Below are 57,671 nucleotides of genomic sequence, written 5' to 3' on the forward strand. Positions count from 1 at the left end.
ACAATCTTTTTGGCATTCATTGCGTCAACGGCATGTTCAAGATGCCATTCCCACGGAGAAGCAATTAAAACCGCGTCTATATCATCTCTTTTAAGCAGGTTTCTATAGTCATAATTACCGTTGGTGTATTCAGCAGGAGCTTTCTTTCCGTATTTGGCAACAAGCTTTTGAGCGCTTGCCATCATTATCTTGTCAGGATCGGCCATCGCCACAATTTCAACATCGCTTCTTTTCAGCATTTCTTCCAGGTGACTTTGCCCTCTAAGGCCAACAGCAATCATACCTAATCTAACAGTATCCTTAGGGGTAGCAGCAAATGTGTTAAGGGATTTGCCCACCGCGGTGAGCGCCACACCGCCAATAGCAGTGTTACGGATAAATTTTCTTCTGGAATAATCGTTATGCATAATGAATGTTTAGGAAGTAAACATAGTTAAATAAATTGCATAGATCTCCGCAAACGTTTGACTAATCCTGAATAGTAAGCTATTCGGAGCGCACAAGGTTAAAAAATGGCATCTGAACATTAAAATTACCTTTCTTGAAAAAAATGATGGGATATAAATGAATTGTTAAGTTATTTTTGTTACATGGCACGTATTCAAATAGACAAAGACAGTACTCGTAAAGATGTCATTCTAAAAGCGGCTGCACAACTGTTTACGGAAAAAGGTTATAAGGCCGCCAGCATGCGGGATCTCGCAGAGAAAGTAGGAGTTGAAGCCGCCAGCCTTTATAATCATATTAAATCTAAAACAGAACTGCTGCACGACATATGTTTTAATGTTGCTACACGCTACATGGAGCAGATGAATGCTGTTGAAGCTGCAACACAGCCTGCTCTTGAAAAAGTAGAAGTTTTGCTAAGGTTTCATATTCATGAAATGCTGGAAAACCATGAAGAAGTAACAGTCAGCGACCGCGAGTGGAAACATTTGAACGAGCCGTACCTTTCTAATTACCACAATCTCAGAAGAACCTACCGCAAAAGATTCGCTGCTATTATACAGGAAGGAGTTGATAAAAATGAGTTGCAACAGATAGACGCACCAACTGCAGTAATTATAATTTTGCACGCAGTGAGTGGAATTGACTCATGGCACCGGGCTAAACAAAAGATTTCTGCTGAAGACCTGGAAAATAATATGGTTACTATATTGCTGCAGGGGCTGAATTTGAAAAAATAAATTTTAATATTTTTTTAATATTGTTAAAAGCCGTCTACATCTGGCAATTAAATGCCTTTGTAAATAGCTTATTTTTAGCTGGTAAGAAGAATAAACGGTTGCATAATTTTTTAACGTCGTTAAAAGATCCTCTTAACGTTCTTAAACGGCGGGAGTATTTATCTTTGCACACGCAATAAAAACCTATTTTTAGCATTATAGTGCTTTCAGAAACACTTTAAAATCACTAAAAATTCCTGAGAAAAATCTATGCAGACAAAAAGAAAATTACTGATGTGTGTTGCTTGCATTTGTGCCGCCCTTTCTCTTTCTGCCAAGAAGCCTTCCGGTAATTACACTGACGACAAGAAAAAATTCACTTCCTTCTTTTCAAGTGATAATGAAGCACCAAAGGCAAATCAGTTGGTGGACTCCCTGTATAAAAAAATTGGACTTGATACGTTAGGTCTGCAGCGCAATGTGTTCTTCTTTGCTTACAAAGGCTACCAGTATTTGTTGGACCAGGGTGCGCTTTCCAACACGAAGATTTTAACGATTTGCGATTACAGCCAGAGCAGTGCCCACAAACGACTTTACGTAATAGATGTTGCAGAAGGAAAACTTTTGTACAATACTTATGTATCCCACGGTAAAAATTCAGGGGAAGAGTTTGCGACAAGTTTCTCCAACTCCAATAATTCTCACAAGAGTTCGCTGGGCTTTATGGTAACAGGCGAAACTTATCGCGGCAGAGCCGGCTTTAGCCTTCGTTTTGATGGTAAGGAGCCAGGTATTAATGACAATGTACGAAACAGGGGAGTTGTGCTGCACGGCAGCCGTTATGTGAACGAACAAAGAATTGAAGACAAAGGTTATGTAGGCAGAAGTTTCGGATGCCCTGCTGTGCCGTCTGAAGTATACAAAGACATTATCGCTGATATAAAAGATGGCAGCTGCTTCTTTAATTACAGTGCCGACATGCATTATGCAATGAGTTCTAAAATTATGAATGCCCAGTTTGAATGGCCCGCATTAAAACCGATGCTTGCAGTGAATACGCTTGTTGCTCCTGCATCTGTAAACGATAGCAAAGGCGTTACAGCTACAAGATTGAGCAAATAAGAGTTGCTGAAAATATTTAAGAGAAAAGGTCCTGTTTAGATGAGCAGGACTTTTTTTGTGGTTATATGAGCTAAAAGTTATACGGGGCAAAAAGTGGGCGCGTTAAATTTAAACGCGGGGTATCGGAAGGAGAAATGCCGATTGTATTTGTTGCGATGATGACTATTGAACGTGTCAGGTCAACAAGTTATTTAGATTAGCCACAATCAAAAATAATAGGCAGCCTTCTTGAACAATTGCGCGGATCGCCGTTGTTGGTATGAGGCGTGGCCATGTGTTAAGCCTACCAACAACAAATTAGCGAGTTAAATTGGAATTTCTGCCTGTTCTGTGTCTCACATACAAAATGCTAACATTGCTAATAAATTTTTCGAGACATGTTGACCGAAAAAAGGAGGTGATGAGCCTTATGTTTAGCGATGTAAATACATCTAAAAGCACACAGATAGGCGCAGGTTGCCGTTGAAACCCATGCGGACAATACGCATCAGAGTCGACAATCTAATATCAGAAGCGTCATTTTCAATTCTTGAAATATAAGTTTTGGTTGTACCACATTTTTCTGCAAGTTGTTCCTGGGTCATATTCATTTGCTTCCTAAGCTCCTGCAACATTACACCTAACTTAAATGCCTCATACCCCTCTTCAAAATCTTCCCGCTCCTTCGCGCCACGTTTTCCATATTGGTTATCAATAAAGTGTTCCAGATCTACGAGTTTATCTTTTTTTGTCTTCATAATACTTTCTTTTTAATTTTTTAGCCCGCTCTATCTCAGTCACGGGTGTCCTCTGGGTTTTCTTTTGAAAGCCATTGAGTACGATGATAAGGCTCCCATCGTCAAAGAAGCAGAAGATCCTGAATATGTCATTGCCAGAAATTACGCGGATTTCATAAAGTCCATCTGTTCCCTCCAGATGTTTTAAGTACCTGGCAGGAACAACTGGAACATCCCTAATTAATCTTAACGTCCAGAGAATGCGTTCCTGAACTTTTTTTGTCTGCTTCTCGTAAAATATCCAAAAGCTATTTCCGTAAATCTGAATGTTTCTTATTGGGTTGTTGGGTTCATTCACAAATCAAAGTTACCTAATTAGGTAATATTTATGAGTGAAAATGTTTTCAGTATAGGTAGAATTTTTTGATTGAAGACACTTGTTGCTCGTGCATCTGTAAACGATAACTAAGGCGTTACAGCTACGAGATTGAGCAAATAAGAGTTGCTGAAAATATTTAAAAGAAAAGGTCCTGTTTAAATGAGCAGGACGTTTACTTTTAAAGTCATACGAGCTTAAAAAGTTGACACGTAAAATTCAAAGGCGCGTTACGGCGCGTTGGCCGTAAGTTATTTCCGGGGATTTTTTGGGTTTATAAAAATAAAATGCGAGGATGGCGATAACCATAATTATTAAATAACTGATCCATGCATTCCGTTCTACAACGTTCTCAAAACCTTTTTCTGCGATGCCTTGTAACAGGCCCGTTTCTTTTTTGAACCCAAAACACCACTGACCGAAGTTCCATGCGAAATGGAGTCCAAATGGCAGCGCTATCCCGTTAGTTTTAAGCGCTGCAAACCCGAAAAGCAGTGCTCCTGTGCCGGGCCCTAAAAACGCCTGACCCCATGTCATTCCGCCTGCAACATGTTCCAGCGAAAATATGACCAGGATAGTTAATTGAGCGGGCCATAAGCCAAATCTGTAATTTAAGCTAAACAGCGGATAACTGCGAAACGCAAGCTCTTCACGAATTGCTACCAGAAGATAGAGTGTGAGGTAAAAAACTGCCGTTTGAAAAGGGATGTGAGGATTAAAGTCAATTTTATAGTGCCCAAATAGTAGCACGAATGCAGGTTGAAGCGCTGTCATTAATAAGCCTATTCCAAAACCGGTGGCTAACTTTTTAAAAGAGCTTTTGTTGGGCACGATGCCAACATCCTGCCTGCCCAGTTTTTCCCACATTGTGAATGCAATGACAAGGCAATAGGTAACAATGATTGCTATAAGAAGCAATAAATGTTCTTTCCATTCGGTGGAAAGGCCTTTGGTTGTACCAGAAAAAATTGCAAGAGTGGCGGCGCAGAGCAGGCAGAATAGAATGGCTCTGATTAGGGTTATTTTCTGATTTTTCATTAATAAGGTTCTTTTAATCTAAATATATTTAAATAAGATTGGATTTTGCAGCCGTTGATGACAGATGGTTTTATTTGAGGGATGATTAATCTGAATTCATTGCCGTCGTGCTTCAGCCGACGGATAATGATCGATTCTTTAATCTGGGCTTTAGCCCCAAAGAAAAACAGGCGAGTTGGCTGAAGACATTTACAACGATTTTGTATTTACCATCATTCATCAAGTTTGTGTTCTTTCGCCTTGTTTCGTGTCTCACGAAACAAAATTCTAAAACATTGTAAGATCGATTTTTTGATATGTGCTTACTGAAATAGCAGCTGGTGTTTTGTGAGATACGAAACACGGCATTTTAAAATTTTTATAGAATTCATTTGTCTTCATCGGTTAGCTTCATTTTATGTTAAGCTCATCATGCCAATCATATAGACCCGCAGGATCAAAAACATTTCCTTTAAGAAATCTCTCAAGGAATTCCGCCAGCGATGAAGTCATTGTGATCGAGGGATAGCTTCCATTGAATATTTCATATTTGTCAGCCCCCTGAAAGTCTTAAGCCCCACATGTCGGAATAGATCATATACTCTGCAAAGTAAAACCAGTTTGTTCCATAGTCTTGAGGGTGACGCATTGTGTCTGCAAGGGACACAATATTAAAAATATCCTCATTGCAACCAAATCCGTTGCAGATTGAATAAAATTCTCTAAACTCCCGCGGTAATGCAAAACCGATTTTCTGTTCAAAGAGTTTTATATCCGTAAGAGTTGCCGGAGGGTATATTTCTATGCCACTACTGTAGTGCTTTTTGCTTATCGATTCTATGAGATTTATAATTGGCATATTCTTTCAAGTCATGTTAGTCCCTTGCTTTCAGCTTGATTGTATCGGAGAAATTGAAAACTTTATATCCGTTCACAACGCTTGTTAAATATAATGTTTGATCTTTTTCTGAAAAAACGACGGTCAGTTCTCTTTGCAAAGGAAAACTCCATTCATCATAAGTTTTGGTTTTAACGAGGTATGCCATAACAGGGAAGAGTGTTACTCTTTTATAAATTTCAACTTTTTTGAGCCGGACCGATGGGTCCGGTCCTTGTCCAATATTCCATTCGTTATAAATCAGATCATCTCCTAACCATTTTCTCTGGTTTGTAGTTAATTCAAGCGAAATGATAAAAACAAATGGAAATCCAATAATTGCAATTATGTAGCCGCCAATAATGATTATGGACATTAATACGGCTCCTATTTTTTCAATGAAAGTTTTTGCGTTGTATTGTGTCGTCCACAGCAAAACCGAAACTGTCAAATAGATTGAAGTCAGCAAAAACCAATTGAGGTTTTGTGATATTGTAATTACGTGCGTGGCCAAGCCCAAGATTATTAAAACGCTGTATACACAAAGCGTCCGGACAATTTTGTTTTGGATTTTTGGAAAACGGTTGGATCTTTTAACAGTAAGCCATCCAATAAGCGGATATAAAAGCAACGATGCAGTTATGTAGATAAAGGGTGTCATTATATTAGCGCTAGTTGTTTAGTTTATTGCAAATGAAGAAATCTAATAAAATTCATCAATCATTTTGAATTGACACTGCATTTGGGCTGTATCATTTTCTGCCATGTTATTTTACCCGATTGTTGTAGTCGTCTTTCTGCATTTAATCAAAAAGAACGGAAAGTTTTCCCTGACCTCTATAATTTCATATAAGCCGGCTTTGTTAAACTCCGCATGAATAGATTCCCTGTCATAAAAAAACATTTTTACTCCATCGAATATTTCATAACGGTCTTTGCTGATGAATTTGCCTTTGCCGTAAGTATGCGCTTCTTTAGAGATTGCAATAAATACCATGTAGCCATCCTCCGATAGTTGATGATAGCAGTCACTAATTAGTTTTTCTCTTTCACTTCCATCCAATAAATGAATTAAAGAATAGCAAAAAATTCCATCATAGATGTTATTATCAAACGGCATGTCGGTTACAGATCCATGATAGATGGTCATATCCGTGCCGTAATGCTTCCTCGCCATTTCAATAGCTGTTTGGGATATTTCTATTCCTGTTACAGTCATTCCCGCTTCTCTGAAAATTTGTGCATTGCGACCGTAGCCAAAGCCTGGGATTAAAACATTTTTTATTGCTTTTTCAACAAAGAAATCTCTTGTTAATACGGCAGAAGGCGCAGGCTCAAAACCCCACATTTCCTTTTTTTCGATGAAATTGGATTCCCAGAATTCTGGTTTTTCTGTATCGTTGGTCATATTATTGCGGCTGATGAGTTAAATAGTGTATTCACATTTCAAATATCACGTTTAGTTTGCAGTCTTTAACGCCAGGGTCAGGATGGTTTTAAATCCTCAGATGTTCGTATAGACTACTTGAGCCGTCTCTAATCAAATCCAATTCGATGCCATACAAAAGCATATTTACTCCAAGTGGAGTCTGTACTTCAAAAAACAGAATTTTTTTGTCTCGCGTAAAGCCTTCCTGAACTTTTATTAATCTTGATTTAGAACTATCAGCCAGGGCAACTTGAGTAGCTAGAGAATAAGAACGTATAATCTTGTTGAAAACACTGTCCCCGATTCCTTTATATAAAAACATTCGTTGAACTAGTTCCATATTTTTGGGGTCCATGTAATCCAGGTTGTCCATTTCTATTCGCAAACTGTCGATGTACGCTGATGTTTTAGTAATAGATGAATAAAGATCGCCAGCATTTGTTGAGAAAACGCTGTCTTTTGATTGTTGAACAGCCTGTTTGTATAACTTAGAAAATTCCGTTTTGGCATTTGACATGTCTGAGTCCATTGCAACCTTTACGGTCTTTATATCATTGTCAGCTTTGACTTTTAATTGTTTACTAAAGTCGCACGCAAATAAGGTTGTTGAAATTGCAAGAACGATAAGAATACGTCGGTTCATTTTAAAATTACTATTCATGGTGGGTTTTAGTGTCATCATTTGAGAAAATGCATTTCGCGTGCATTCCTTTATATCAGCCCAATAGTTTTACACCAAAGTTGTGCATTGTCGCAGTCTGGATCAATGCCGCTGGTGTTGTTCTTACAAAAAGGAAGCCATTGCCAATCTTCTCCACCAACGCAACCCAGTTTGGTCCAATTTCTTAATAGGTCATAGAAGGAATTTGCCATTATGAACCCATGACCTTCGCCATCGTCATGGCTTAAATAAACAATCTTTCCGTAATTGCCAGGTGCTAAATCTATCGAGATGTAGTCTCCATTGCCCACTTCCTGAAATACAAATTTGTTATGCCAAACCTTGTCATATTTGTCGTCGGCGTTTGGAAAGACTTCTGTGATCCATTCGTCTTTGCTCTCGTTAAATTGCTGGATAAATTCTAACCCCCAATGTAACTCACCACGAAAAATTTCCCGCAATGGGTCTGGCAGAGCAAAATCATTTGGCAGAAACCAAATGAACTCACAATGAGAAGAGACCGTTAGCAAGACATTCCTGAAGTCAATGGGAATTTTGTATGTTAATTTGTTCTCGATGTCTGAAATGTCCAACTCGGTTGCAGGTTTTTCAAAGATCAATTGTCTGCTGTTTCCTCCTAGTTTATCAATTCTTGCAAGATATTTTTCCAAAAGTTCTTTCATGTAGAGATGCTTTGTTTAAATAAGGCCTGATAGCTGACTTCGTCAATTTCAGTAGAACCGAAATTATTCTTTCCTTACAACTACAGATTTTGCTATAAAGTCATGTACTGCCCGTCTTTTTGAATTTGTTAGCATGGTGATCAACTCTAACAAAGTCCATACAAATACGAAGTTACTTGCAAAGTCATTGGTCTCGATATACCGATACTGAAATTCTCCTGACCGGAGAAGGGATACAACATAATAGAGGAACCCGGTAAGTTCAACCAGCAAATAAACACTCTCTCGTAAAAAAGATTGTTGGAGGCTAATATTTCTGGTCTCTGTGACATCCAATACTTTAACACCAGTGACCCATTTTCCAACTGTTTGTCCGTACTTGTAATGTGCAATGATTGAGTAAAATACCGGAATGAAAATCGAGAATGTTTGCCAGGTAAGAAGAACGAATTTGTTAGTTGCGGAAGTTATCAGATAACGGTCGACGAGCAGGATTGGCATAAAAACAATTCCATCAACAACGGCCGCCCAAAAACGTTTACTTCCGGTTCTGTATCTTTCTGTGTCCATTTTCATAAGTAGTCTGCGGAAACTTGCTTCTAAGGTTCAGGGCTTGCCGAAGTGCAGTTATAAGCATGCTCATTATTGCGAACCCGTATCAAAATTTACAAATTGAGAGTTTAGTGTTATTAATGCCGGCAAATTTATGTTTTCAAACTGAACAAACCAAAATGACCAGGAAGCAATAGATGTTTTCCTAGCGCGAGTGTTCCGCAGGATCACTCGTGTCTACTAGTCCCAAGCCGATTGTATCGGCGCATGGTTAAAAATATCAATAATAAATTTTACCTCTTATAATTCGAATACCTCTTGTAGCGAGATCGAATGCAATATATTTATCTGGCCATATTTAAATTCTATTACAGTTTATTTTCAATATCCCTTTTAACTGTCGACGCCAGGATGTACAATAGTATTAAACAATAATTCATCTTATGAGCCCCGATGCAATCGGGGGAGGATTAGTAGACACGAGTGATCCTGCGGAACACTCACGCCAGACGCGGGCAGATTATATCATTTCATCACTTATTTCCCCTGCGCTAATTTAATTGCAAAGTTTAACTGAACATCCTTATGGGAAATAACATCATCAATTGTCGGGGTAATTATATAATCCGGATTAACTCCCCTGTCTTTGTAAGGAGATTTTTTAACATCGTTGACGTACTTGAATTTCGGGATGATGATTTCTATTTGGCTATTTGTCAGTTCTATCCTTGTTGTTGTGCCGGAGGTATTTCCATAATATCCGCCGCCCGTTTCTTCGCCAATAAACTTTCCCCTGTTATTGCTTTTAGCTATTGCGCAAAAGTCCGCTGTTGTTGAAAAACTTAAGCCGCTAATTAAGAAATAAACTTCTCCGGGAAAAGAATTTTCTTGTGGTTGCTGGAAGCCAAGAAGTGGATTTTCTTTTAAGGTGATTTTAGCGGTAGTGGATTCAATCGAAGAAAAATATTTAAAAGGTTTGTTGGTTAAGTACGAGTAAAGTAAAGCTCCATATGCATCGGTACCTCCCGCGTTCCTCCGCAGGTCGATAGTTAACTTATCCGCTTTTCTGGAATTAATCTCTTTAAATGATGTATTAAGAAAATCTCTGAAGTCTTGCTTGCCCGAAAGCCGGTTGTCATCAAATGTTTTGACGGTAAGCAGAGCAGTATTCTCCTGGAGAAAATCCAACTGTAAGTCTTTTGTTGTGTTTGAATCGTTTCCGTTATCACACTCAAAATCTTTTAGAAACTCAGCATGTATGTTAGTTGATTTAATCTTTCCTTCTTTCGTTTTGTATTTTACAGCAAAAGAATCCTTATTGCCGAAAATCCAGTTGTAAAGAAAAGGAAACGCACCGTTATTTAGCGTCTGCTGCTTTTTAGTTTCAATTTTTCCATCGGAAGGCAGGTATTGAAGCAGTATGTGCCTGATTTCGGAGACCATTTTATTTTCAATCGACAAAATTTCTGTTCCCGCAGAAAGTTCTTTAATTCTGCTGCAAAGCACATAAGCCTTTTTATTAATGAAGAATACATAGGCAGGAAACATCTTTTCATTTTCGCCGTATTGATTCATTAAAAGTCGTGGGATGTTTGTTCCTGTGTGTCCATCTTCAATTGCACTTACCATGAACATAATTGATTTCGCAAATGCTAATTGCGACATCGGACGGTCCAATGCAGCCTGGCAGCTGTCAAACAGGTTGTCTAATACAGCTTTGCTTTCATAGCGGTATAATCCTGCATGTTCTTGCTGGAGTGCATTACGAAAAAGTGTGAAATCCTGTTTTAGCAGTGCGGGCTCCATTGTATTTAGTGAAACTTTACTAGTTTCAGTTTTCAGCGCCGGCGTTGTTGTGGAGATTCTTGTATAACAGCTGTCTTTGCCATTGAGTAAAATAATGAAGTCATAACTACTGCCCGGGTTAATATCAAATGAAATGGAGTCCAGGTCTGTATAAAAAATGATCTTTTTTGCAAGCACCGGGTGCAGCGCATAATATACATCAGGTTTTATTTCAGGTGATAAATTCCAAATGGCTTTTTGATATAAATCCCCATCTTTTATGTCGACTATTTTTGATGTTGCTTTTATTAATGGTAACTTTTGTTGAGCACAAAGTGGTTGGATAAATACTGTAAGCAATACAATACAGGCAATACAGATCCTCCGCCATCCCGTGGGTTTTGTCTTTAGTTTCATGGTCAAAATATTTTAGTGCCTGATTTTTATTTTTCTGATTGCTTAAGGAAAAAATAGTAGCCTAAAAAGCTGGCGGCAATACAAAAAGACATAATTGCCAAAGAATGGATCCCTAAAGGCAGCGTGTAATAAATGATGGTAAGTGCAACGCCTATCCCGGCAAGCAGCGCGAACCACTTGATGTTAATGTTTCTGTTTTCTTTGGGACTTGTTTGCAAAATTGACGAGGCTATATTTTCAGGAATGCCTTTTTCCACAATTTTGTTTTTTATCCGGTAGTCCATAACCCGTTTGGTGATGCCCAAAATAAATATCATAAAGAGACCAACTACAAAAATAGTAGCGCATATATTGAACACGTCTTCATTTACGCTAAATGTGTCACCACCTTGAGCATTTGCAACAACCGGAGCGGAAACTATCAATGCAATATTTATAATCTTTTTCATTCTGTAATGTTTGTAATTAATTAGACAGGCAATCACAATTATTGTTGCAGTTATTCAATAAAATTTGCTGCATGCATTTGCCTTTGATATTTTCTAAACAGATCTGCTAACAGAAATATGCCGATACAGGCAACTGTAGTAATTATTAAACCTGTTGATGCCGGACTTGTTTTCCATGCAAGATTCAAACGTGTGTCTTTAAAAAAATAAAGTGCAGTTGCCACGAAAGAAATGACAACAAATGCGATGATGTATAAAAACAAACTATCGAAACGCGCCCGAAGTTGTGGTTGTGGTAATTGCTCAACAACTAAATCAGCCAAAGCAAAATCAAAAGCCGGCTTTTCCAGCTGTTCAATTCCTTCAACAAGCACGTTGTATTCCGCTGCTTTTATTGCGCATTGCGGACAGTGCTTAATATGCTCAACAACATGAATAGCACATTTTTCTTCTTCGAAAATGAAAAGTTGGATTTCCATATCGGTGACGTGTTCATTTATCATGATGCCTGCGTTTTATAAGTTAACTGCAACCGCTCTCTAAGAACTTTTCTTGCCCTGAATAAATAATTTTTTACTGTGCCTTCCGGTAATTCTGTTATCTGGGCGATCTCTGAATAGCTCAGATCTTCGTTATGGTAAAGTGTGATTAAAGTCTTGTATAACGGAGAAAGATTATCTATTTCTTTTTTTAAAATTTGCGATAGCTCTTTTGTGAAAACAAGTTTTTCAGTTTCGTTACTAAACAGGTGCGTGTTGTTTTTTGATGTTTCAAACTGTTTATTTGCGCCGGAATCATGCTCGTCTATCAACACCAATTTTTTCTTTTCGAGGTAGTTAAGGCAGGTGTTATAAGTAATTTGCCCCACCCAGGTGGAAAGTTTGGATTTGAATTTGAAGCCGGATAATTTTTGATACACTTTTAAATACACATCCTGGGCCAGGTCTCTTCTGTCTTCATTATTGGCTACCATTTTGAAAATAATCTGGGTTACCAGGCCTTCGGTATGTTTTACAATGGCTTTAAAAGCATTGGTATGGCCACGTAATACCTTATTTACGAGTGCCTGATCTGTAAAAGTATTTTCAGTTGTGTTGTTCACTTATCAGATTAGACAAGCCAGGTTCTGAATTGTTGCAAAAGAGGGAAAATAAATTATTGGAGTATTGGTGAAGATGTTGAATAATGGGAAGTCTGAAGCATTATGTGGTTATGAATTGCAGTAGCGCGACGTTTCCGCAAGAGCATCCTATACCAGGCGGTGTCAATATTGCGGACACTATTGGAAATTTTGCAGAATCGTAAAGTCTATTGGTCTGCTGATTGAGCATTGAATGTTGCTTAATTAAAGTCTGCGCTGTGTTGCTGTAACGAATTGTTCATAGTGCTTAATAGCAATTATTGTTACACAGAGAAATACAGGAGGAGACACAGAGTTACACAGAGCTTTTGCGATGAAGATTCGTCATTCAGCTTTGGATTGTGTAGGGGCGATAATGCGAGGGGAGATTTCAACACGATCGCCGGCTTGCTATTGGTGCAGCAATGGTTACTTTTTCAGATAAGCTGGGATCGTCATGTCGACGATTAATTTGGTTAACCACAATCAAAAAGAATGACAGTACAGGTTTCATCAGTAGCCGTAAGACTTTTGGGTAACCACAATCAAAAATAGAATGACAGTACTCTTGCACAATCACGCCGATCGCCGTTGTTGGTATGAGGCGTTGCAATGTGCTCTGGCCTACCAACAACAAATTAGCGAGTTAAATCAACTTGCACAAATCTGTCCTTGGCACGATTAATTTGGTTAACCACAATCAAAAAGAGATGACAGTACAGGTTTCATCAGTAGTCCGTAGGACTTTAAGCTTAATAGAAACCAACACATATAAGGCCTTTCTTGTCCGTAGGACATTAACCTCATTTGTTTGGTTAAAGTCCTAACGGACTATGCGGTTCTAGATTCGATCATTTCTACTGAGCTTAATTCCCTACGGGAAAAATTGCAACTGCGATAAAATCTGTCATTGGTACGATTAATTTGGTTAACCACAATCAAAAAGAGATGATAGAACAGGTTTCATCAGTAGTCCGTAGGACTTTAAGCTTAATAGAAACCAACACATACAAGGTCTTTCTTGTCCGTAGGACATTAACCTATTGTGTTTGGTTAAAGTCCTAACGGACTATGCGGTTCTAGATTCGATCATTTCTACTGAGCTTAATTCCCTACGGGAAAAATTGCATCTGCGATAAAATCTGTCATTTAGCGCGATTAATTTGGTTAACCACAATCAAAAAGAGATGACAGAACAGGTTTCATCAGTAGTCCGTAGGACTTTAAGCTTAATAGAAATCAACACATACAAGGCCTTTCTTGTCCGTAGGACATTAACCAATTCTGTCTGTTATTCTCTTCTCGCGCGAGTATACGGCAGGATCAATCGCGCCAGGCAGCACTTTACGGTACAAACACTTCTTTTTCCAGCGTATTGTTCCATCCTTCGGTATAAGATAACGCTCTTTCCTTTGTCAGAATGTATGGATAGAAATAATTTATTGCAACATTCTCATTTGCGCTTTCGTACAACACCGCCACTGCATCTTTCTTTTCATTAGTAATGGGTTCTATTACCCGCACATCGTAAAATATTGCTCCTGCCACATAGTCGCCTTTTTTATATCCTTCTGTGAGCGCTTGCTTCAGGCTTTTAATGACGTCATCTGACAATGGTATTTCGTTTCCATCATAGGTGGCGACACTAGCCAACGTTCCATCATTTTTGACTGCCATAGCAATGGGAAAAAATTCACCATAATTTTTCAGCAGTGTGTCAATAAAAGGAAATGTCTTATCAATCAATGTATCCTTATAACTCATGGTATCATTTGTAATTTTCAATTTTGGCTCATTGATACAGGACAAAACCGTTAGCACTATAAAAGATATTGTCAGAAGAATCGCTCTCATAGGATTGCCACTAGCTAATAAATAGATTAAAGTCTTCTTTTCTGGCGCGAGTGTTCCGCAGGATCGCGCGAGCCGGAAAGGCCATTATGCGTACTCTTTTCCTAAGTCTTCAAAGCTGAATTTTTCTGCGTATTTTCTCATGTGTGAAAGAATAGTCCCTGTGGATTTATCGAGGCCGGTTAATTCAATTTTTATATCTCGTTCATTTTCTTTTTTTCTTACAACCCAAATAAAGGCCTGTTACATTCCGCTGTGTTTTTTCCAATAAATAAAAGTAAGATATGTCCTCCCATGGAATTAAACGCAAAGGAGAGAATGGCAAGACATTTTTTCTAGTTCTGATGCCTTCGTCGTTAATTATAATTTGAGGCTTTTTGTCAAGTAACTTTATCCACCAAAAGAGGCAAACAAACAAAAATAGGAGGAATATAATTGCATTAATTCCATTCGGGTTAAAGCGTGTCCAGTCGAACAATTTATTGCCTTCACTGTACGCAAAAATGCTAACAAGAGCGGTTGTCACCACAACTACAAATAGAGAAAATGATCTACTTGTTCGTACTTCTAATTGTGAATTTGTCATACGCAAATTGTCCGGCAATTTCTTTCTAGCACGAGTGTTCCGCAGGATCACTCGTGCCAGGAAATACATCAATTCCAAATTTCATTCATCTCAGTCAGTACAATTGGTTTGCCATCTGTAACCACAATTGTATGTTCATGCTGAGCCATAAATCCGCCTTTATTTCCAACCATGGTCCAACCGTCGGCAAGTGTGTCAGCATAGGTTGAGGCTGTTGATATAAAGGTTTCAATGGCAACAACGGAGTTCTTTTTAAATCTTGCCTGGTTATAACGGTCTTTGTAGTTCGCTATGTTACTTGGTTCTTCGTGAAGGCTTCTGCCTATTCCGTGGCCTGTCAGGTTCTTGATTACTTTGTAACCACGTTTCCTGGCCTCCGTTTCAATAAGATGTCCTATGTCTGAAATGCGGACGCCACCTTTTATGTTATGGATTGCTTTATGCAAGATCTGTTTTGACGCTTCTACAAGTTTTTGATGTTGGTTAATGTCCTTGCCAAGCACAAATGAACAACCATTGTCAGACCAAAAGCCATCAAGTTCGGCTGATACATCTATATTAATTAAATCGCCCTCTTTCAGAATTTTGTTGTTTGATGGAATACCGTGGCAAAATTCATTATTCACACTTATGCAAGTCCAACCGGGAAAACCATAGGTTAAGTAAGGCGCAGATTTTGCTCCGAAATCCGAAAGGATTTTTGCGCCGTAGTTGTCTAATTGTTTTGTTGTCATTCCGGGCTGAGCATAGTTTCGCATTTCCTTTAAAGTGCAGGCAACAGCTTCACTTGCTTTTTTCATTCCGATTAGTTCAGACTCTTTTGTTATTGACATAGTTGCGTTTGTTTTGTTGTCGGTTATTGGGTTGTTGCCATATGCCGATTGTTAACCTTCGAGCACTGGCGGTGGGCATTGTTGTTAAAGGTAGATACAAATTCTTATGCTGACTCCAAGTTAGTCTGGTATGATGTTTTTACTTCAACATAATATGGAAAAAGCATCGCCATCCCGATGCCATAAAATGCTATCCAATGACCGGAAAATCCTCTTGCTTCATTTGCTTTATAGTGATGATATTGTTGTTCTGTCAAAGTTTTTATGACTTGTCCGTGATTTTGCAAGACATAATGTCCGTTTTGAATCCCGGGAACTCCCGGCTGTCCAGTAGCAAACAGCGCAGAATTTGCAGTTGCATAAAAGAAGCCAGCAAGGGCAATTATTGTTAGCCAGGTTGGTGTGTTTTTAAAAACAAGTTTGAAGAAAGCTACGGGGTTGCCTCTCATTAAAATGCCTGATTTTTGAAACTCGTTGAACTCCTCATTTTTTCTCAGTTTCAGGATTGCCGGTATCCAAACAACAAAGACGCCTATATGCAAAAGCCAAATAAAGGGAACTTTTTCAGTCACGTCAATGTTTGCAATTGAAAGTACATTTACGATTAGTGCAGAGGTCCAACCAAAGGTTGCGAACCAAAATAAAAAATTTCTCATTTTCCAGGGTATCAATTTAAAATTTATGCTAGCTGTTTGTATATTGAAGCATTAGCGCACGGCGGCATTCCCCCATTCTAGTATTGTTTGTAATTGTCTATTTTTCCTTGTAATATTTTCCTTTCAACTGCTTGGTCTTAATAATGTCGCAGCCTAAGACAAAAGTTCTATAAGCCGGCCTGTCAGGACCATAGTAGGGAATTTCATCCTGAAAGAAGTCAACTGCTGTATTTTTAAGAATATTCGCAAGCTCTTCTTTTTCGTATCTGCTCGCAGTGAACCCGATACAATGTGTCCTTGCCCATTTGTCCGCCTTAATTTGACAAAAGGCATATTCGATGATTTCAGATTCAGACTGAAAGTACTTTAGGTTATTCTTTTCGCCACGTTCTGTATAGTACCAAATGAAAAGTCCGCCAAATTTGTCAATGCCGAAGCCTTCAAAAATTGGGTTTCCATTTATCGAATAGTTGTCAAAGTTGTAGCAGTTCTCTTTCATCCAACTTTCAAGTTCAATTTCTGTTTTCGGCAGGTTGTTGTCACTCATTTTGAAGTCGTTTATAAGAATGTGGTCTCAACTCAATCTCACTTTTCAATCGTTCAAATTCCTCGTCGAAGTATAATTTAAAAAAATGTTCAGCATCCTGCCAGCTGGGAAGTTTAATTTTTAGCTGTTCTTCCTGGGCTTGACCGTAAACGAAAAACAAGTCCAGGTCCTTATCAACTTCAAGAATATATTCGTTTTCTAAATGTCCGACCCAAAATGCTCCGTGTTCCTCGTCCATTTGGATTGTTTCCTTAATAGCAGTCTTTACGTCTTCAAATGTTGCGTTCTCTATTGAGTCGCCCCAACCTTTTTCTATCCAAAAGTCTGTTGTCATAATTATCTATTGGTTAGTTAAGAGATCTTTTTTTTCAGCTTTTAGCCCGGCAAATATTGTATCTTTTTCTGGCGCGAGTGTTCCGCAGGATCACTCGTGTCTACTAGTTTCAAGCCGATTGTATCGGCGCATGGTTAAAAATGCCAATAATGAATTTTACGTCTTACAGTTTGAATACTTCTCATAGCGAGATCGAATACTAAATATCTATCTGGCCCTATATAAACTCTTTTGCAGTTTATTTTCAATGCTAGTTTTAACTTCCGGTGACGGGATGTACAATAGTATTAAACAATAATTCCTCTTATGAACCCCGATGCAATCGGGGTGAATTTAGTAGACACGAGTGATCCTGCGGAACACTCGCGCCAGACTGCTTGCTCTCATATTGTTGGTTTAAAATAATGAAACAACAAGTTGCTTAGAAAAAACAGGCCTACACAAAGGAAAATGATAGCCCAAATTTTCATTTTAATAAAAATAAACGAATTCACTGTGTCCAATTTTCTCCTATTGCCATCCTTGTCTTTATAAAAGTCGTCCTTCGTCAGGTATGTCCAGACAGAGGTGAATAGAAAAGCAATTCCTACAGTTGTGTAAAAGTCTATTTGAGACGAAAGCCTACCTATGTTCCTATCAAGCGTGGCGATAAGCGCAATCGTAACAAAAAAGCTAATTATAAAATAAAGTACGACAAGAATTCCTTTTCCTTTGTTTAGCCAAAATAGAAGACGCATAGTTTGAAAAATTGTTTTATTGTACTAAATCTCTAGTGTAATGGTGTCATTTATTTGAATGGTGCAGATTTCGCCCGATATTGTCAACCTGTAATTAACAGCACCTTTTTTGGAAGTGTGTTTTACCAGGTAAACTCCATCCTTCAATCGCTCGCAGTGATTCTTGCTGGCGAAGAAAGTCAGAAAAGTAAATAGTAGTAGAGTAATCTTCATTCTTATATTTTAACAAGTGGGTCACTTGCGTTAGATTAAGTCATTCGCGGTTGATGGAGCATGTAAGCAAATCTCCCAATCTTCATAAGCTGGTTTTACTTCAAAGCTCGGGTCACAATAGGCCCTTAAATAATCAGTTGCTCTCTTTTCTGCGTATTTGGCATTTAGAACCCGTCCATTTTCATCTAGCTGAATCACATTAGCATAAATAGCAAAGACTTGTTCAATTGCACTCGGTTCGTTGCCATACAAAGAAAGATAGTCTATCCCCTCAAGATTGTAATGTGTTCCACTTGCCATAAAATAGGCAAACGTTCGAAGCGCTCCGCTGAAGGAATTGCTTAAACAGTTTTTCATGTCAGATTGTAATTGTCTCGAAAGTATAAGAAAGCTCCGCCACCTCAGCCACAGGCGTTAGGGCAAGGATTAAGGTATAAAAAACGCTAAAAAAACACAATCACCCAATTAAAATGACTCCAATCACCGGCAGTTTTTTTCATTTAAAAACCTTAGACGGCATTCCCTTCTTTTCAATATCTTTCCTCTACATAAAAAGAGGCTATTAGTTTTATCATTAATCACTAAAATAAAACTGCTGATTTTATTGGTTGTCCTTAACTCCTGATTCGCATTAATAATGAAATTCCGTTTCGTTCCCCCATCCTTCGAAAGGGGTTGGGCTTTTTTATCAAACTAACTTTTAAACTTATGATCAGTCAAAGAACATTACCCTTTTTATTAATAGCGATTCTGACAGGTTTGTCAGTAAAATCATTTTCACAGGATAAAAACCTGTGCCGGGGCGAATACTGGACGGAAGACCAGGCGAGCGTGATCATGAAAAAATGGGCTACCGAGTGGAAAACAAAAGCCGATTGGGAGAAACGCGCCGGAGTCATCAGGCAGGGATTGATCAAAGGCATGAAACTGGACCAGATGCCCAAAGTGGATAATCATTTCAACCCGATCATCCATAGTACGCACAATATGGACGGGTATATCGTGGAAAACATCGCCATCGAAAGTTTTCCGGGGTTCTATATTACCGGCAACCTTTACCGGCCTGCAAAAGTGGATAAAAGATGTCCGGCAATTCTAAGTCCACACGGCCATTGGACCGACCGTCGTGTAAGCGCTGACGTACAAACACGGTGCGCCTCCCTGGCCAGGATGGGTGCTGTTGTGTTTGCCTATGATATGGTTGGCTATACCGATTCAAAACAAGTTGATCATAAAATTCAGATTGCCTTATTATTGCAGACATTTAACAGCAAACGTGTGCTCGATTACCTTGTTACCAGGCCCGATGTTGATCCTGAAAAAATCGGTATCACCGGGGAATCTGGGGGTGGAACACAAACGATTTTAATTACGGCTCTTGATAACCGGATTAAGGTTTCAGTGCCTGCAGTTATGGTTTCTGCGTACTTTTTTGGAGGGTGCATCTGCGAAAGCGGGATGCCGGTACATAAAAGTGACCATCACCAAACCAATAATGTTGAAATTGCTGCTTTGTGCGCTCCACGGCCTATGTTGCTCATCTCTGACGGGGGAGACTGGACTAAAAATGTGCCTAAAATTGAGCTCCCATATATTAATAAGGTTTATGCCCTTTACAATGCTGAAAGCAAGTTAGAGAATGCTCATTTCCCCGGCGAGCGCCACGGATATGAAGCCAGCAAAAGATTCCCGATGTACAATTTTTTCGATACCTATCTTGGTTTGGATGCCGGGCGTATTTACAAAAACGGGTTTGATGAAAGCTTTGTAACAATTTTACCTAAGGAAGCCTTGCTGGTTTTTGATGATCAGCATCCTATGCCCGCCAATGCTTTGCAAGGGGACGAAGCCGTTTTGAAATATCTGAACCTTAAATAATGGCAGTTTTAAAATGACCAAACCATTGCGTTTATAAAAATGTGAACGACTAACAAATCTGGCGCGAGTGTTCCGCCGGATCACTCGTGTCTACTAATTTCGAGCCGATTGTATCGGCGTATGTTTGAAAATATCAATAGTTTTTAGCTCTTGCAATTGGAATACTTACATCAGTGAGCTCGCACCATGAAATCATGCCTGTTAGCAAACTCTCTCATTTCCGCAGGATCACTCATGTCTATCAATTTCGAGCCGATTGTATCGGCGGTTTTAATAATCCAACACACGTCATCTATTCAACAATAAAAAAGGCATACTTTAGCGCGAAACACAACCCCAAACCTTATGTCTTCAAAATTCAAAGTGGGCGAAGATGCTATTCCGCATTTTGTAACATTTACAGTCGTCGGCTGGATTGATGTATTCAGTCGTGAATGTTACAAACAAATCATAACAGACAGTTTAAAATACTGCCAACAGAACAAAGGACTGATTTTGCATGCGTGGGTAATCATGACAAATCATGTTCATTTAATTATGAGCAGTAATGCAACTAAGATTGAGTTCCTGGTTCGTGATATTAAGAAGTTCACCAGCAAACAAATTATCAAAGCCATTGAAAACAATCCGGAAGAAAGCCGTAAAGAATGGATGTTAAATTTGTTTGGCTATGCGGGTAAAGGTAATAGTCATAATAAAGACTTTCAATTCTGGAGACATGACTATCATCCGATAGAACTAAACACAAGCGAAAAATTTTCGCAAAGACTAAATTACCTGCACAACAATCCGGTTAGATCGGGCCTGGTTTGGGAGCCATGGGAATATAAATATAGTAGCGCAACGGATTATTGCAGTAACGGTCGTGGATTGTTGAAAATTGACGGTTAATCGTATTAAATCGCCGATGCAGTTGACAACAAATACAACTACTGCCGTGAATTAAGTGTTTTGTCGCATTGAAACGCCGATACAATCGGCTCGAAATTAGTAGACACGAGTGATCCTGCGGAACACTCGCGCCAGAAGTGAAGTCATGGGAATATAAATATAGTAGCGCAACGGATTATTGCAGTAACGGTCGTGGATTGTTGAAAATTGACGGTTAATCGTATTAAATCGCCGATGCAGTTGACAAAAAATACGATTGCTGCCGTAAATTAAGTGTTTTGTCGCATTGAAACGCCGATACAATCGGCTCGAAATTAGTAGACACGAGTGATCCTGCGGAACACTCGCGCCAGAAGTGTGTAACGGTCGTGGATTGTTGAAAATTGACGGTTAATCGTATTAAATCGCCGATACAATTGACAACAAATACGACTACTGCCGTGAATTAAGTGTTTGTCGCATTGAAACGCCGATACAATCGGCTCGAAATTAGTAGACACGAGGATCCTGCGGAACACTCGCGCCAGACTGATATCCTGTGGGACACTCGCGCCGGACCGACTTAGTTGCGTTTCGTTTATTCTTTAGATGAATCTTTTTCCCATTTCCATTCGTCATCTTTGCTATCGCGCCAGGCCCACCAACCCAATTGCAAATGGTATAAATCATTTATTGTAGGATCAATTTTGGTAATTTTTTCTAAACAGACAAGCATCGCATCGTCTAAGTTGGGTTCTAAGCTGGTATGAAATTGCCAATCTCCATCTTCGTTGTGATACACATATAAAATTGGGTTACCCTTAAATGCCTGCCTGGTAGTGTAGACTCCCAAATTTCGTTCTTCGTAAAATTTGAAATCTGTATTTCTGTCAAGCAAGGGTTGTTTGAATTTCCAATTCGGATTGAAATCTGTTTCCCACGGAAAATAATGTTGCTTATCCGGCCAGACAAGTTGAAGTAAAGGGAAATCAAAAGACATATCATAGAACCAACCTGCGTAGCCCACATAATTCGAATAATAATCTTTCTCAACGGGCAAAAATTGAATGTCGTATCCATTAAGAAAGCCAGAATAAAGTTTATGAGTAACAATCGTCTCGCCTTTTTTCACCAGGTCACAGGCATGGTTTATAATTGCTGCCATAACCTCAGTAGGTAAACCAAAGCAAATAATTTCGGGATGTCCGAATTTTTTAAAAAGTCCTATGGAATAAACAAAGGCTGGCAAATAGTTGTCTGCCTCAAGCAAGGCCAAATGGCAACCGTATTTTTCAATGTTTGCAAGAATTGCCTGTTTTGCTTTTTTATCGTGTTGATTATGGTCGTCAGTCATTGCTTAATCTGTTTTTTCGTTAGTAGTGTAATTTTGAAGGAGCTTCTGAACACCCGCTCTATTTGGCTCTATCTGGCGCGAGTGTTCTGCAGGATCACTCGTGTCTATTAGTTTCAAGCCGATTGTATCGGCGCATCTTTTAAAATTGTTGCTTGAGGGGATGAATAAGCTCATTAAACAAAAATCATTTCATCAACTCTATCCTTCATCATTAAGTACATCTAAATAGCTTGAATATTCCTCCTTCATCAACTCCTCAAATGATTTGTAGCGGTCGGCGCCAGGACGCCAGTTTGCAAACATCCACGCCTCCCACTCATCGCCGAATTTTACTTCAGGATTTAGTAGCAAAATAGCCGAATCGCCCCAGTTAGATATAGCAAGCGTCTTTATCAAGTATTCACTTCTAAAGTTTACTGATTCCTGTTCTTCACCGTAAACAAAATAATCTTCATCGCTGGTAGTAAAATTGTTAAACTCTTCAGCATAAAGTTTATAAAAGTTGTAGTCAAAGTTTTTAAGCCAATCAATTTTATCTAAAGGCAGTATGTCCCAAATGAAGCAGCTTAATTGTCGAATCCATTTGTCTCCTTCAAAAACGCTTTGTAAGATGGAGGAAGTGTTGTTTGTAATCTGGCTTCATGCTTTTGAATGTCTTGTTCCGATACAGGTGCGTAACCCAGCCAATCAAGTGGTGGTTCCTCTTTAAATTCTTTCAGTAAGTCGTCACTGTTGATAACAGTTTTGGAAACATCGGTTAAAAAAGCTTTCCAGTTCATTTAGTTATTTTAAAAATATATGCATGAGTTGCAATGGATTTACATCTGTCGTTCTGGACAATTCTTGCAGTTGAATAAAGATTAACAAGTGCTTTCGACATGAGTTGCCTGATGAATCCCGATGCAATCGTGAGAAAATTAGTTGACGCTAGTGGTCTGTTAGAACACTCGCACCAGAGTGAGTGTTGTCGCATTGAAACGCCGATACAATCGGCTCGAAATTAGTAGACACGAGTGATCCTGCGGAACACTCGCGCCAGACCAAGTTGCCTGATGAACCCCGATGCAATCGTGAGAAAATTAGTTGACACTAGTAGTCTGTTAGAACACTCGCGCCAGAGTGAGATCATATTTTGTTAACCAACAAAATTAAATTCGTCTGCGATTATATACGAGTTATCTATAAATAGAATCTTTGCGGTTCCTATCTCTTCCTTGTGGTTTTGTCCGTCCCAATATTGAGGAATTCTGTCGCCAATTATGGTGTAGCCAATATTGTGTCTCTTTAAAATGGTTGCATATTCTTCTAGTAACTTTCTTGGTCCCTTTGCTAACAGTCCATTTTTTGATTGAATTAAATTGTAAAAATTGTAGGGCTGATTTAAAGAGTCTTCAAAGTTTAGCTGTCCGTTAAAAATGCTGTTGTGAATGCGATATAAGTCTAGGAAAAGTTTATCACTGTCGCTGCAGTCACCTTTAAAATACATTGAACATTGTTTGTCCGAATAATACCAAAGAAGCGGATTATCATTAGATATTTCAATGGATGATGCAGTGTCCAAATAAATTTTACTTGAACGATATTGAACTGTATTTATCTTCCACTCAAAAAAATAGTTCTTCTCGTCATTATACCCAAGTCCTGAAACCTGAATTCTAAAGCTCGGGTTTTCATTTTCATAGTCAACTCGCAAAAACGAGATTGCAATATCTTCTGGGTCATGATTTGTCAATATGTCTTGTAATTTTTCTGGAAGCATTTGATGTCGATTTAAAATGGCAGGCAACAGCAGGGTATTACCACAGTAGGGAAATTTGGAAACCCAAAAGCTCCGCCACCTCAGCCACAGGCGCCAGGGCAAGGATTAATGCATAAAAAACGCTAAAAAAACACAATCACCCAATTAAAAAATGGCTTTAAAACCGGCAAGAACTTTCATGCTAAGTCTCCACATATTTGCCAATGATTTAATTTTGACCATCTATTAAATTTCTTTCGTGAACTCGCAAAGCATGGCTCAATAAACTAAATACCATTCAAAACCAGTAAATGTTATATTTGTTCACTCATATATTTTTACAGCTATGGCACAACATACAACCCATCTCGGAGAAAAAATTAAAGGTGTAAGGGAAATGCTCGGTGTAAAACAAGATGCCCTCGCAATTGAACTGGGTGATGACTGGAATCAAAGAAAGGTTTCCATGTTAGAAGCAAAGGCTGAAATAGAGCCAGCTTTATTGGAGAAAGTTGCAGCGGCGTTAAAGGTGCCGAAAGAAATGATCGAGAATTTTGATAGGGCAGAAGTGGTCAATATTTGTTCCAATACATTTACACAGTCGACATTGAACGGTATTAACTATTATCCCACTTTCAATCCTATTGAAAAAATTATCGAAATTTATAAAGAAAGGGAAGTGCTATTTGAAAGAATGTTGAAAGACAAAGATGAAATGATTGCAAGGCTGGAAAGTTTATTAAACGGTAAATAAAATAACTTTCTATTCAAGCAAATCCTGCTTAATGAAATTTCTAACGTTTTGCTTGGATGTTGCAAGTTTCAAAAATGAAACAGCTTGGAGTTAGGCTTAACAAGCTGGCTTAAGCTTAGAAATAGGACTCCAAGTTTTAATGCAGGAAATTTTTACCTTTATTTTGAAAGAGGAATTTTTGAGAAAAGATTTTTTTCGCAAAAATAAAATCGCCTAAAAGAGGTCTTTTTACTTTCCATAAATTGACTGCAGCAAAACTTCATAAAATGCATTTGACGACGACGGTGAAAGGGCTACACTTATGCGAAATTAGAAGGGGTCTTGCAGGCATGTTCTTAATTTGACTACTTTTTCATATTGAAAGTCGCCGGCGCTTCCCCCCAAGTCCGAGTGGAGATTTTGCTAAGCCAAAAAAAAAGATTCCGAGGTCGTTGGGGGACATTTGTAGAGTTCGTATTTAAGTGTAGTATGTAATAGTTAGTTGCACGGAAATGCGCGAACCCATGATATTGCCGGCAGTTTTATCCTTCAGGTTTAACAATGTCGTTATTATGTGGGATATTGCTAATTGGTTGGCTACCTTCTGACTCTTCAACTTCCAGGATCGAGTCTGGACTTATTCTGTCTCTTATAGTTTTTATTACTTTTCTTATTGACTTTCGACCTATCCACCACCTTATTAAAAGATAAGTTCCTACAATAAAGCCAATGATTGTTGTAAACAAAAAGCCTTGTTGTAGTAATGGAGTTTTAAAGGTAGCAGAAGAAAGCGTTAAGATGCCTGAAAAGGAAAGTGAAAAAAGGAAAATTGCAAAATTTAGTTGCAAGTTGGCTTCTTCGCCGTTTTCCAGAAGGTCCAATTCATTTTCCTTTACTTCGTATAGGTTGACAGAGTCCACCCTACCTCGTCTAACCATGAAAGGTTTGTCGGCCTGTGTGTTCTTTGTCATATTAGAGATATTTTTTTAACCATTCAGAATTGTCATTACCATAGGGGTTTTTCCAAGCAGCTTCTACTCCGGTTCTGATAACAAAAATTCTATCTTCATTTGTCATCAAGGGTGATACGAAGTCTCTAATTTCGGTAGCTTTTTTATCTGTTCTAATTGCCCACGCATTGTCATGAATAGGACAATAAGTATTAAATTCTTTTAGTTTATTTTTTACAGATAGCCTTCGAGCTGCGTCTTTTATTTCAAATGTCACTATATAAGTAGTCATTCCTAATCAATTAATTTTCAGAGCAAATTTATAATAATTGAATTCTTCGAAAATAATAAAAGGTACAATAGTAAATTAAGTAGTTTGGAAGTGCGAACATAATTATATCAACTTCGGCTCCGTTATTTTTGTTGAATGGAGATACAAAAGATGATTTTTAGGTTTTCAGAGTTTTGTCCGTTTGGGCGTAGTAATGCCCAACACAATACACAGTTCCTTCTAATTCATCTGCGATCATTGACGTACTGAAAATTATTTGATGCTCTTGTTTGTGTTTATATTTTTCTGATAAATTTGTTATCAGATTTTGAAAATTTTGAGTTCTTTCTTTCTCCATTCCTTTATCTTCCATGTTATCACATAAGATGAATTTTGGATACCGCATGGATTCTATATCGAGGGAAGAAAAAAATATAGAGAATCTGATTGCATTCTTTAGATAAGTATTTGAACTAGCGGAAAAATTAAAATTGCCATCCAAGGACATTGAATCATCATAAAAATCAACCTTTACTTCATTTGCCGTTTTGAACTCGCCTTGCCTATCTAAGTCATTCTTCAAAATATATACTGACTTTCTTTGAATGTCGGCAAGCGCTCTGTCTTTATTGGATCTCTGGATATTTTCCTTGTGAGCTATTGAAAGTCGCAGGATTTCAAGTTTTGAGGATTGTTCTGCTAGTTCAGATTTTAATTGATCTAATAGGTAAATACCTTGTAACTGTTGAGCAAGTAATTCAATTTGCTTTTCTACACTTCCCTTCTGAATTAGCAGGCTGTCAATTTTATCATCTCTGGATGATTGGCTTTCGGAAATTGCTAAATCCAGTTCTCTTTGCAGTATAATAACTTTTTCTTTATACTCAGGTAGACTCCCTCTTAATTGAGAGATCAATTTTTGTTTTTTTGCTAGCAAATCTGTTGATTCTTGAACTTGTATTTCTAACTCGTGCTTTAATCGTTTTGCGTGAGTGCGCTCTTCTGTATCTATAAGGGTTTGTTTGCAAAGGAAACAGTGTCCTTCAGCAATATGACTTTCTAGAGGGTTTAAACATTCTGGACAATGATCTAAAGAAAGTTGCCCCAAAGTTTTTCTAGTTAAAATTGAGTTGTCAATTTCAATTACTCGTTTCTGAAGCGTATCAATGAAATATTTAGAATCAATAATGTCTAAGTCAAGTTGATATATATTATTTGTGATGTCCTTCAAGTTTTGCTTTGCTGGGATCAATTCATGTTGAACTTGTTCAACTCTTGTGGCAGAGTTTTTTGCGATTCTTATTTTTTCTAATTGCTTCGTGGCAGTAATTTCTTTTTGTATTTCATTGAGTTCTAATCTTACTTTTTCAACTTGTTTATTTAATTCGTCCACAGTTGTCGCATTGCCCGATTTTGCGTACGCTTTATTTAAGTTTTCAAATTCCCTTTTCTTCTCGTCATGATCTTTTTGGATCTTCCTGAAAGACAACCTATCCTTGTAAAGCGAATCATCGTAAACTCCTAGGAGAAGTTCTGAGATAGCTTGTCTAGTTAACGGATGGTCGAAGTTTTCATATTTAAACAAATTCTGTGTTGGCGAATCTTGGTCGATATAAAGCAATCTTAATACTTGATGTATTGTAATGTTACTCTCATTCTCACTTTTGACTTCAGGAAAAGATAATGCATTGAATAAGATATTTGTAAAACTAAGTCTTTCATCACTTTGAGAATAGGGGAATGTTTTCCAGCTGATTGAATCAATCTTTGCTTCTTCAAAGCTTCCCCAAAAAATACTCATCGGCTGCCGAAGCTGTTGAGTGACTTTTCTTCTTAATGTATAAGTCGCCTTGTTGATTTCAACTTCCGCAAATACTTCGTTGCATTTTGCTGACTCTGAGTTCCAATTATTGTAATCGCCGCCCAAAGCATAAAATATAAAATTTGAAATTGTAGACTTGCCTGAACTATTCTGGCCTCTTATGATATTGACGCCTTTATGAAATATTTCGTCATAAGCAATTGCTCCAGTATACGAAGTTATGACAAGTCTGTTCAGAAAAAGATATGGTTTATGTTCTTGGGTCATATTTAAAATCAATTAAGCCTGTTCTTGCTTTTAATCCGTTTCTGCCGTAGAGAGGAAGATCAACGAACTCGTTAACTATAAGTTTAATTATATTACTTTTTTCGGTTGTTAAATTGTTCAGCTTTTCGAGTAATTCGCCTGGAATTTCCTTTTTAGTCTTTACAATCTTGTTTTTCAACAAACTCTGAGAATCAATAAAACCATATGAGGCTAAGCATTTTGCAGCTGATAATTGATAAGTTTTCATTCGTTCGAAAATTCTTTTTGGATCTGACAAATGCTCGTAAGGGTTTTCTTTGTATTTAAAAACATTCTCTTTGAGCTTACGAAGATTTGAAGGAAATGCGATGCCACGAACTTGGCTGGGAAATGCAAGATAAAAATCCCAGATTTTTAATTTATCAAAATGTACTTCTTCATCCTTTATATAATGAAGCAATGACAACATTCTAAAAATGCAATTGTATAAATCGAAAGCTGGATGATAAACTAACATCTATTTTGTCCACTTAATATGGCAATTGCCCGTTAAAAAATATAGCATCCCATTTATGTGCTGCGCAGTGATTCCTAGAAGATTTTCATCAAGTTGTTCTTTTATTGGTTCGATTAGCCTTTCAGTTATCATTGAATTTATAGTGTCAGGGTCTTCATTTCTGCAAATCAATGGATAAATTTCGTTTATAAATCTTGATTGCACTTCTGCGAGAAGATGCAATAGGATAGTTTGGGCAGCTTCGGAAAACTGGTAATGAAATAATTTTCTGTGGTATCTATCTTTAAAATCTATTGCAAAATCAATTAAATCCTGTCTATTTCCTTTTAATAACTTGGTCTTTAAATCGATAATATCATCCTGCTTTTTGTTGTAGTAGTAATCTAAATCCTCAATGAATGTACTCAGCTGCTGATTTTCTTGTTGTTCATTTTTGAACTTATCTGAAAGGATTTTCATGTAGGATGCCTTGGAACCTGAATAATGGTAGTGTTTTGACTTGTCAATATCTCGCCCTGCAATATCTCCACCAATTTCGGAATTATCAACCTTTACAATTTCGTCAGGCATTTAAATCTATTTTTGAATATCTCTGCCAGCTACGTCACCCCCGACATTACTGTCCTTAATATTAACACTTCCAGAATTTTTTGTTGTTTTCTTTTTTAAAACAAACTTGAATATTAAGCCGGCACCAACAATTCCAGCTATTACTGCCAAAATTATCTTAGTTGAGTTATCGTTTAAGTCCATAAGCGCTATTTTGGGATTAATTTAAAAATTAGTCAATATTTTAATTATACATTGTATTCAATACTGCGCCAGTCATTTTTGCTTCTGAGAGTCTCGAAGGATGGCACTCAATCTTGAACTTTTATTTTGACTTAGTTCTGCTCATTTTTTTTGCGGCATGTGAATTATGTGAGATCTCTTGACCTTCATTTTTGGGCTAATAAATGCACAGTGTTGGGTAAGCTCTGCCACCTCAGCCACAACTTTAGGGCAAGGATTGGAGATATCTTATAAAAAAAGACAAAAAACCTCAATCAACCAATTAAAATCCTTCAGATATCGGCTTGTAAAAGAATTTGCGGAAGCTTCTGGTTCTACACCCACCACGCAATCAACTCACAAATCACCCCCACAACAAATCCCGCATAAACCTCAAATGTTGTATGCTCACTTAAGATCAATCTTGCAGAGCAAACCAGGCCCGCAAGCAGGGTAACTACGGTGATGTCTTCACCAAGATGGATGGAGTAAGTAAAACAGGAAAGGATAATGAGCAGCCAGCCGCCGGCAATGCCCATGGCGTGCATGCTTATTTTGAAGAAGTTGTTTAATACAAGTCCGGCAATGGTGGTAAGAAAGCTTCCAAAGAAAAATACGCGCAGGATCTCGGGTTGCAGTTGTTCCTTACTGAAGTTTTTGCTCAGGTACCACATCCACCAGTAAAAGAACATGGTAATAATGTAGGGTACAATTCTATCTTTTTGCGTGCGCAGGTAAATGTTGTTGATGAATTTCAGGCGCCAGAGCAGGAACACTGCAAAGGCCGGGAAAAATGCCGTCATCCAGAACACGCTGAAAACGCGCAGCTTCAACACATTTGCCGGGTAATTGAATTCGTAGGGAAACCGTACAATCAGCCAAAGAAATACATAGGTAGGTATAAACAACGGGTGAAAAGCATACGAAAGAAACTTAGCTGGAATTCTAAGCCATGAAAAAGTCTGCTGTTCCGTTAGATTACGTTCCATTGCGATTGGAGGATTTTTTTGCGATGCAAGATAGTGCTAAGTCAAAAGTAAAAATTCAAAAGTAAAAAGTTTTAATGCGGGGTCGCGGACACCTCAATAAGAACCTGATTTGGGACCATTCTTATTTGATGAAACATAAAATTGCGTCAAAACATGCGATGCCAGGGCTAATAGCTGATAGCTGACGGCTGATAGCTGGAGACGGATGGCAATCCGTCTCTACAGTTCCTTCCTCAACCTCGCCACCGGAATATTCAACTGCTCCCTATACTTCGCCACCGTTCTCCTCGCGATATTGTATCCTTTTTCCTGCAACAATTCGGTCAGGCGCTCGTCGCTTAATGGTTTGCGTTTGTCTTCACCTTCAATCAGGTCACTCAGGATCTTTTTCACCTCGCGTGTGCTTACTTCTTCACCGCTTTCGGTGCTTAATGATTCACTGAAGAAGAATTTCAGGCGGTAGGTACCGAATTCCGTTTGCACAAACTTGCTATTGGCAACACGGCTTACGGTGGAGATATCAAGACCGGTTATTTCGGCAATATCTTTCAGGATCATCGGGCGAAGGCTGGTTTCGTCGCCGGTAAGAAAAAATTCTTTCTGGTAGTTCATGATCGCATCCATCGTACTTAGCAACGTATGTTGTCTTTGCTTGATCATGTCGATGAACCATTTGGCGGAGTCTATCTTCTGCTTAATAAAAAGCACGGCTTCCTTCTGGCGTTTGTCCTTTTTGCTTCCGCGGTCGTAATCCTTCAGCATTTCCCTGTAACCCTCGCTGATGCGCAGGTCGGGGGCGTTGCGGGAATTAAGGGTAAGCTCCAACTTTCCGGCATTGTTGAAAATGAAGAAGTCGGGAACAATATAGCTTTCGGCCTTATTAATCTCGCCGACGTTGCCTCCTGGCTTAGGATTAAGACGGATGATATCAGAAATAACAGCCTTCAAATCTTCGTCGGACAGGTTAAGGCCGCGCTGAATTTTGTCGTAGTGCTTTTTGGTGAACTCCTCAAAGTACTTCTCCATCACGTCAATCGCCATGGTCACATCCTTCCCTTCATTTTGCTGGCGCCTTAACTGCAATAAAAGGCATTCCTGCAGGTCGCGCGCGCAAATGCCAGGCGGGTCAAACTGCTGAATTTGCTTGATGATGCGCTCGATATCTTCATCTTCCACCATAATGTTCTGCCTGAAAGCAAGATCATCAGAAATGGAAGAGATCTCTCTTCTCAGGTAGCCGTCATCATCAATGCTGCCCACAATCTGTTCAGCTATTTTATAATCCTTCTCATTTAAAGAAAGCATGCCCAGTTGATCCAGCAAATGCTCATGAAAACTGGCTTCTATTTTAAAAGGGATCGTTTTTTTATCATCTGATTCGGGGTAGTTATCGTCGCGCAGCCTGTAATCTGCAACATCGTCATCCCCATCCATCACATAGTCGCTCAAATCAATGTTCTCATATTCATCCTCACTTCCATCACGGTCATATTCATCTTCCTCAGCCGTATTAGAAAATTCATCAACCGGTTCATCGTTAAAATTCTCGTCATGCTCGTCCTCGCCCATCTCCAACGCAGGATTTTCTTCCAGCTCCTCTTTCAATCTTTCTTCAAGGTTGGCAGTAGGTATCTGTAGCAGCTTCATTAACTGAATCTGCTGCGGGGAAAGTTTTTGTAAAAGCTTTTGTTGTAATGTTTGACTTAATGACATCTCTCTGATTCCAAACTTTTTTACCTGTACAGGCAACTTCCGGTGTTCCGTCACCGGTTGTTAGTTAAATAAGCGCACGAAGGCTATCAACACATTTATAGTCAGATCGCGCTTCTTCTAATAAAAATTACCTCAGTAAATCTATCTAGCTTTGTAAAAATAATGCACAAATATCGCTTTCATGCTTAAAAGAACAATCATAACAGTTGTTAACTTGATTTTGGCATTTATCATAAAAGCACAGACCAATAAAGACAGTTTGCATGTTTTTCATTCTCCATTGTTTAATATAACAGATTCGTTAAAACGAGCGCCATTATCAAAAGCGTATAACCTGCCTGCCAGTTTTTATGCAGACAAACTCCCTTTTTTCTGTAACAAAGAGCTACAGGTTCAGAAAATAACAGGTATTGCTTTTAAGGTTAGGCTGGGATCTATAGAATACGTTAACAAAATGGAAGGAAAGCAATAACAAAGCCAAACATTGAAAGAAGCAGGCTAACAAAAGTTAGTCTGCTTCGTATTTTGAGAAGTTCTATGCAGTTACGGGCTGGCTGGACAAGATCTTTTTAAGAACGGCAACCATTTTTTCGCCTTTTTCTTTTAATTGTTCTTCTGTCCAGGTTAAACCAATACTTGTTGAAATACAACGGCTCATTACTCTATCGCTGGCAGAAAAATCCTGCGTGCCCAGTTTTTTCAGTCCGTTTTCCTGCGCGTCGTTCAATTTATTCAGCGCGGTAACACTCTTCAGGTGATCCCATTTACGGATGTAATGCCAGTTGTTGTCGAACCAATAGAAGTTACCGGCTGCAATTCCCTGTGCTTTCATTTCAGTGATAAATGCTCTTGTTAGTTCTTCTGTTGGTAAAAACCAGCTCAGGAACGTACAGCTATCTCCTTCAGGATCAGGAATTACGCGGAAAGAAACTTCCGGGATCTGTTGCAGGTAAGAACGAAGCACCTGGTGATTTTTTTTCTGGATCTCCAGGAAAGTTGACAATTTTCTAATCTGCGCCAAACCCACCGCCGCGTGAAGTTCACTTATGCGGAAATTTTGCCCCATAAACGGATGAAGGTCAGCCCCACGGTCAACACCTTTATGATCATGACCGTGATCCTGGAAACCATCGCATTTAATGTAAGTGTCCTCGTTGTTTGTCATTACAACACCGCCTTCGCCACAGGTGATCGTTTTTACAAAGTCGAACGAAAAAGTACCGGCGTCACCAATCGTGCCAACACATTTGCCTTTGTATTTGGCACCGATGCTTTGGCATGCGTCTTCCAGGAAAACAAGGTTATGTTCTTTACAGATCTGTTGTAAGGCATCAATATCTGCCATGCTTCCGCACATGTGCACAGGCATGATGCATTTTGTTTTTGGAGTGATGGCTTTTACAACGGCATCGGGATTAACGGTAAGTGTTTCATCCACATCAACCAGAACAGGTACAGCGCCCACACTTAAAACCGCCTCAAAGCTTGCCACGAAAGTAAAAGAAGGCATGATCACTTCATCGCCTGCTCCAACGCCAAGAACGGTCAACGCAGTAGTAAGTGCGGTGGTTCCGCTAGATGTAAGCTGCGCGTAGCCGGCGCCAAAAGTTTCTTTGATCGCATTTTCAAGCTCTACCGCTTTCCATCTTCCCTTGCGCGGTCCGTCAAAACCATAACGCATTAAAATGCCTGTTTCCAGCACTTCGTTTACTTCTTTTCTTTCTTCTTCTCCAAAAAATTCATAACCTGGCATATAGATCAGTTTAGATTGTTCAAATGAAAATTCGAGGCAAAAATAACATTTAAACCATATAAGGGAAATTGACGGAAGGGAAGTTTTTTAAACCATATAAGGCATATAAGATAATGTAAGGATTTATGGTTTTAAAAGAAGTAAAAGGTACGATCGTGTAATGCTGATGGATCTGTTCTTATATTTTCTTCTATACAACTAGTGAATAGTCAATAGTCAATGGTGAAAGTCCGGTCTGGCTAAGTAAATATAAAGTCGTTTAACTGCAATTATTATTGTAGGCAAAATTCTTATATGCTCTTATATGCCTTATATGGTTTAAAAAACTTTGCTTCGGTCAGCTTTGGGCTTTAAGCTTTTCAGTTGTTTACAAAGAAACGTTGGCGCAGCCGACACCTTACTTATATGCCTTATATGGTTCAGAAAAAAAATCTTCTATGTTTCAGTCGCTTCTTTGTTTTGATTTTTTACTTTTTAATTTTGACTTCTTATGGGTAAAATTGTTTTATACATCGCACAAAGCCTCGATGGTTTCATCGCCGACGAAAATGGCAAATTTGATTTTCTGAACGATTTTATGCGTCCGGAAGAAGATTATGGCTACGCCGAGTTTCTTAAAACGCTTGGCGCAGTTATTATGGCAACCACAACCTACAAAGACATTCTTAAACTGGGGTTTTGGTACGATGGACTTGAAAACCATATTTTCTCCAATCAACTACTCACCGTGCCGGAAGGCAAAACCATACAACAGCATTCGGGTGATCCATCGGCGCTTGTGGCAGAACTTCGCCAAAAAGAAAAGGATACCTGGTTGGTTGGCGGCGCCAGTCTTGTTACGCAGTTTTTAAACAAGGGTTTGCTGGATGAATTAATGGTGGCGATCATCCCAAGAACGCTGGGCAGGGGAATCCCATTATTTAAAGATGTTGATGTGCGTTACGCTCCCGAGCTAAAAGGCAGCAAAGTATTCAGTGATGGCGTGGTTATGCTACATTATGTTTTTGCAAACAAATGATATTGTAATTTGCGCCCCGCAAACTATACCTTCATAATATGCTGAACGTAAGGACGAGTGTTTTTTTACCCCGGTGTATCATCCTGATTGTTTTTTGTAGCCTGGTTAAATTTTCCGTTGGGCAGCAGCCTGCGGCTTCGCAACCCAATTCTGCGAAATATATCTATTTCACTTTTGACGACGGCCCGCTTTACGGTAGCGACGGCGTTAACAGGGTGATTAAGGAAGAGCAGATCAAAACCAACGTGTTTATTGTTGGTCAGCACGCTTTCAACAGCAAGGCGATGATGGATTTTTACAAAGGCTACCTGGCCAATCCGCTGATTGAAGTGGGTAATCACAGCTTTACGCACGCCAACGATCACTACACCGCTTTTTATAGCAATCCCGATAGCGTTTTGCGCGACTTTCTAAAATGTCAGCATTCATTAAATATTCCCTACAAATTTGCAAGACAGCCGGGCCGGAACCAATGGCGCCTTCCGACAGTACGCAAAGATGACCTCGCAAGCGGAGCGGAAAGTGCGGACCTGTTGTACAAAAACGGCTATAAAGTTTACGGCTGGGACCTGGAATGGCAGCACAATGGCCGCACGGGATCACCACTGCAAAGTGTGGATGGAATGCTGGCCGGTGTTGAAAAACTTTTTTCTGCTAATAAAACGGTGAAGCCCGGACACCTGATCATTCTCGCCCACGATGAAATGTTCAGAAAACCTGGCGATGAAGCCAAGCTGAAAACGCTCATACAAAAGCTTAAAGCAAAGGGCTACCGCTTCGAGCACCTGAGCAACTACCCCGGATAACCGTTTCACGCAGGATAGTTTCTCGCGGCGAGCGCAAAGGAGCGACGGCGCGGCGGAAGAATGTTTTACGCATTGTTTCACGCAACGGACGCAGAGAAGCGGCGGCGCAGCGGATAACTTTCTATAGTTTGTCAACGTAACATGTTGTTGGTGCCCTTGCTCACAGGGCTAGCCTGCACACCGAACAACGGCGGGCAGCGTGGCTATTCTGGTATCTCAAAATATAATTCTATAAATAGTACGAGGACCGCCGTTGTTGGTATGCAGCATTGCTAATGCGCGTGGCGTACCAACAACCAGTGGGAAAGTCCCAAATTAAACAGCATATCGCTGCGCCGCCGCCCAGCCGCGTTCGCCGCGAGAAACCTCCATACAACTTTGCGCCTCTGCTCCTTTGCGCCCTTTGCGTGAAACCTCCGTACATCGTTGCGCCGCTGCCCCGCCGCGCCCGCTGCGAGAAACCGTATCGCGAGAAACCGTATCGCGAGAAACTCTTTGAGTGAAACGTTTTACATTTGGTGAAACTTCCTTCATGAAGCACCTTGTAATAGTTCTTGTTGTTTCCCTTTTCAGCCTTAATGTTTTCTCCCAGCCCATCGATGCGGATTACCCCGCGAGCAGTTATACAAAGATTGAACGATCGATTCCCATGCGGGATGGCATCAAACTCTTTACCGCTATCTATATTCCCAAAGACACAACCGCCAGTTTTCCTTTTCTCATTTGCCGCACACCCTATTCATGTGCGCCGTATGGAGAAGATAAATTCCGGAGAACACTTGGTCCTTCACCACAATTTTCCAAAGAGAAATACATCTATGTCTACCAGGACGTGCGGGGCCGCCATATGAGTGAAGGTGATTTTAAAGAAATGACGCCGAATATCGCCAACAAGACTTCTGATAAAGATGTGGACGAAAGCAGCGACACTTATGATACGGTTGATTGGTTGCTTAAAAATATTGCACACAATAACGGAAATGCTGGATTGTATGGCATTAGCTATCCCGGTTTTTACGCAACGGCTTCACTACCAAACGCGCATCCGGCAATAAAAGCCGTATCGCCACAGGCGCCGGTTACGGATGAATTTGAGGGAGATGACGCTTACCATCGCGGAGCTTTCTTTTTAATGGACAATTTCGGTTTCCTCAACTTTTTCGATGCTCCAAGGGAGGGGCCGAGGCAAGTAAACCCGCAAGTGGATGAAAATTTGAGTATAAAAGATGTCCAGGATTTTTATACAGAGATGGGACCGATAGCAAATGCCAACAAAAAATACTTCCAGGGTAAAAGCAAGATCTGGGACCAGTATTTACAACATGACACGAAAGACAGCTTCTGGCAGGCACGCAATATCCGTCCTCATTTAAAAAACATAAAGCCCGCTACGTTGGTAGTCGGCGGATGGTTTGATGCGGAAGATATGTTTGGTGCGTTGAAAACATATGAAGCAATCGAGCTCCAAAATACTCCCAACAATAATTATTTGCTGATGGGGCCGTGGACACACGGAGCCTGGGCAGGAAAAGACTGGAAAAGTTTTGCCGGCTACAGCTTTGATCAGAATGCCAATGAAAAATATCAGTCGCTGGTACTCAGTTTCTTTAATTATTACCTGAAGAATGAAGGAAAATTTGACGCGACGGATGCTACAGTTTTTATAACCGGAAGCAACGAATGGAAAAACTTTGAACAGTGGCCACCAAAACAATCGCAGGTACAAAAATGGTTCTTTAAAAAGAAGCATGGTTTGTCGGCATCAGCCGATGCTGCTGACGGATTTGATTCCTATGTTTCTGATCCGGCGAATCCTGTACCTTATATTAATGAACGATCAAGCGACAGGGTAAATGAATATATGGCGGCAGATCAATCTTTCGCCTCAAAAAGATCCGATGTATTGTGGTTTGAAAGTGATGTGTTGAATGAAGATGTCACCATTGCCGGAGCTATTCATGCTTCTATGTTTGTATCAATGACAGGAACCGATGCTGATTTTGTGGTAAAGCTGATAGATGTGCTGCCAGATGAAAACAAAACCCAGCAATTGGTGAGAGCTGAAATACTTAGGGGAAAATTCAGGAATAGCTACGAAAAACCGGAGGCATTTGAACCGAATAAAATAACACAAACGGACCTTACCTTAAATGATGCGGCACATACGTTTAAAAAGGGGCACAAAATAATGGTGCAAATACAAAGCTCCTGGTTTCCGCTCGTTGATCGCAATCCGCAAAAATTCATGCGAATTCCTGAAGCAAAAGCCAGCGATTTTCAGAAATCAACCATCAAATTTTATTATGGTTCAAAGTACAAATCCTCTATTTCACTGCCTGTGTTAAAATACCCGTACTTATAACTTATTCATTATCAATGTTTGAAAATTAAAAATCCCTATAAATTAACATTTAAATACTATTAGTCTATATATTTGGTAGGAATTATAGAAATAACACTCCACCAACTATGAGAAGATTTATTGTACTTCTTGCAACAGTATTGCCTTTATTCGTACTTGCCCAGCTAAATGGTAGTTTGATAATTAGCGGGAAAATAGTGAACGAACACAACCAACCGGTACCTTCTGCCTCCGTTAGTATTAAAGGCAGTGACAAAGGTGTTGTAACCAACGCCGACGGTAGTTTTTCATTGGTAACCAACCAAAAGTTTCCTTTTCGCATTGTAGTTTCTTCGGTAGGATTCGCACCACAGGAATTGGAAGTAAAAAGCCAGGATTCCAAACTCAACATCCAGCTTGTTACCCAAACTTACATGGTTGACGAAGTCGTAGTGACCGCCAGCAGACAGTCGGAAAAATTGTTACAGTCACCGGTGACAATTGAAAAACTGGATATTAAAGCATTAAAAGAAACACCTTCTTCATCATTTTATGATGCAATAGGAAATCTTAAGAATGTGCAGATGACCACCGCAGGTTTAACCTTCAAGGTTTTCAACACGCGCGGCTTTAATGTTCCTAACAATTTCAGGTTTATGCAAATGGTTGATGGTATAGACAACCAGGCAGCAACTTTAGGTGTGCCATTGGGAAATGCCATCGGGCCAACAGAACTGGATATTCAGAGTATTGAAATTACACCAGGTGCTTCTTCCGCTTTATATGGAATGAATGCACTGAACGGAATGAGCAACCTCATCACAAAAAATCCTTTCAAAAGCCAGGGCTTAAGCGTTTACCAAAAGGTTGCGTTTAACCACTTTGATGGTAAAGGAAGTTCTCCAAAGCCAATCTCTGAAACAGCCATCCGTTATGCTCAAGCATTTAACGACAAATTTGCCTTTAAAGTAAATTTCAGCTATTTCACAGGTACAGACTGGTATGCGGATAATCATACAGATTTTACACCCAACCTCAACCCGTCATTCCCTGAATTAAATGGCAAGAACAATATTGCCAATGATTCATGGAACAAGTACGGCGATAATGCCAACATCGTTATCACAGATAAAAACAACAAACAATACACTGTACACAGAACCGGTTATTGGGAAAAAGATATAGTTGGCGATTATACGGTACGCAACACAAAATTTGATGCCGCCCTTCATTATAAAATAACGCCCAAGTTGGAAGTGTCCTACGCCTATCGCGTTGGCCAGATGGATGGATTCTTTCAGCGTGGTAATCGTATAGGCCTTCGTGGTGTAGTAGTGCAAAACCATAAGATAGAATTGGTGCATCCTGATTTTACGATCCGCGCTTATATGTCTTTAGAGAATACGCACAATTCTTACAACATGAATCCGCTGGCGGATAACCTGGAGAAATCTTTCAAGCCGGATAAAAAATGGGCGGCAGATTATACAAAGGCTTTAAACAGCGCACTGTCAACAACAACTGACCTCGTAGCGGCTCATCAGGCTGCACGTGCAGCGGCGGATGCAGGGCGTTTTGTTCCGGGTACCGAAGCATTTAACGAGCAGGTACAAAAAATTAAAGCAAGGAACGACTGGGATATTTACCCGACTTCCAGCGACCCCACTAATACTACCGGCGGTGCAAGGCTTTTGCAGATGAGCCATTTTTACCATGCAGAAGGCACCTGGAACCTGAGAAGATATATCAAGTTTGCTGATGTACTTGTTGGTGCAGATTACCGTACTTACGAAATCATTCCTGACGGAAACAACTTTGTTGATTTCAGCAAGCCGATAGATAAACGCAACACACCGGGCGGAAACAATATATGGTATGCAAAAACAGGCGGCTTTGTGCAGGCTAGTAAAAAACTGTTTGATGCATTAAAGCTGACTGCCTCACTCCGTTATGATAAGAGTGATTATTTCAGTGGTAAATTCAATCCGCGCTTATCAGCTGTTTACACATATAAAGAGAAACACAACTTCCGTGCTTCTTTCCAAACGGGATATCGCTTCCCTTCTTTATTTGAAGCATTCTCTTTTGTAAATAACGGTGGTGTGCGCCGTGTGGGCGGTCTGCCATTTATTGAAGAAGGATTGGGCTACTTCAAAAATTCTTACCTGACTTCTTCTGCCGATGCCTTCAGCAAGGCGGTTACCGTTGACAGGAACAATGGAATGACACAGGCCGATGCCGAAGCAAAAAATGCTTCAAAATTGAAGGTTGCCAATCTGGATCCGATTCAGCCGGAGCAGATCCACGCGTTTGAGGCAGGATACAAAAGCGTTATATTGAAAAACAAAGTATTTATTGACATAGACGGATATTACAGCCAGTACAAAAGCTTTATTGGCCAGGTTGAGGCAACTGTACCAAACGTTGGTGATGTGAACAATCCAACACCGGAAGTATTACACACAATGACCGACAAATCATTGCAGACAAGATACAGGGTTTGGACAAACAGCCGCTCTACCGTTGCCAATTACGGAGCTGCCCTTGCCGTTACTTATAACTTCTACAAAGGTTACAGTGTAAGCGGTAACGTAAATTACAACCAACTGGCGCAGGACAAAACAAAAGACGATGCCTTGATCCCAGGTTTTAATACACCAAAATGGTTTACCAACCTCAGCTTTGGCAACAGGGAAGTGGTTAAGAATATCGGGTTCAACATAGTTTGGCGCTGGCAGGATTCTTTCTACTGGCAGAATCTCTTCGGTAATGGTAATGTACCTGCTTATAGCACTGTTGATGCGCAGGTTAGCTTTAGGGTGCCTAAACTGTACTCAACTATTAAAGTGGGTGGTTCCAACATTTTAAACACAGCTTACTTTCAATACGTAGGAGGTCCGGAGATACGTGGTGTTTACTACATGTCCATAACCGTTGATGGACTGTTGGCTAAGTAAACGTGTTAAAAACGGGCACTTTTATGCAGGGTCTTTGTAAAAGAAGATCCTGCTTTTTTTTGTACGATGTTAGGTGTACGATGTACGATGTGTCGGATGGCTGATGTCTGCTATGCCTCGCCAAGGTATGTGTCGCTTCGCCAGGGTTTATATCCCACGGACCTTTGGTTGTTGCATTGGGCCGTGAGACACGACCCATGGCGATCAATTGCATTATTATCGAGATATAAGAATACATTTTCAACCCGAAGGAACAACATTTGTGGGTGTCACCCCTTCGGGGTTTTGCTAATGCGTATAATTCTTTCTATAGTAATGCCATCCCCTGCCCATCCGGTCAGGCGGGCTTCGGGATTTGTGTTGGGGTAAAGCTTGAAGTTTACGAACCTATATCTTTAATTATTTGAATCTAACTGTTAATGTTTTCCTGATACCTGATGCTTGACACCTTAAACCTCACGCCTTAAACCTCACGCCTCACACCTCACGCCTGAAACCTGACACCCGATCGCTGATACCTGAAACCTAACCGCCCGAATGCCTTATCTTTGAACATCATCAATTACACCTTAATGACAGCAGATCAGATCGGATACCTCGTTTTTGGAATTGTGTTAACAGGCGCCTTGATATTTGACCTTGGTTTAATCAGCAAAAAAGATAAAAAGATTACCATTAGAGCAGCATTGCAGCAAACCCTGTTCTGGGTGTCACTTGCATTGCTCTTCTTTGTATTTCTATGGTTTGATAAAGGGCAAACCACAGCCCTGCAGTACATCAGTGCTTACCTGATGGAATGGAGCCTTAGTATTGATAACATTTTTGTGTTCATTCTCATTTTTACCTCTTTTGGGGTGAAAGAAAAACATGTGTCCCGTGTGCTCTTGCTCGGCATCCTCATGGCAATTTTATTCAGGGTGATCTTCATAACCATCGGCGTTGCACTGGTTGAACGTTTCGAATGGATCTTATACCTGTTTGGTGTTTTCCTGGTATATACCGGCGTCAAGATGTTTGCATCAAACAGCGACGAGGAATTTGAACCGCATGATACAAAAGTGTATAAACTGCTTAAAAGGGTATTGCCGCTGGTTCCGCATGATGGAGACGGTAAGTACATGGTACGTGAAAACGGTAAACGGTTTTACACAACCTTATTCGTTGTCATTATTCTGCTGGCTTCGATAGATATTGTTTTTGCGCTGGATTCCATTCCGGCTGTAATGGGTATTTCAAGGGACAAGCTCGTTATTTATACTTCAAACATTTTCGCTGTACTTGGCTTGCGCTCATTATTCTTCCTGCTTCGCGGTGCGGTTGATAAATTTGATTACCTGCAGCAGGGTATCGCCATTGTGCTCGTATTTATCGGTTTAAAAATGCTTGCAGAGCATTGGATCAATCAATATGTTGACAAAAGTCTCCAGGTGTTCATTTCTTTGGGCGTGATACTTGTATGTATTAGCGGATCCATATTTTATTCCATCTTCATGAATAAAAAACAGCCGCAGAATGTAGATGATACTGTTTATTAATACGAGTAAATAATTGTTGGAATTGTATACTTTAAGAGAATTAGCCACCGCAATCAGCGGTGAATTACATGCAGCCAGTGAGCAGGCTGTTATTGAGCATCTGTTAACGGACAGCCGTAAAATTATTTTTCCTGCTACTTCGCTTTTTTTTGCTTTGCATTCTTCCCGAAGGGATGGTCATTCATTTATTGCCGAAGTGTATGAACGTGGTGTAAGAAATTTTGTGGTTGAAAGAAAATTCGATCATTCATCTTTTTCTGATGCCAACTTTATAGTTGTTGACAGCACATTGCATGCCTTGCAGGCGCTTGCTGCCTGGCACAGGTCCAAATTTAAGTATCCGGTAATTGGGATAACCGGAAGCAACGGAAAGACGATTGTCAAAGAATGGCTGTATCAATTGTTATCACCCGATTTTAATATTGTTCGCAGCCCCAGAAGTTATAATTCACAAACCGGTGTTCCCTTAAGTGTGTGGAATATGAATGAAACGCACACGCTGGCCATTTTTGAAGCCGGAATTTCTTTGCGTGGTGAGATGGAAAAGCTGGAGCATGTTATTAAACCTGATCTAGGGGTTTTTACAACAATAGGCGACGCACATAGCGAAGGGTTTATGAACATACAGGAAAAGGTGCGGGAGAAGGCGAAACTTTTTACAGATGCAAGGGAGGTTGTTTTTTGCCGCGATAAAAAAGATATAGCCATAGCGATTGATCATATTGAAACGGCGAAAAAGTTTGATTGGAGTAAAGGTGGAAATGCGAAGCTGAATGTTCAGGAAATACAAAAAAATGAACAGTCAACAAGCATAAAAATGCATTTCAAAAAGGCTGACTTTGAGGTCCTGATTCCTTTTACGGATGACGCCAGTATTGAAAATGCGATAACCTGTTGTTGTGTTTGCCTCTCGCTAAACCTTGCGCCAGCCGTAATTGCGGAAAGAATGCAATTGCTTCAGGCTGTTGATATGCGCCTGCAATTGCTGCCGGCCATCAACAACAACGCCATCATTAATGATAGTTACAGTTTTGATCTGAATGCCTTTCAGATAGCGATAGATTTTCTGTTGCAGCAAAATCAGTATACCAGGCATTGCATCATTATTTCTGATCTTCCTGAACGGTATACAGCTGATCATTACAAGCAATTGATCGCGATGGTCGTTTCGAAAAAGATCAGGAGACTGATCACCATCGGTCCCAAATGGAAGGCACTGCATATTATCCCTGATCAGCAGAATTTTTTGCTGGAACAATATGATCAGACCGAAGAGTTTGTCCATCAGTTCAATACCAATCATTTCCGGAATGAAGCCATTCTACTGAAAGGTGCACGTGTTTTTGAGTTTGAGAAACTGGTGCAATTGTTTGACAAGAAAGTGCATCAAACAGTAATGAGCATTAATCTTACAGCCATCGCTCACAACTTAAAAGAATACCAGCGGGAATTAAAACCTGGCGTAAAGCTGATGGCGATGGTTAAGGCTTACGGTTATGGCAGCGGAAGTGCGGAAGTAGCCAATGTTTTGCAGTTTCATAAAGTGGATTACCTGGCTGTAGCCTATGCTGATGAAGGGATTGATCTTCGTAAATCCGGCATCCGTATGCCCTTAATGGTACTGAATGTTGATGAGGCGGCATTTGAAGCAGTAGTGGAATACAATCTTGAACCAGAACTATATTCTTTTGAAATATTACAAAGCTTTATTGCATTTGTAAAGCACCAGGGCATTCAATCATATCCTGTACACATTAAGCTGGATACCGGTATGCACCGGTTGGGATTTGAAGAAAAAGATGTGGATGAATTATTGGAGATCCTGAAGGAGAACAAGAATTCAATCGTGGTAAAATCAGCCCTGAGTCACCTGGCTGCAAGTGAAGATCCGGGTGAGGATGCGTTTACCAAACATCAGATTGACACTTTTGTAAGATGCTGTGATCGTATTGCCGCGGTGTTGCCTTACACTTTCATACGGCATATTTCCAACTCAGCGGCAATATTCCGACATCATGAAGCGCAATTTGATATGGTGAGACTGGGAATTGGTTTGTATGGTGTGGACAGCGCCGCAGAACATCAGCTTGCCCTGCAGACTGTTGCCACGTTGAAAACAACAATTGCCCAGTTAAGAATGGTGAAAGCAGGGGATACCATTGGTTATAACAGGCGAGGCAAAGTTGAGCGTGATTCTCTTATCGCCACGATACGAATTGGTTATGCAGACGGATTCAGCCGTAACCTGGGGTACGGAACAGGGAAAGTCTGGATCAATGGCCGGCTTTACCCGGTTATTGGCACCGTTTGTATGGATATGACAATGATTGATGTAACCGGAGCTGAGGATATAAAAGTTGGCGACGAGGTAGAGATTTTCGGCCCCAATCTTCCCATTCAGCAGGTATCTCAATGGAGCAAAACCATTGCTTACGAGATACTTACGGGCATTAGCCAACGTGTGAAACGGGTGTATTTAGAAGAATAGAATCCTGGAAAGATCTAGTTTTAACAATCTCTAGTGCTGAAAGCTAAAAGCTGATAGCTGATAGCTCGCAAAGCACTATCTTTTCCCCTTATCTTTGCCGCAAAAATTTTTTACAGTGAAGGGTAAACAGGTTATTCTGTTGATTGCAGCTATTTTGGTGGCAGACCAGGCCATAAAATTGTTTATTAAAACGCATTATTATCTTGGCGAAGAGCACAAGGTGATAGGTAACTGGTTCAGGCTGCATTTTGTGGAGAATGAGGGCATGGCATGGGGCTGGAAGTTCGGCGGCGGACTTGGAAAAGTGCTGCTTACCATGTTCAGGCTGGTGGCAGTAATAGCCGGTACGTTTATCATTCGCAATTTTATCCGTAAAGGACATTCCAGGGGATTCATTATCTGCGCTTCGCTGATCTATGCCGGTGCGCTGGGAAACCTGATAGACAGTATGTTCTACGGTCTTATTTTTAATGAAAGTGATCCTTTTTCTCAAAATCTTGCGCAGCTTTTCCCTCCGGGTGGCGGCTATGCCGGTTTCCTTCACGGAAAAGTGGTGGATATGTTTTACTTTCCGTTGATAGACACTACCCTGCCATCATGGATTCCGTTCTGGGGTGGCGAACGGTTTGAGTTTTTCCAGCCGGTATTTAACCTGGCCGATGCTTCAATATCTGTTGGTGTGATTGTGTTGTTCCTTTTCCAGAAAAGATTAATGCCGCATCCTCCAAAAAAGGCTGAAGAATCTCAGCCGGAAACAATTGTGAAATAATTACTTTAGCTATAACTGACATTGCGTGCTAACAAAACGGTAATGAACATTTTGCCAAAGCTTTTTTACAGCCCGAAACATGAAAATAAGCAGTATGTTGACATTTTCAGATACCCTTAATAAAAAACGCATGAAACGCCCCCTTTGTATACTGGTGATCGTCGCAGCCTTTTATGCAGGGTGTTCAAAAGAGCCTAAAGAGCTTAAGCCAAGTGGCCCGGAGAAGGTTTCGATCACGTCAATTGCTCCATCGAGTGGCCTGGCAGGCACAAAGGTTGTCATTAAAGGCGCTCATTTTGGAGTTAACCCATTAGATAACATTGTCACCTTCAACAACAATCCGGCAGTAGTGTTTTCATCCTCTGCTGACTCTTTGATTGTAATAGCTCCCGCAAACGGCACATCAGGACCCGTTACAGTTGCAGTAGCAGGAATTACTGCAATCGGACCCGTTTACACCTATATTGCCGACCCGGTAGAAATTGCTGACTCAGTAGACGTGTATGTGGCAGCTGCGGCTATGGGTGTTATGTATTGGAAGAATGGTGAGGCGACTTATCTGGAACCTACACAAAATAACATGGGAGGAGCGTTCGGCATTGCAGTATCAGACACCGACGTGTATGTTGGCAGCTATACTCATTTTAACACGTATCCAAGTTTTCAGGCGGCCTATTGGAAGAACGGAAAAAAAACGAACCTTTCTTCGCCTGAATCAGCAGGACAGGTAAGAGTACTTGAGTTATTCGGCAACGACCTCTATGTAGGTGGCAGTGAAAACGACAAGCCTGTGTATTGGAAAAACCGGGTAAAATACAGTTTGCCCTTTACCGGTGGTTATGCAAGGGTAAATGCATTGGCCGTCAATGGCAACGATGTATATGCAGCTGGTTTTCAACCAGGACCTGGTAATGAGTGGCATTCGGTTTATTGGAAAAACGGCATTGAAACCGTTCTGGGCAAAGATGCCCTGGTTGATATAGGGGCTACTTCCATAACAACGAGCGGTAACGACGTATATGTTTGCGCTACCGAGTCGGGGGATGCAGTCTACTGGAAAAATGGAGTGAAGGTAACATTGGATAAATATCCGGGTGTTGATCCTGTTGCTGCCAACGCAATTGTGTTAGCAGGCAACAGCATTTATGTTGTAGGCAGTTATCGTGGGGACGCTGTTTACTGGAAAGATGGAGCAAGGATTACGCTCCCTAAACGGGGATCTTCTGCCGTCGCCACAGCTATTACATTTTATCAATCCGATATTTATATTGGTGGGCGGGATGGAGGCTTACCTGTGTACTGGAAGAATGGAGTTGAGGTTCGGCTTTGCTGCAGTCAGTACGGAACTGTAAGTGCCATTGCCGTAACTAAAAAGCAATGACGCTAAAGCCCTTTGGCTTATGTTTCAAATTATACTAACTTACTTGTTTTAAATAAGATCTCCTTCCTTAATACTGCGATAAGAAGTAAAACAGCTCAAAAGAAACATCAGGTACCATTTAACAGAAGAAAACTTCAAAATGGGTTAAACACGTAACAAAAGCTTTTGCTGCTCGACATGCTAACGCAGCACTACACGTGGCGGTTCGTTAGACACGAACCATGGCGCTAGATTCGCGCGGAGTTTGTCGGACCGACAATGAATGATAATGATATAACGAAGATCCTAAAGTCACGAATTGAAACCTTTTCAACATTGAGTGCTTTTTGCTTGTGAATGGTTAATGCCCTACGGGCAATGAATACAATGGGTGCGGAATTTTCTATTGAGCTTAATGCCCTACGGGCAAGAGAACCATGAGACTACAATTTTGTATCCTGTGCATGGCAGGTTTAGCATACATTAAGATCTCTTCGCTTCAAATTGTGCCAAAGTTTGTTGCATAAAAAAACTGCTTCGTTAATCGAGAAGCAGTTTTTAATAAAGAAAATATTCTTAGTTATTGGACTGTTGTTTTGAATTGCCCGTTTGTTATTGTAAAAGGCCCCCCAAGAAGAGTCATTGCCGTCCCCGAGAAGCTACCTGTTAAGAGCTTCGACGATGGGTCATAGCTTGTTGCGTTGATGGCTATATTCACAGCTGGTGCTTCTTTTGCAGCACCAAAAATGAGTGTCTGGGGGTTTTTAATAATAAATCCAAAAAAATTACTTGAAGACTGATCGTTGGTATTGAATGTACCGGTTGGCGGACTTGTCAGGGAATGATCAAACGAATAAGCTATTGCAAAAGTTGTATCGCCGGTTGCTGCTGTTGATCCAAGAATCCACATCACCTTGTACGTAAGCGAATCTGCTATAAAAGAAGTGTCAATATAGCCGTGATAATTATTGGCGCCTTCTGTGAAACTCCACGCATAATCATCTCCATTTACAGCGTCAAGAACGGTAAATGTAATGCCACATCCACCCGATCCATTTGAGAACTGGTATTGAAAGGCACCGGCGTCCGTCGGTGTGCCAATTCCATCAAGATAGACAGTCTGGGGACCCGTTGTCGTAAACGTACCGGTCTTGCTGAAGCTTATGCCGTTGACTGTATTGGTTGCGATATTAAAATTTCCTAATGTTGTAACATTTACTACGACACTCAATTTGTTAGTTGCATCCAGCGCTTTTCCAGCGACATATCTGCCATAAACTGAATCGGAAGCACAATCACCAAATGTAAATTGGCCACCTCCCTGCCCAGAACCTGTGCTATCTTGTATTGCTAATTGAAACGCACAAATGGACGTATCGTAATTCAATGTAAATTCTGCAAAGCCGTTTTCAGGAAGACCGGTTGGTTTCAAGTGAATGGTGTTCATACCGAGGTTCATAAATACACCACTATCCTTGAAGGAAAGGCCATTCTGCATATTAGTATAAATAACGTAGGTCCCTTTTTGGGTAACATTTACTTTTACTTCTAGATAATTGGAATCGGTGGGGGTAACTCCGCCATAGAACACACCATGTGGAATAACCGTCATGCAATTGCCGCTGTCGTCTTTAAGTGTGCCAATGGACTCCTGGCCGGGAATAATGCCTGTTTCAAAGCTTTTTTCTTTCGTACAGGAAATAAACCATGCCATAACAAATAAGAATAATGCGCCGAATGCTAGTAATTTTTTCATGAATACTGCAAGTTGATTTTGTAATATATAGATATGGGCTAAACTAATAACGCTGCCTTCGAGGATAAATTGCTTTTGGTGGCCAATTCCTGTATATTTTGCAGGGTTACAAGCGCTATCTGGGTAAGTGCTTCGCTTGTAAAAAAGGCCTGGTGTGCGGTAACCAGTACGTTGGGAAAGCTCATTAACCGCTGTATGGTGTCATCTTCAATAATATCGGCAGAAAGGTCGCGGAAGAATAATTTTTCCTCCTGTTCATACACATCAATACCCAAATAGCCAAGCTGCCCTTTTTTCAGTGCTGCGATAACAGCAGGCGTGTCTATTAATCCACCGCGGCTGGTATTGATCAGCATGGCTCCTTTTTTCATCATTGCCAATGTGGAGCTGTTGATGATGTGTTTGGTCTGATCGTTCAACGGACAGTGCAATGAAACTATATCGGATTGTTGCAGCACTTCAATAACCGGCAGATATTCCACGCCCGAAGCTTCCACCTCTCTGTTGGCGATAACATCAAAGGCAATAACCCGGCAGCCGAATCCTTTCATGATCCTGCAAAATGAGGCTCCAATATTCCCTGTTCCGATTACGCCAACTGTTTTACCGTGAAGATCAAACCCAAGTAAGCCGTTCAGGGAGAAATTCTGCTCGCGAACGCGATTATATGCTTTATGTGTTTTGCGATTGAGTGTTAGAACCATTGCAGCAGTATGCTCTGCTACAGCTTCCGGTGAATATGCCGGAACGCGGCAAACGTGAATGTTATTTATTCTTGCCGCTTCAAGATCCACATTGTTAAACCCTGCACAGCGCAACGCAATGATCCGCACGTTCCTGGCCGCGAGTTGTTCAATTACAGCTGCATCGACCCTGTCGTTGACAAAAACACATACTGCATCTGCATTTTCAACAAGACTTACGGTTTGAGCATTCAATTGTGTTTCGAAAAACTCCAGTTGAAAACCAAACGAATCATTGTATGTAGAAAAGAAATGTTTATCGTACGGTTGTGTTGAAAAGAAGGATATTTTCATCAGTGTGTTTTTTGGTTTGCAACTGTTCCCGTCGGGTGGATTTTCAGTGCTGCATAACGCCAGCACACTTATGTAGGCAAATGTAATGTTTAAATGAATTGAAAAATTGCCATTGATTGTACGGCCAGATTAAATAAAAAACGGCCGGAATTTCTTCCAGCCGTCAAGTACCAATAAAGCTGCCTATGAAAATTTTGACTTACGAAATAGCTACTTCTGCACCTGTCTCGCGCGATTGCAATACTGGTTGGAGATGGTGCCCGGCCGGGGCATCCGCTTCTTCTCTGACTGCGGGTCCATCGGCTGCAAGTTCACTACCCGGAATTTTTGATTTGAAGATGGGCCAGAGAAACTGAGCATACCATTCATCAGATTCATAATGTGAGATGCCATATTTTTCCGGGTATTTCCTCGAGATATGCGCTGTTCCAAAAATGATATCCCACAGGAAGAACATGTTGCCAAAGTTGCCCTTATAAAAGCCGACGCCATCGCCATGTGTATCCGCATGATGCGCGTGATGTGTGGCCGGAGTTGAGATCAATCTTTCCAATACCCAGGCTATGGGGTTCAGCCATTTGATCTGGTAAAAAGGTTTATCCCAAGGAATGCTGGAATGTGCAAGCGTGGTGATCGTACCTTTTATACCTCCTACAACAAGTGCTGCAGGTCCGAGACCTAAATAGACCAGTGCTGTTGTCAGGTAGATCTGCGAAAAGAAAAAAGTATAGATCAGGTTTTGACGGCTTGCCATCGCCATACCCATATAGGGCGCAGAATGGTGCGTACGGTGAAAGCGCCACATAAAGCGTACTTCATGATGCAGGCGATGATACCAGTATTGGGTAAGATCATCTGCGACGGCTATTATCAGGCATCCCCAGAAAAACGGCACCCAGCTAAAATAGCCTTTGTAGCCTGGTAATACTACCGGCAGTAATTTCAATCCGAAATAAGCGATCGCCGGTCTAACAACCAGGCGCGGAATGATGAAGCAGATAATATCCAGCGTTCGTTCATTTTTGCTCCATTTGCCTTTGTACAATCCAAATGAGAATTCTACAATACCAAGGGCGATCATGAAAATTACCAGTCCATTGCCGTGGAAGCTGTCGAGAATAAGTTGAAGAAATTTTCCCATAGTTAAATTTTTGAAGTGAGGAATGAGGTGTGAGGAATGAGGTGTGAGGCTTGAGATGCCGGGTGTTTTACCTGATACCTTAAGCCTGATACCTGAAACCTTAGATTATTTTGTTTGTTCTGTCGCTGCGTTCGCTTTCTTTAGCCAGGGCTTTTGCCCGGTAATTGATAAGTATAAAAACATCAGTAATATCGGCAGCGCATACAAAAACAAACTGAGGAAGATGCTGCGCCCTATTTTATCACGAGTTGCTTTTGCCATGATTATCTGTTTAATGAAGTTTGAATTTGTGATGAATCAGGTTCACTATTTTTTGTGGGTGTAAGCGTTTTTTGTGTAAGCCAAAGCGCCCCGAAAATGAGTGCCAGTGGAACAAGCACCAATATGAAACCCACAAGTATTTTCTTTATAAGGATATTAAAGTCTTGAAGTACCATGCGTGTCTTTTTAATTGTATACAGTTATTTGGTTGATTGCTTTTTGTGACTTGTTTATCAATGTTCTTCTGATGTAAAACGAAGAGACACTGAGCATTCCGAACTAGTTTGGTTGCTAAGGACAAAGCGAGAACTGCGTGGCTAATAAATTTACCACCATTTATGTACACGCGCTTTCGCCCGCCTTAGCAATATTGTATATGGGTTAGAAAAAGAAGTGAAGATGAAATCAACAACAACAATAGAAGTTGGATGCGTTGTAAGAGTAAGAAACCACCAGTTGTTTAATTGTCGTGTTCATACAATAAAATTTCAAAACAGTTAAATAATGTATGCAAGCTTGCCAGTTCGTTTGCAAGTCTTGTTATTGGTGGTAAATAATTAGTCTACTAAAACTATAGACAAATATAGTTTTGTGAATTTAGATTTCAAAATTTTATTTTTCAAATGACTATTTCAATTGACAGTTGAAAATTGACAATTGAAAATGATGGGCGAAATGTATCATTTTCAAAAAACAAAACAGGGGCAGATTTATTCGCTGCCCTTTCTGTTATTGTTGGTGCGAAGCGTTCATTTCCTTTGTTGCATATCAACCGGATGCAAATTTTCTTTCGCTGAAAATATACAATCCCGAATAGATAGTATTATTATAGGAACGTCTAAGCCCATTTGTCCAAACCCTGAAAGGGTGACATAGTATAATGTCAACCCCTGCCCGTTCGGTCAGGCGGGCTTCGGGTTTTAAATGCGGACGTGTGTATCTTTCTATAATAATTTCATCCCTCCGGGATTTGGTCTATCTGCGCTGAAATATTTCGTAGTATACATTGTGGCCCTGTTGTCTCTTCATCAATAGGAGCAGGGCATAGTTGAAAATTGAGATAAATGACGGAGGCTATAATATTGAAATCGTCTCTTCAATGCCAAATAAAAAAGGGCCATTCAAAAACTGAACTTCCATCTTCCTTCAATGGATAATTGAAAATTGACAATTGACAATTGAAAATGATGGGCAGAATTTGGGCTCTTGAACATTCTTTTATTAATGCTCAATAAAAAAGCGCCATTCAAAAACTGAACAGCCCATCTTCCTTCAATGAATAATTGAAAATTGACAATTGAAAAATGATGGGCACAATTTGAGCTCTTAAAAATTCTTTTATTAATGCTCAATAAAAAAGGGCCATTCAAAAACTGAACAGCCCATCTTACTATCTTACTATCTTACTATCTTACATGTCTACTTCTTCACCATCCACCCCTTATTCGTCTTCACATATTGCGCAACGTTGCTCAGCGGGCTCTCAACGTTTTCTGTGCTGAGGCAGCTAATTGCGACGTAACAATTGTTCCATTCTTTAGGGATATCAGTGTCGAAAATGTCTACAGATAAAGAAGGTTTATTAAAGGCAGAAAAAATGTATCGCGGGTGTTGTCCGAGTGTAGGGATATCATTCGCTATGTAAACAACATAGGCGCGGAGGTCTTCTTCGCCATCAGCCTGTTTGGCATCTATCTTTAATACAGTTCCTTTGAAATTACCTTCGCCGTTTCGTGCATTTACAATGGTTGGTTTAGCTGGCGGCGTGCTGTCAATCCAGGGCATCGGTGGAATGATGGCCGGGTACTTATAATAGTTGAACCGAAGGCTGTCGCTCCAGCCATTAGGATTGCGTTCAAAATTCTTACTGCTGAAGAATGCACTGCCTTGTATCTCGGGATAGTCACGCAATAATTTAATCTGGTTAGGTAACTCGTTTGGGTTTCTCCATGGTTTGGTGGGATTTTCAAAAACGCGGTAAACACCATGTCCAACATAAAGGTGCCTTCCGTAAGTATGTTTGGTCCACCAGTCGAGCAGTGTTTCATAGTCACACAAGTGATGACCTATCTCCCAATACAGTTGCGGCGCAACATAATCAATCCATCCTTTACGTAGCCAAAGCAGAATGTCGGCATAAAGATCATCGTAGTTGGTAAGACCTGCTCTCGTATCACTTCCTGCAGGATCAATATTGCTGTTTCTCCAAACGCCGAATGGACTAATCCCGAATTTTACCCATGGCTTGGTTTGGAAAACGATATCGTGAATTGATTTTACAACGCTGTCACAGTTGGCCCTGCGCCATTCCGGCTTACTCATGCCCCTGCCGTATTTCCTGAAAGTACTTTCATCGGGAAAATCCCTGCTGCCTATTTTATAAGGGTAGAAATAGTCATCCATGTGAACGCCATCAATATCGTACCGTTGCACGAGGTCCTTCACAAGATTTGTGATATAGTTAACTACGGCAGGCTCTCCGGGGTTAAAATATTTTTTATCACCGTAGGTAAAAAACCATTCGGGATGTGTGCGCGTAACGTGTGTAGGAGCAATTGAAGATTTGTAAATATTGAAAACAGCCCTGTAAGGATTTAGCCACGCATGAAATTCCATTGCCCGTTTATGAGTTTCTTCAACCATAAACTGTAACGGGTCATAATAAGGAACAGGTGCCAGCCCTTGTTTCCCGTTCAGGTATTCGCTCCAGGGTTCAAACTGAGAGGGGTAAAAAGCATCTGCAGCGGGTCTGATCTGAACAAATACGGCATTCATTCCATTACGGTGATGCATATCCAGGATCCGTATAAATTCAGCTTTTTGTTCGTCTACAGACAGATTTCTTTTGCTGGGCCAGTCTATGTTTTCAAGCGTGGCTATCCAAACAGCCCGGAATTCATATTTTGGTTGTGCATAGGCATGTGAAGTGGATATGCCTAATGCAAGAACAAGAACTAATATATAATAAAAAAGAATATTTGTGCTTTTCATGCCGCGAAGATAATTGTAAACGCGGCTATTTGCTCCTTATTTTCTCCAGTAAGTTAACAAGCTGTGAAGCTTCATCTTCTGATATACCTGAAGCCAGATTATCTATTTGTTCATTTTTCTGGTTCAATCTTTCCAGCAACTCTTTACCGGCGTCGTTAATTGTGACGTCAACCAGGCGTTTATCAGTTGTTGAAGTTTTTTTATCAACCAGCTTTTTTAAAATAAGCCTGTCCACAATGCGGCTGGTATCACTCATTTTGTCCAGCATCCGCTCTCTTATCTGAAGCGTGCTTAATGGCTTGCCGCTGGCTTCCAAAATGCGCAACAGGTTAAACTGCTGCGGAGTTATATCTTCCTGCTCTAATATTTTTTTTAATTTTTCCTGAAACCAGTTGCTCGTGTACATAATATTCACCATCACTTTCTGGTAATCATTCCGGAAATTAGTCTGTTGAACAGCTAAGGCACTACTCATGGTTAACAAAGTTTTAAGTCTTATAAAAGATTATTAATGTTAAATAATCAATGGCAAACCTTATACCAAAAACGGAGACCAAAGCACGAGCGGCCTCAAAATTTAATCTTCCCAAACTGTTAATCCTTCGCTGCAGTTCGCACAAATGTCTATATTTTTTCTGCTCGTAATCAATTCCTTACGAAACTGCTTATAGTTATCATTATTCCACACTTCTTTAAAAGACTGCATCCTCAGGTTGCCAAGGCGGTGCACGGCGTCTTTGTCAAAACAGCATGGAACTACAAGGCCATCCCAGGTAATTACATTGGCATGCCATAGTTTCCAACAATGGTTATTTAAGCCACTTTTTATGTGCATAACACCATTGTTGTCCTTTTTATAACGACTGTACTTGTTAATTGTTGGAATTAAATTGTTAGGATCGTTTTCATAGTCATAAACCTGGGCGGTTTTAAAGCGTACCTGGTCTACGCCAATCTCTTTTGCAAGGCGTTTTATTTCGTCAATCTGGTGTTCGTTAGGTTTAACAACCAGGAACTGGAAGAACACAAAAGGGGTTTTGCTATTGAGTTCTTTTTTCCATTTGACAATATTCCTGGCGCCTTCGAGCACTTTATCCAGCTTTCCGCCGCGGCGGTATTGCTGATAAACATCCTGGGTGGTGCCATCAATTGAAATAATTAACCGGTCAAGTCCGCTTTCTACAGTTTTTTTTGCTTTCTCATCATTAAGATAATGAGCGTTTGTGGAAGTTGCGGTATAAATTCCCTTATCGTGGGCATATTTCACCATTTCGAGGAAATCCTGGTTCAGGTAAGGTTCCCCCTGAAAATAAAATATAAGGTATAAAAGCTCTTTGTAAATATCGTCAATAGTCTCCCTGAAGAAGTCTTTTTTCAGCATACCGGTTGGGCGGGTAAATTCCCTCAAGCCACTCGGACATTCCGGGCAACGAAGGTTACAGGAAGTGGTTGGTTCAAAAGACACAGAAACCGGGTATCCCCACTGCACCGGCTTTTTGGTAAGTTTGGTAAGCTGGTAGCTTGTATAAACTTTTGTGGCATTCCACATACGCCTGGGCGTAAGTTTGCTCAACAGGTTAACACTATCATTCCAATTAAAATATGCCATAAGTGGGTGTAAAAGTACGTAAATAGTTAATAGAGGGAAGGGAGCGATGATTGGGAGGCGTGAATAGTCAATGGTGAATAGTGAAAGGTGTGGCAATGATCGCTGATGGCGGATTTGCTGATGGCTGATTTTCGGGGGAGTGATTGGTGAATGATAAATGGTGAATAGTGAAAGGTGAATAGTGAAAGGTGGAGTGATGATCGCTTAAGGCATTTGTTGGTTTTTCGGTCATTCACCTTGAGTTTCAAAAAGTGGAATAGTCTCATATTGCATCGCTTCCGGGGACGCGGATATTAAATTGTGACCGATGAAAGCTGACTGATGAAGTCTGATAGCTAATAGCTGACTGCTAAAAGCCAAAAAGATCCAGCTGCCAAAAACAACTGGATCTTTTTAACTAGTAGACCGATCAAACATGAGTACTTCGTACTTCTAACTTCGTACCTGGCTTATCCTGGTATCCGCGAAATATATTTTTCAATTTCTTTTATCTGTGCTACAACCTCTTTAGATTTTGGGTTGCAGGCTTTTGCCTTTCTGAAGAAGTCTTTGGCAGCTCTGAATTCTCTTTTATTCATGAAGATCTGGCACATACTCAAAAAAGCAACTGCTTCACTTTCTTTATCAGGAATACCTGCGCGTATAGCTGCACGGATATAGCTTTCGCCGTTCTTCATGTCACCTTTTTGCAGCGCCATCATTCCCAATTGAAGTTTGTTGGCACCTTCAGCTTCAGGCATTGGAGCACCCAGGTCAGAGCTTTTCTTCAGGTGTTTTTCAGCAGAATCAAAATCCTGCTTCATCATCGCAAGGTTGCCCTTGATTGTAAAGTACGTAGAACGAATGGGCTTGTACAACAGGTTGGGGAACCAGATAGTAGCAAGAATTCTTTCCACTTCCTCAATATTGCCAGCTTCCATTGGGCCCTGGATCAGGCGCAACGGACCGATGAAAAAATGACTGAATAAGCCAATAACTGCTATAAAATATAAAGGAAACGTTGGCCAGAATCCCGCGGAGCCAGTAACATTCAGTGCAATAGCTGCAACCAGCAAGGCAAGACTCAACCAAAAACGATACTTAATTAGTAAATTATAAAACTGCATACACACATTTTAAGAGCGGCAAAGATAGGGTTATTGCACATCTGATTTTTAATATTTGGCATCGTTAATTTCAATCCAATAACCGTCAGGATCCTTTAAATAAAGCTGTTTAACACCGTCCACTCTAACAGCATATTTGCCTTTTTCGCCGGGCCAGCTTTCAAATTCAATGTTTTCCTTTTGGAGCTTTTTCAGAAAGTCATCTACAGATGCAACGCTAAAGCAGATATGGGCATTTTTATCATGTGTTGTAGCTTCTTTCGCACCGGAAATTACATGGAGGTGGCAATTTTCGCCCACTCTAAACCAGGCATGCTTGCCATCATGAAAAGGCTCTGGCATGGTATCAAGACCGACCAGATCGCGATAAAAATGTGTACTTTTCTCCAGATCGACTACATAAACTGCCACATGATTCATTAATACCGAAGGCTTTTTGCCGCTTTGCGCTTTCACAAGAACAACAGAAAATAGCAGCGCAACAGGCAGGCAAAAACGTAAGAAATTTTTCATTTGATGTTTTATTGCGGTTAGGTGATGAATGTACAGAATAAGTGAAGATTCACGCGAAATATTATGGAGAATCTATTATTTTTGCGGCCGGTTGATTTTGAAGATCAACTTGGTCCCGTAGTTCAATGCCTGCCCGACTGACGTCATTCAGGCGGGGATAGCCGCCCGCCATAGCATTCGGCCAGGGAATAAAAGTTTCCTAAACCACCTAAACCAATATTCATATGTTCTTCGCGTATGTTCTTCAAAGC

61 protein-coding genes (2 of these 61 cut by a window edge) are annotated in these 57,671 nt (G+C 40.3%); 15 read left to right on the plus strand and 46 right to left on the minus strand.

Annotation, left to right across the window (positions count from 1 at the left end; all coding sequences use genetic code 11):
• On the minus strand, nt 1-407 hold the 5' end (the start) of the coding sequence (locus QTN47_RS21885) for a Gfo/Idh/MocA family protein (protein ID WP_369331567.1). It extends 985 nt beyond the left edge of the window; 407 of the gene's 1,392 nt are visible here — the first part of the coding sequence; its start codon is at nt 405-407; its stop codon lies off the left edge, out of view.
• Nucleotides 408-590: 183 nt separating this feature from the next.
• Between QTN47_RS21885 and QTN47_RS21890 the strand changes: the two genes are divergently transcribed.
• Together QTN47_RS21890 and QTN47_RS21895 are read left to right on the plus strand one after the other, a co-directional pair.
• On the plus strand, nt 591-1,187 hold the full coding sequence (locus tag QTN47_RS21890) for a TetR/AcrR family transcriptional regulator (protein WP_369331568.1): 597 nt from the start codon (nt 591-593) through the stop codon (nt 1,185-1,187).
• Nucleotides 1,188-1,436: 249 nt separating this feature from the next.
• Complete coding sequence (locus QTN47_RS21895) at nt 1,437-2,288, plus strand: murein L,D-transpeptidase catalytic domain family protein (protein WP_369331569.1); 852 nt, start codon at nt 1,437-1,439, stop codon at nt 2,286-2,288.
• A 431-nt stretch (nt 2,289-2,719) separates the two neighbouring features.
• On the opposite strand, the gene QTN47_RS21900 is transcribed toward QTN47_RS21895, so the two are convergent.
• The 21 genes from QTN47_RS21900 to QTN47_RS22000 all read right to left on the minus strand — a co-directional run bounded on the left by QTN47_RS21900 (nt 2,720) and on the right by QTN47_RS22000 (nt 18,484).
• Nucleotides 2,720-3,025, minus strand: a complete 306-nt coding sequence (locus QTN47_RS21900) for a helix-turn-helix domain-containing protein (RefSeq protein ID WP_369331570.1) — start codon at nt 3,023-3,025, stop codon at nt 2,720-2,722.
• Nucleotides 3,006-3,362: a type II toxin-antitoxin system RelE/ParE family toxin gene (locus QTN47_RS21905; protein ID WP_369331571.1), complete on the minus strand. Its 357-nt coding sequence runs from the start codon at nt 3,360-3,362 to the stop codon at nt 3,006-3,008. Before QTN47_RS21905 ends, QTN47_RS21900 begins: the two co-directional genes overlap by 20 nt.
• A gap of 237 nt (nt 3,363-3,599) precedes the next feature.
• Nucleotides 3,600-4,418, minus strand: a complete 819-nt coding sequence (locus tag QTN47_RS21910) for a CPBP family intramembrane glutamic endopeptidase (protein WP_369331572.1) — start codon at nt 4,416-4,418, stop codon at nt 3,600-3,602.
• Nucleotides 4,419-4,950: 532 nt separating this feature from the next.
• Complete coding sequence (locus QTN47_RS21915) at nt 4,951-5,256, minus strand: SMI1/KNR4 family protein (protein ID WP_369331573.1); 306 nt, start codon at nt 5,254-5,256, stop codon at nt 4,951-4,953.
• A 16-nt stretch (nt 5,257-5,272) separates the two neighbouring features.
• A complete protein-coding gene (locus tag QTN47_RS21920; RefSeq protein ID WP_369331574.1) occupies nt 5,273-5,650 on the minus strand; it encodes a hypothetical protein in 378 nt (125 codons plus the stop codon).
• A 396-nt stretch (nt 5,651-6,046) separates the two neighbouring features.
• Entirely contained in the window at nt 6,047-6,682 is a 636-nt protein-coding gene (locus QTN47_RS21925; protein ID WP_369331575.1) for a class I SAM-dependent methyltransferase, read from the minus strand.
• An 88-nt stretch (nt 6,683-6,770) separates the two neighbouring features.
• Nucleotides 6,771-7,364: a hypothetical protein gene (locus tag QTN47_RS21930; RefSeq protein ID WP_369331576.1), complete on the minus strand. Its 594-nt coding sequence runs from the start codon at nt 7,362-7,364 to the stop codon at nt 6,771-6,773.
• Between the two features lie 50 nt (nt 7,365-7,414).
• Nucleotides 7,415-8,047, minus strand: coding sequence for an SMI1/KNR4 family protein (locus QTN47_RS21935; RefSeq protein WP_369331577.1), 633 nt, complete (start codon nt 8,045-8,047; stop codon nt 7,415-7,417).
• 63 nt (nt 8,048-8,110) lie between these two features.
• Entirely contained in the window at nt 8,111-8,617 is a 507-nt protein-coding gene (locus tag QTN47_RS21940; protein WP_369331578.1) for an RDD family protein, read from the minus strand.
• A 519-nt stretch (nt 8,618-9,136) separates the two neighbouring features.
• Nucleotides 9,137-10,801, minus strand: a complete 1,665-nt coding sequence (locus QTN47_RS21945) for a S41 family peptidase (protein ID WP_369331579.1) — start codon at nt 10,799-10,801, stop codon at nt 9,137-9,139.
• Between the two features lie 26 nt (nt 10,802-10,827).
• Nucleotides 10,828-11,250 carry a hypothetical protein gene (locus QTN47_RS21950; RefSeq protein ID WP_369331580.1) on the minus strand — a complete coding sequence of 141 codons (423 nt, stop codon included), beginning with the start codon at nt 11,248-11,250 and terminating at the stop codon, nt 10,828-10,830.
• A 50-nt stretch (nt 11,251-11,300) separates the two neighbouring features.
• Complete coding sequence (locus QTN47_RS21955; RefSeq protein WP_369331581.1) at nt 11,301-11,729, minus strand: hypothetical protein; 429 nt, start codon at nt 11,727-11,729, stop codon at nt 11,301-11,303.
• 20 nt (nt 11,730-11,749) lie between these two features.
• Nucleotides 11,750-12,352, minus strand: a complete 603-nt coding sequence (locus QTN47_RS21960) for an RNA polymerase sigma factor (protein ID WP_369331582.1) — start codon at nt 12,350-12,352, stop codon at nt 11,750-11,752.
• 1,362 nt (nt 12,353-13,714) lie between these two features.
• Nucleotides 13,715-14,134, minus strand: coding sequence for a hypothetical protein (locus tag QTN47_RS21965; protein ID WP_369331583.1), 420 nt, complete (start codon nt 14,132-14,134; stop codon nt 13,715-13,717).
• A gap of 292 nt (nt 14,135-14,426) precedes the next feature.
• Complete coding sequence (locus QTN47_RS21970) at nt 14,427-14,876, minus strand: STM3941 family protein (RefSeq protein ID WP_369331584.1); 450 nt, start codon at nt 14,874-14,876, stop codon at nt 14,427-14,429.
• Nucleotides 14,876-15,640 carry a type I methionyl aminopeptidase gene (map, locus tag QTN47_RS21975; protein WP_369331585.1) on the minus strand — a complete coding sequence of 255 codons (765 nt, stop codon included), beginning with the start codon at nt 15,638-15,640 and terminating at the stop codon, nt 14,876-14,878. Before map ends, QTN47_RS21970 begins: the two co-directional genes overlap by 1 nt.
• A gap of 104 nt (nt 15,641-15,744) precedes the next feature.
• Nucleotides 15,745-16,212 (minus strand): hypothetical protein, encoded by a 468-nt coding sequence (locus tag QTN47_RS21980; protein WP_369331586.1) that lies wholly within the window; start codon nt 16,210-16,212, stop codon nt 15,745-15,747.
• Nucleotides 16,213-16,393: 181 nt separating this feature from the next.
• Nucleotides 16,394-16,843, minus strand: coding sequence for a hypothetical protein (locus QTN47_RS21985; protein ID WP_369331587.1), 450 nt, complete (start codon nt 16,841-16,843; stop codon nt 16,394-16,396).
• Nucleotides 16,836-17,177 carry a hypothetical protein gene (locus QTN47_RS21990; protein WP_369331588.1) on the minus strand — a complete coding sequence of 114 codons (342 nt, stop codon included), beginning with the start codon at nt 17,175-17,177 and terminating at the stop codon, nt 16,836-16,838. Before QTN47_RS21990 ends, QTN47_RS21985 begins: the two co-directional genes overlap by 8 nt.
• A gap of 761 nt (nt 17,178-17,938) precedes the next feature.
• Nucleotides 17,939-18,127, minus strand: coding sequence for a hypothetical protein (locus QTN47_RS21995; protein ID WP_369331589.1), 189 nt, complete (start codon nt 18,125-18,127; stop codon nt 17,939-17,941).
• 30 nt (nt 18,128-18,157) lie between these two features.
• Entirely contained in the window at nt 18,158-18,484 is a 327-nt protein-coding gene (locus QTN47_RS22000; RefSeq protein ID WP_369331590.1) for a DUF7677 family protein, read from the minus strand.
• Between the two features lie 351 nt (nt 18,485-18,835).
• On the opposite strand from QTN47_RS22000, the gene QTN47_RS22005 reads away from it, so the two are divergent.
• Complete coding sequence (locus tag QTN47_RS22005; RefSeq protein ID WP_369331591.1) at nt 18,836-20,005, plus strand: alpha/beta hydrolase family protein; 1,170 nt, start codon at nt 18,836-18,838, stop codon at nt 20,003-20,005.
• Between the two features lie 345 nt (nt 20,006-20,350).
• Nucleotides 20,351-20,896: an REP-associated tyrosine transposase gene (locus QTN47_RS22010; RefSeq protein ID WP_369331592.1), complete on the plus strand. Its 546-nt coding sequence runs from the start codon at nt 20,351-20,353 to the stop codon at nt 20,894-20,896.
• A gap of 577 nt (nt 20,897-21,473) precedes the next feature.
• On the opposite strand, the gene QTN47_RS22015 is transcribed toward QTN47_RS22010, so the two are convergent.
• The 4 genes from QTN47_RS22015 to QTN47_RS22030 all read right to left on the minus strand — a co-directional run bounded on the left by QTN47_RS22015 (nt 21,474) and on the right by QTN47_RS22030 (nt 23,988).
• Nucleotides 21,474-22,229 carry a DUF4262 domain-containing protein gene (locus QTN47_RS22015; RefSeq protein WP_369331593.1) on the minus strand — a complete coding sequence of 252 codons (756 nt, stop codon included), beginning with the start codon at nt 22,227-22,229 and terminating at the stop codon, nt 21,474-21,476.
• Nucleotides 22,230-22,427: 198 nt separating this feature from the next.
• The gene (locus tag QTN47_RS22020) at nt 22,428-22,625 is read right to left on the minus strand and encodes a hypothetical protein (protein WP_369331594.1); all 198 of its coding nucleotides are present in this window, start codon (nt 22,623-22,625) and stop codon (nt 22,428-22,430) included.
• Nucleotides 22,626-22,795: 170 nt separating this feature from the next.
• Nucleotides 22,796-23,008, minus strand: coding sequence for an SMI1/KNR4 family protein (locus QTN47_RS22025; RefSeq protein ID WP_369331595.1), 213 nt, complete (start codon nt 23,006-23,008; stop codon nt 22,796-22,798).
• 356 nt (nt 23,009-23,364) lie between these two features.
• On the minus strand, nt 23,365-23,988 hold the full coding sequence (locus tag QTN47_RS22030; RefSeq protein ID WP_369331596.1) for a hypothetical protein: 624 nt from the start codon (nt 23,986-23,988) through the stop codon (nt 23,365-23,367).
• A gap of 325 nt (nt 23,989-24,313) precedes the next feature.
• On the opposite strand from QTN47_RS22030, the gene QTN47_RS22035 reads away from it, so the two are divergent.
• Nucleotides 24,314-24,721 carry a helix-turn-helix domain-containing protein gene (locus tag QTN47_RS22035; RefSeq protein WP_369331597.1) on the plus strand — a complete coding sequence of 136 codons (408 nt, stop codon included), beginning with the start codon at nt 24,314-24,316 and terminating at the stop codon, nt 24,719-24,721.
• Between the two features lie 521 nt (nt 24,722-25,242).
• On the opposite strand, the gene QTN47_RS22040 is transcribed toward QTN47_RS22035, so the two are convergent.
• From QTN47_RS22040 to rpoN, 8 genes are all read right to left on the minus strand, one after another.
• On the minus strand, nt 25,243-25,671 hold the full coding sequence (locus QTN47_RS22040) for a hypothetical protein (protein WP_369331598.1): 429 nt from the start codon (nt 25,669-25,671) through the stop codon (nt 25,243-25,245).
• 1 nt (nt 25,672) lies between these two features.
• A complete protein-coding gene (locus tag QTN47_RS22045; protein ID WP_369331599.1) occupies nt 25,673-25,942 on the minus strand; it encodes a hypothetical protein in 270 nt (89 codons plus the stop codon).
• A 157-nt stretch (nt 25,943-26,099) separates the two neighbouring features.
• Nucleotides 26,100-28,010, minus strand: a complete 1,911-nt coding sequence (locus tag QTN47_RS22050; protein ID WP_369331600.1) for an AAA family ATPase — start codon at nt 28,008-28,010, stop codon at nt 26,100-26,102.
• Nucleotides 27,994-28,458 (minus strand): ABC-three component system middle component 5, encoded by a 465-nt coding sequence (locus QTN47_RS22055; RefSeq protein WP_369331601.1) that lies wholly within the window; start codon nt 28,456-28,458, stop codon nt 27,994-27,996. Before QTN47_RS22055 ends, QTN47_RS22050 begins: the two co-directional genes overlap by 17 nt.
• A 48-nt stretch (nt 28,459-28,506) precedes the next feature.
• The gene (locus tag QTN47_RS22060) at nt 28,507-29,076 is read right to left on the minus strand and encodes an ABC-three component system protein (RefSeq protein WP_369331602.1); all 570 of its coding nucleotides are present in this window, start codon (nt 29,074-29,076) and stop codon (nt 28,507-28,509) included.
• 6 nt (nt 29,077-29,082) lie between these two features.
• On the minus strand, nt 29,083-29,259 hold the full coding sequence (locus QTN47_RS22065) for a hypothetical protein (protein WP_369331603.1): 177 nt from the start codon (nt 29,257-29,259) through the stop codon (nt 29,083-29,085).
• A gap of 353 nt (nt 29,260-29,612) precedes the next feature.
• The gene (locus QTN47_RS22070; protein WP_369331604.1) at nt 29,613-30,266 is read right to left on the minus strand and encodes a hypothetical protein; all 654 of its coding nucleotides are present in this window, start codon (nt 30,264-30,266) and stop codon (nt 29,613-29,615) included.
• Between the two features lie 219 nt (nt 30,267-30,485).
• Nucleotides 30,486-31,979 (minus strand): RNA polymerase factor sigma-54, encoded by a 1,494-nt coding sequence (gene rpoN, locus QTN47_RS22075; protein ID WP_369331605.1) that lies wholly within the window; start codon nt 31,977-31,979, stop codon nt 30,486-30,488.
• Between the two features lie 181 nt (nt 31,980-32,160).
• On the opposite strand from rpoN, the gene QTN47_RS22080 reads away from it, so the two are divergent.
• A complete protein-coding gene (locus QTN47_RS22080; protein WP_369331606.1) occupies nt 32,161-32,451 on the plus strand; it encodes a hypothetical protein in 291 nt (96 codons plus the stop codon).
• Between the two features lie 63 nt (nt 32,452-32,514).
• On the opposite strand, the gene QTN47_RS22085 is transcribed toward QTN47_RS22080, so the two are convergent.
• Nucleotides 32,515-33,732 (minus strand): DegT/DnrJ/EryC1/StrS family aminotransferase, encoded by a 1,218-nt coding sequence (locus tag QTN47_RS22085; RefSeq protein WP_369331607.1) that lies wholly within the window; start codon nt 33,730-33,732, stop codon nt 32,515-32,517.
• A 490-nt stretch (nt 33,733-34,222) separates the two neighbouring features.
• Between QTN47_RS22085 and QTN47_RS22090 the strand changes: the two genes are divergently transcribed.
• The 8 genes from QTN47_RS22090 (at nt 34,223) to QTN47_RS22125 (ending at nt 47,027) form a co-directional block, all read left to right on the plus strand.
• Complete coding sequence (locus QTN47_RS22090) at nt 34,223-34,750, plus strand: dihydrofolate reductase family protein (protein ID WP_369331608.1); 528 nt, start codon at nt 34,223-34,225, stop codon at nt 34,748-34,750.
• Nucleotides 34,751-34,788: 38 nt separating this feature from the next.
• Nucleotides 34,789-35,556: a polysaccharide deacetylase family protein gene (locus QTN47_RS22095; RefSeq protein WP_369331609.1), complete on the plus strand. Its 768-nt coding sequence runs from the start codon at nt 34,789-34,791 to the stop codon at nt 35,554-35,556.
• Between the two features lie 532 nt (nt 35,557-36,088).
• Entirely contained in the window at nt 36,089-37,918 is a 1,830-nt protein-coding gene (locus QTN47_RS22100) for a CocE/NonD family hydrolase (protein ID WP_369331610.1), read from the plus strand.
• A 107-nt stretch (nt 37,919-38,025) separates the two neighbouring features.
• Nucleotides 38,026-40,854 carry a TonB-dependent receptor gene (locus tag QTN47_RS22105; RefSeq protein ID WP_369331611.1) on the plus strand — a complete coding sequence of 943 codons (2,829 nt, stop codon included), beginning with the start codon at nt 38,026-38,028 and terminating at the stop codon, nt 40,852-40,854.
• A 572-nt stretch (nt 40,855-41,426) separates the two neighbouring features.
• On the plus strand, nt 41,427-42,389 hold the full coding sequence (locus tag QTN47_RS22110; protein ID WP_369331612.1) for a TerC/Alx family metal homeostasis membrane protein: 963 nt from the start codon (nt 41,427-41,429) through the stop codon (nt 42,387-42,389).
• Between the two features lie 22 nt (nt 42,390-42,411).
• Nucleotides 42,412-44,877, plus strand: coding sequence for a bifunctional UDP-N-acetylmuramoyl-tripeptide:D-alanyl-D-alanine ligase/alanine racemase (locus tag QTN47_RS22115; protein WP_369331613.1), 2,466 nt, complete (start codon nt 42,412-42,414; stop codon nt 44,875-44,877).
• Between the two features lie 115 nt (nt 44,878-44,992).
• Complete coding sequence (locus QTN47_RS22120; RefSeq protein WP_369331614.1) at nt 44,993-45,646, plus strand: lipoprotein signal peptidase; 654 nt, start codon at nt 44,993-44,995, stop codon at nt 45,644-45,646.
• A 130-nt stretch (nt 45,647-45,776) separates the two neighbouring features.
• Nucleotides 45,777-47,027, plus strand: coding sequence for an IPT/TIG domain-containing protein (locus QTN47_RS22125; protein ID WP_369331615.1), 1,251 nt, complete (start codon nt 45,777-45,779; stop codon nt 47,025-47,027).
• 559 nt (nt 47,028-47,586) lie between these two features.
• Here the strand turns inward: QTN47_RS22125 and QTN47_RS22130 are convergent.
• From QTN47_RS22130 to QTN47_RS22180, 11 genes are all read right to left on the minus strand, one after another.
• A complete protein-coding gene (locus QTN47_RS22130; RefSeq protein WP_369331616.1) occupies nt 47,587-48,762 on the minus strand; it encodes a hypothetical protein in 1,176 nt (391 codons plus the stop codon).
• 38 nt (nt 48,763-48,800) lie between these two features.
• Nucleotides 48,801-49,799 (minus strand): 2-hydroxyacid dehydrogenase, encoded by a 999-nt coding sequence (locus QTN47_RS22135; protein WP_369331617.1) that lies wholly within the window; start codon nt 49,797-49,799, stop codon nt 48,801-48,803.
• Nucleotides 49,800-49,998: 199 nt separating this feature from the next.
• On the minus strand, nt 49,999-50,940 hold the full coding sequence (locus QTN47_RS22140; protein ID WP_369331618.1) for a sterol desaturase family protein: 942 nt from the start codon (nt 50,938-50,940) through the stop codon (nt 49,999-50,001).
• A 105-nt stretch (nt 50,941-51,045) separates the two neighbouring features.
• Nucleotides 51,046-51,201, minus strand: coding sequence for a hypothetical protein (locus QTN47_RS22145; RefSeq protein WP_369331619.1), 156 nt, complete (start codon nt 51,199-51,201; stop codon nt 51,046-51,048).
• 2 nt (nt 51,202-51,203) lie between these two features.
• Entirely contained in the window at nt 51,204-51,377 is a 174-nt protein-coding gene (locus tag QTN47_RS22150; RefSeq protein ID WP_369331620.1) for a hypothetical protein, read from the minus strand.
• 1,243 nt (nt 51,378-52,620) lie between these two features.
• The gene (locus tag QTN47_RS22155; RefSeq protein WP_369331621.1) at nt 52,621-54,192 is read right to left on the minus strand and encodes a glycoside hydrolase family 10-like protein; all 1,572 of its coding nucleotides are present in this window, start codon (nt 54,190-54,192) and stop codon (nt 52,621-52,623) included.
• Between the two features lie 25 nt (nt 54,193-54,217).
• Nucleotides 54,218-54,667 (minus strand): MarR family winged helix-turn-helix transcriptional regulator, encoded by a 450-nt coding sequence (locus QTN47_RS22160; RefSeq protein ID WP_369331622.1) that lies wholly within the window; start codon nt 54,665-54,667, stop codon nt 54,218-54,220.
• A gap of 102 nt (nt 54,668-54,769) precedes the next feature.
• Nucleotides 54,770-55,801, minus strand: a complete 1,032-nt coding sequence (locus QTN47_RS22165; RefSeq protein WP_369331623.1) for a radical SAM/SPASM domain-containing protein — start codon at nt 55,799-55,801, stop codon at nt 54,770-54,772.
• Nucleotides 55,802-55,868: 67 nt separating this feature from the next.
• Entirely contained in the window at nt 55,869-56,033 is a 165-nt protein-coding gene (locus QTN47_RS22170) for a hypothetical protein (protein WP_369331624.1), read from the minus strand.
• A 217-nt stretch (nt 56,034-56,250) separates the two neighbouring features.
• On the minus strand, nt 56,251-56,907 hold the full coding sequence (locus QTN47_RS22175) for a tetratricopeptide repeat protein (protein ID WP_369331625.1): 657 nt from the start codon (nt 56,905-56,907) through the stop codon (nt 56,251-56,253).
• A gap of 48 nt (nt 56,908-56,955) precedes the next feature.
• The gene (locus QTN47_RS22180) at nt 56,956-57,420 is read right to left on the minus strand and encodes a VOC family protein (protein ID WP_369331626.1); all 465 of its coding nucleotides are present in this window, start codon (nt 57,418-57,420) and stop codon (nt 56,956-56,958) included.
• Between the two features lie 224 nt (nt 57,421-57,644).
• On the opposite strand from QTN47_RS22180, the gene QTN47_RS22185 reads away from it, so the two are divergent.
• Nucleotides 57,645-57,671 carry the beginning of a GIY-YIG nuclease family protein gene (locus QTN47_RS22185; RefSeq protein WP_369331627.1) on the plus strand. The gene runs 237 nt beyond the window's last position, so 27 of the gene's 264 nt are visible here — the first part of the coding sequence; its start codon is at nt 57,645-57,647; its stop codon lies beyond the right edge, outside the window.

The sequence above is a fragment of the Danxiaibacter flavus genome, assembly GCF_041060425.1.
In the GTDB taxonomy this organism is placed as follows: Bacteria; Bacteroidota; Bacteroidia; order Chitinophagales; family Chitinophagaceae; genus Danxiaibacter; species Danxiaibacter flavus.

Coding starts and splice junctions, on each gene's coding strand:
- QTN47_RS21890 (WP_369331568.1), top strand. CDS start 591: ATGGCACGTATTCAAATAGACAAAGACAGTACTCGTAAAGATGTCATT.
- QTN47_RS21895 (WP_369331569.1), top strand. CDS start 1,437: ATGCAGACAAAAAGAAAATTACTGATGTGTGTTGCTTGCATTTGTGCC.
- QTN47_RS21900 (WP_369331570.1), bottom strand. CDS start 3,025: ATGAAGACAAAAAAAGATAAACTCGTAGATCTGGAACACTTTATTGAT.
- QTN47_RS21910 (WP_369331572.1), bottom strand. CDS start 4,418: ATGAAAAATCAGAAAATAACCCTAATCAGAGCCATTCTATTCTGCCTG.
- QTN47_RS21915 (WP_369331573.1), bottom strand. CDS start 5,256: ATGCCAATTATAAATCTCATAGAATCGATAAGCAAAAAGCACTACAGT.
- QTN47_RS21920 (WP_369331574.1), bottom strand. CDS start 5,650: ATGTCCATAATCATTATTGGCGGCTACATAATTGCAATTATTGGATTT.
- QTN47_RS21925 (WP_369331575.1), bottom strand. CDS start 6,682: ATGACCAACGATACAGAAAAACCAGAATTCTGGGAATCCAATTTCATC.
- QTN47_RS21930 (WP_369331576.1), bottom strand. CDS start 7,364: ATGAATAGTAATTTTAAAATGAACCGACGTATTCTTATCGTTCTTGCA.
- QTN47_RS21935 (WP_369331577.1), bottom strand. CDS start 8,047: ATGAAAGAACTTTTGGAAAAATATCTTGCAAGAATTGATAAACTAGGA.
- QTN47_RS21940 (WP_369331578.1), bottom strand. CDS start 8,617: ATGGACACAGAAAGATACAGAACCGGAAGTAAACGTTTTTGGGCGGCC.
- QTN47_RS21945 (WP_369331579.1), bottom strand. CDS start 10,801: ATGAAACTAAAGACAAAACCCACGGGATGGCGGAGGATCTGTATTGCC.
- QTN47_RS21950 (WP_369331580.1), bottom strand. CDS start 11,250: ATGAAAAAGATTATAAATATTGCATTGATAGTTTCCGCTCCGGTTGTT.
- QTN47_RS21955 (WP_369331581.1), bottom strand. CDS start 11,729: ATGGAAATCCAACTTTTCATTTTCGAAGAAGAAAAATGTGCTATTCAT.
- QTN47_RS21965 (WP_369331583.1), bottom strand. CDS start 14,134: ATGAGTTATAAGGATACATTGATTGATAAGACATTTCCTTTTATTGAC.
- QTN47_RS21970 (WP_369331584.1), bottom strand. CDS start 14,876: ATGTATTTCCTGGCACGAGTGATCCTGCGGAACACTCGTGCTAGAAAG.
- map (WP_369331585.1), bottom strand. CDS start 15,640: ATGTCAATAACAAAAGAGTCTGAACTAATCGGAATGAAAAAAGCAAGT.
- QTN47_RS21985 (WP_369331587.1), bottom strand. CDS start 16,843: ATGAGTGACAACAACCTGCCGAAAACAGAAATTGAACTTGAAAGTTGG.
- QTN47_RS21990 (WP_369331588.1), bottom strand. CDS start 17,177: ATGACAACAGACTTTTGGATAGAAAAAGGTTGGGGCGACTCAATAGAG.
- QTN47_RS21995 (WP_369331589.1), bottom strand. CDS start 18,127: ATGAAGATTACTCTACTACTATTTACTTTTCTGACTTTCTTCGCCAGC.
- QTN47_RS22000 (WP_369331590.1), bottom strand. CDS start 18,484: ATGAAAAACTGTTTAAGCAATTCCTTCAGCGGAGCGCTTCGAACGTTT.
- QTN47_RS22005 (WP_369331591.1), top strand. CDS start 18,836: ATGATCAGTCAAAGAACATTACCCTTTTTATTAATAGCGATTCTGACA.
- QTN47_RS22010 (WP_369331592.1), top strand. CDS start 20,351: ATGTCTTCAAAATTCAAAGTGGGCGAAGATGCTATTCCGCATTTTGTA.
- QTN47_RS22015 (WP_369331593.1), bottom strand. CDS start 22,229: ATGACTGACGACCATAATCAACACGATAAAAAAGCAAAACAGGCAATT.
- QTN47_RS22025 (WP_369331595.1), bottom strand. CDS start 23,008: ATGAACTGGAAAGCTTTTTTAACCGATGTTTCCAAAACTGTTATCAAC.
- QTN47_RS22030 (WP_369331596.1), bottom strand. CDS start 23,988: ATGCTTCCAGAAAAATTACAAGACATATTGACAAATCATGACCCAGAA.
- QTN47_RS22035 (WP_369331597.1), top strand. CDS start 24,314: ATGGCACAACATACAACCCATCTCGGAGAAAAAATTAAAGGTGTAAGG.
- QTN47_RS22040 (WP_369331598.1), bottom strand. CDS start 25,671: ATGACAAAGAACACACAGGCCGACAAACCTTTCATGGTTAGACGAGGT.
- QTN47_RS22045 (WP_369331599.1), bottom strand. CDS start 25,942: ATGACTACTTATATAGTGACATTTGAAATAAAAGACGCAGCTCGAAGG.
- QTN47_RS22050 (WP_369331600.1), bottom strand. CDS start 28,010: ATGACCCAAGAACATAAACCATATCTTTTTCTGAACAGACTTGTCATA.
- QTN47_RS22055 (WP_369331601.1), bottom strand. CDS start 28,458: ATGTTGTCATTGCTTCATTATATAAAGGATGAAGAAGTACATTTTGAT.
- QTN47_RS22060 (WP_369331602.1), bottom strand. CDS start 29,076: ATGCCTGACGAAATTGTAAAGGTTGATAATTCCGAAATTGGTGGAGAT.
- QTN47_RS22065 (WP_369331603.1), bottom strand. CDS start 29,259: ATGGACTTAAACGATAACTCAACTAAGATAATTTTGGCAGTAATAGCT.
- QTN47_RS22070 (WP_369331604.1), bottom strand. CDS start 30,266: ATGGAACGTAATCTAACGGAACAGCAGACTTTTTCATGGCTTAGAATT.
- rpoN (WP_369331605.1), bottom strand. CDS start 31,979: ATGTCATTAAGTCAAACATTACAACAAAAGCTTTTACAAAAACTTTCC.
- QTN47_RS22080 (WP_369331606.1), top strand. CDS start 32,161: ATGCTTAAAAGAACAATCATAACAGTTGTTAACTTGATTTTGGCATTT.
- QTN47_RS22085 (WP_369331607.1), bottom strand. CDS start 33,732: ATGCCAGGTTATGAATTTTTTGGAGAAGAAGAAAGAAAAGAAGTAAAC.
- QTN47_RS22090 (WP_369331608.1), top strand. CDS start 34,223: ATGGGTAAAATTGTTTTATACATCGCACAAAGCCTCGATGGTTTCATC.
- QTN47_RS22095 (WP_369331609.1), top strand. CDS start 34,789: ATGCTGAACGTAAGGACGAGTGTTTTTTTACCCCGGTGTATCATCCTG.
- QTN47_RS22100 (WP_369331610.1), top strand. CDS start 36,089: ATGAAGCACCTTGTAATAGTTCTTGTTGTTTCCCTTTTCAGCCTTAAT.
- QTN47_RS22105 (WP_369331611.1), top strand. CDS start 38,026: ATGAGAAGATTTATTGTACTTCTTGCAACAGTATTGCCTTTATTCGTA.
- QTN47_RS22110 (WP_369331612.1), top strand. CDS start 41,427: ATGACAGCAGATCAGATCGGATACCTCGTTTTTGGAATTGTGTTAACA.
- QTN47_RS22125 (WP_369331615.1), top strand. CDS start 45,777: ATGAAACGCCCCCTTTGTATACTGGTGATCGTCGCAGCCTTTTATGCA.
- QTN47_RS22130 (WP_369331616.1), bottom strand. CDS start 48,762: ATGAAAAAATTACTAGCATTCGGCGCATTATTCTTATTTGTTATGGCA.
- QTN47_RS22135 (WP_369331617.1), bottom strand. CDS start 49,799: ATGAAAATATCCTTCTTTTCAACACAACCGTACGATAAACATTTCTTT.
- QTN47_RS22140 (WP_369331618.1), bottom strand. CDS start 50,940: ATGGGAAAATTTCTTCAACTTATTCTCGACAGCTTCCACGGCAATGGA.
- QTN47_RS22145 (WP_369331619.1), bottom strand. CDS start 51,201: ATGGCAAAAGCAACTCGTGATAAAATAGGGCGCAGCATCTTCCTCAGT.
- QTN47_RS22150 (WP_369331620.1), bottom strand. CDS start 51,377: ATGGTACTTCAAGACTTTAATATCCTTATAAAGAAAATACTTGTGGGT.
- QTN47_RS22155 (WP_369331621.1), bottom strand. CDS start 54,192: ATGAAAAGCACAAATATTCTTTTTTATTATATATTAGTTCTTGTTCTT.
- QTN47_RS22160 (WP_369331622.1), bottom strand. CDS start 54,667: ATGAGTAGTGCCTTAGCTGTTCAACAGACTAATTTCCGGAATGATTAC.
- QTN47_RS22165 (WP_369331623.1), bottom strand. CDS start 55,801: ATGGCATATTTTAATTGGAATGATAGTGTTAACCTGTTGAGCAAACTT.
- QTN47_RS22170 (WP_369331624.1), bottom strand. CDS start 56,033: ATGACCGAAAAACCAACAAATGCCTTAAGCGATCATCACTCCACCTTT.
- QTN47_RS22175 (WP_369331625.1), bottom strand. CDS start 56,907: ATGCAGTTTTATAATTTACTAATTAAGTATCGTTTTTGGTTGAGTCTT.
- QTN47_RS22180 (WP_369331626.1), bottom strand. CDS start 57,420: ATGAAAAATTTCTTACGTTTTTGCCTGCCTGTTGCGCTGCTATTTTCT.